Genomic DNA, 57,671 nt, shown 5'->3' with positions numbered 1-57,671 from the left:
AAACCGTTATAACACCGTCACCGGCAGAGAGGAGACCATGCCTGATTTAAGATGCGGATGCGCTTTCGGTACAATTTCACTGACTGGAATTATCCCTGCCCAGAGCTATGTGATGGATTGCCACCATTTCTTAAGGCAGAGCAAGCAAAACCTGGCCAGTTATCTTTTTGGTGGTATGGCTGCTGATGTTGCAGGCGTGGTATCTTGTTGGCTGCCGATAGGTCCGGGGATTTACCCACGTTTACCTTGAGAGAGAACGGATGCTGAAATTACTTGAAGAAAAAATTGCCACGCCACTGGGTCCACTGTGGGTGATTTGCGATGAGCAATTTCACCTGCGGGCGGTTGAATGGGAAGAGTACAGCGAACGCATGGTGCAGCTGCTGGACACCCATTATCGCAAAGAAGGCTATGAGCGCATTTCTGCCACCAACCCAGGTGGTTTAAGCGACAAGCTTCGTGAATATTTTGCCGGTAATCTTAGCATTATTGATACGCTTCCCACTGCCACAGAGGGAACACCATTTCAGCGCGAAGTCTGGAAAACACTACGCACTATCCCCTGCGGACAGGTAATGCATTACGGCCAACTGGCTGAACAATTAGGCCGCCCTGGCGCGGCGCGTGCCGTTGGTGCGGCAAACGGATCGAATCCCATCAGCATTGTCGTCCCTTGCCATCGGGTGATTGGCCGAAACGGCACCATGACCGGATATGCAGGTGGAGTTCAGCGAAAAGAGTGGTTATTGCGCCACGAAGGTTATCTTTTGCTGTAACCATTAAACAATTTGTGCCAGCTTGTTCACTCTTTTATATAAAGTTACCCTTAACAACTTAAGGATTTTCAGATAGATAGACATATATTTACATCTAATATCGGAATTCTCTGCTGTTAAGGTTTGCTTAGACTTACTTGCTCCCTAAAAAGATGTTAAAATTGACAAATATCAATTACGGCTTGAGCAGACCTATGATCCCGGAAAAGCGAATTATACGGCGCATTCAGTCTGGCGGTTGTGCTATCCATTGCCAGGATTGCAGCATCAGCCAGCTTTGCATCCCGTTCACACTCAACGAACATGAGCTTGATCAGCTTGATAATATCATTGAGCGGAAGAAGCCTATTCAGAAAGGCCAGACGCTGTTTAAAGCTGGTGATGAACTTAAATCGCTTTATGCCATCCGCTCCGGTACGATTAAAAGTTATACCATCACTGAGCAAGGCGACGAGCAAATCACTGGTTTCCATTTAGCTGGTGACCTGGTGGGATTTGATGCAATCGGCAGCGGTCATCACCCGAGCTTCGCGCAGGCGCTGGAAACCTCAATGGTATGTGAAATCCCGTTCGAAACGCTGGACGATTTGTCCGGTAAAATGCCGAATCTGCGTCAGCAGATGATGCGTCTGATGAGCGGTGAAATCAAAGGCGATCAGGACATGATCCTGCTGTTGTCGAAGAAAAATGCCGAGGAACGTCTCGCTGCATTCATCTACAATCTGTCACGTCGTTTTGCCCAACGCGGCTTCTCCCCTCGTGAATTCCGGCTGACGATGACTCGTGGAGATATCGGTAACTATCTGGGTCTGACGGTAGAAACTATCAGCCGTCTGCTGGGTCGCTTCCAGAAAAGCGGTATGCTGGCAGTCAAAGGTAAATACATCACCATCGAAAATAACGATGCGCTGGCCCAGCTTGCTGGTCATACGCGTAACGTTGCCTGATTTTTACGCATAACTCACTATCCTTCTGTCATATCATTAAATTTTTCTGATTTATTGATCTGGCAGAAGGTTCATCACTGTTTCATTCACCAGATATGGGTTAATCTTTTAATTACAAACTGCGTTGACAGTTGTTGTAAGGAGACCCTGTATGGCTATGTATCAGAACATGCTCGTTGTTATCGATCCTAACCAGGACGACCAACCAGCATTGCGGCGAGCTGTTTATTTACATCAACGGATTGGTGGCAAAATTAAAGCCTTTTTGCCGATCTATGACTTCTCATACGAAATGACCACCCTGCTCTCCCCGGACGAACGTACCGCTATGCGTCAGGGCGTCATCAGCCAGCGTACAGCCTGGATCCAGGAGCAGGCAAAATATTATCTCAATGCTGGCGTTCCTATTGAAATTAAAGTGATCTGGCATAACCGTCCTTTCGAAGCCATCATTCGGGAAGTGATCAGCGGCGGGCACGATTTGGTGCTAAAAATGGCGCACCAACATGACCGTCTGGAAGCGGTGATTTTTACGCCAACGGACTGGCATCTGTTACGCAAATGCCCAAGCCCGGTGTGGATGGTGAAAGATCAGCCGTGGCCGGAAGGGGGTAAGGCGCTGGTGGCGGTGAATCTCGCCAGTGAAGAGCCGTACCATAATGCGCTCAATGAAAAACTGGTCAAAGAGACGATCGAACTGGCAGAACAAGTCAACCATACCGAAGTGCATCTGGTTGGTGCTTATCCGGTAACGCCAATTAATATCGCAATTGAACTGCCGGAATTTGATCCGAGCGTTTATAACGATGCCATTCGAGGACAACATTTGCTGGCAATGAAAGCCCTGCGGCAGAAATTCGGCATTAATGAAAACATGACGCACGTGGAAAAAGGTCTGCCAGAAGAAGTGATTCCTGATTTAGCTGAACACTTACAGGCGGGGATTGTGGTTCTGGGTACGGTCGGACGCACCGGTATTTCAGCAGCATTCCTCGGCAACACGGCAGAACAGGTGATTGATCATCTTCGCTGCGACCTGCTGGTCATTAAACCTGACCAGTATCAGACACCCGTTGAGCTGGATGACGAAGAAGACGATTAATGACGCTTCAATAACTGACAAGGCCCGATTTATCGGGCCTCAGACTGATGACAAAGCCAGGCAAGTGTACGGACGCTCCCCGCGTCCTAAAGGAAGTTTGTGTCTGTTTTGACCCGTAAACGAGTTTGTCGGCAATCTCAGGCACGATTTATCGTGCTTATTTTTTAAATTACGACTCTTCGCCGCCAAGGAAATAAATTCCCAACGGGATTGCCAGCAACACAGTAAAGACCAGGCTATAAACAAAAATCATCGATGACTGAATCACATACATTGATGTCGTCCACTCAGACAGCGGAATATTGTACTGTTCTATAACGCCGCCGATGGTCGCGCGAGTCACAACCGACGCCGCAATAATGAAAACCGCCAACAAACCAAAGAGAAATTTCTTCCCTTTCGCTGACTTCAGTTTCGCCATAATCATGATGTAATCCTTGTGCAGACAAATTTTTTGTTACCTGAACGTAACAATACCATGACATTTCACCGTTGTCTGCTCTGAAAACCTCACCTCTTAGCTGGATTTACAATCAACGCATTGATTAGTTAGCTAATGTTGATACTTCCTTCCCTGACTATTGATGATCTGAATGAATTGTCACAGTAAAATAGTCCCGCCAGGGGTTTCCGGCATGACGACAATTATCTGGAGGAGCCTGATAAAACAATGATCGCTGAACTGTTTACAAATAATGCGCTTAATCTGGTCATTATTTTCGGTAGCTGCGCAGCATTGATTCTGATGAGTTTTTGGTTTCGCCGTGGAAATCGTAAAAAGAAAGGATTTTTATTCCATGCGGTGCAATTTTTAATCTACACCATAATTATCAGTGCTGTTGGCAGCATCATTAATTATGTTATAGAAAACTATAAAATCAAAGTTATCACTCCAGGCGTTATCGACTTTATCTGTACGTCCCTGATTGCGGTTATTCTGACGATTAAGCTATTTCTGCTAATTAACCAGTTTGAAAAACAGCAGATTAAAAAAGGTCGCGATATCACCAGTGCGCGAATTATGTCGCGCATCATCAAAATCACCATTATTGTGGTGCTTGTTCTGCTTTATGGCGAACATTTCGGCATGAGCCTTTCTGGCTTGCTGACCTTTGGTGGTATTGGTGGTCTGGCTGTCGGTATGGCCGGTAAAGATATTCTGAGTAACTTCTTTTCCGGGATTATGCTCTATTTCGACCGTCCTTTCAGTATTGGCGACTGGATCCGTTCACCTGACAGAAATATCGAAGGTACAGTAGCAGAAATTGGCTGGCGAATTACCAAAATTACGACCTTTGATAATCGTCCGTTATACGTACCGAACTCGCTGTTTTCGTCAATCAGCGTAGAAAACCCAGGGAGAATGACCAACCGCCGTATTACCACGACCATTGGTTTACGTTATGAGGATGCGGCAAAAGTGGGCGCTATTGTCGAAGCCGTACGTGAGATGCTGAAAAATCACCCGGACATCGACCAGCGACAAACCTTACTGGTTTATTTCAACCAGTTTGCTGACTCGTCATTGAATATTATGGTTTATTGCTTTACCAAAACCACAGTATGGGCTGAATGGCTTGCTGCACAGCAAGACGTTTATTTGAAGATTATCGATATTGTACAGTCACACGGCGCGGACTTTGCCTTCCCCAGCCAGACGCTGTATATGGATAACATGATACCGCCGGACCAGGGGCGCTAAATCAGACATCACTGGCGTTATCCACAAGGGTAACGCCAGTTTCCATCAAATCAATGCTTCACAATATACATTGTCCGGCTATACGCCACATCTTCCGGGTTATTAATAGGATAACCTTTCAGCCACGGCTTGATTAATCGTCCATTGGTATATTGATAAATTGGTGCAATCGGTGCTTGCTCCATGAGGATTTTTTCTGCCGCGTTGTAATCGGCATTACGCGCTTTAACAGTATTTTCCGTCGATGCCTGGGCCAAAACTTTGTCATATGCCGGATTGTTAAAGCGTGAAATATTCCCGGAATGCGTTGATGTTAACAGCGTCAGGAAGGTGGAGGGTTCATTATAATCCCCCACCCACGAGGCGCGGATAACATCAAAATTGCCGGTATTACGGCTATCGATATAGGTTTTCCATTCCTGATTTTGCAGTTTGACATCTACGCCAAGATTCTTTTTCCACATCGATGCTACAGCAATCGCAATTTTTTGATGGTTCTCAGAAGTGTTATACAAAAGCGTCAGCTTCAGCGGTTTTTGCGGACCATAACCCGCTGCGCTCAACAAAGTTTTTGCCTGCGCATTCAGTTCTTCCTGACTCATTTGTTCAAACGGCGAAGGTTCCGGCGTAAATCCCGCGGTAACATCTGGCGTAAAATGCCACGCTGGCTTTTCGCCCGTCCCCAACACTTTTTCAGTCATCAGACGGCGATCTATCGTCATACTTAATGCCAGACGAACGCGCTGATCTGCCGTCGGCCCTTTTTGCGTGTTAAACGCATAATAATAGGTCCCGAGCTGCGGCGGCGTATAAACCTGCCCCGGAATATCCTTCACCAGCTTCTGATACAGATTTTTCGGGAAGGATTCGGTGATATCAATATCACCCGCGAGATAACGCTTAGTGGCTGCGGATTCCTGATTAATTGGCAGGAAGGTTACTTTTTGCAGCACCGTTTTGGCGTTATCCCAATAATGGGTATTCGGCACCACGACCAGTTTTTCATTGACTACGCGCTCTTTAAGAACATAAGCGCCATTGCCGATCAGATTGCCGGGTTTCGTCCAGCCCTGACCGCTTTCAACGTTGGCTTTTTGCACCGGGAAGAAGGCAACGTTGGCGGTTAAATTCACAAACCACGGCAACGGTTTATCAAGCTGGATTTTTAGAGTATGGGCATCAACTGCGGTGACGCCAAGCTGGTCAGGCGTGGCTTTACCATCAATAATCGCCTGTGCGTTGTTGATTCCCGCCAGCGCGGCAAACCAGGCAAATGGCGATAGCGTTTTCGGGTCAACCAGACGTTGCCAGCTGTAGACAAAATCCTGCGCCGTTACCGGTGTGCCATCCCCCCATTTTGCATTATCGCGCAGGGTAAAAGTCCAGATACGGTTGTCGTTACTTTTCCACTGAGTCGCAACGCCGGGAACAATCTCCCCTTTCTCGTTCTGATTCACCAGACCTTCAAACAAATCGCGAATGACCTGAATCTCTGGCAGGCCCACGGCTTTAGCGGGATCCAGCGACGCAGGCTCATCTTTAATATGGCGCACCAGCTCCTGCTTCTCGGCCAGTACTGTGCTGCTCGGAACTTCTGCAGCATATGAAAGAGAAATGCTGCTGACCAACAGTGCACAACACGTGACTGAAACAGAGTGCTTCATAAGTTACCCTCAAACCTGCGTTAATAATGATGCGTAATTATTTGTTTCGCCTTAAAGAAATGCAAACAACTTCCGGCAAAAAAGTGATACAAGATCGATAACATAGCGTTGAAGAAAAGGATTTGATAATCCGCAAAATTTGCACAACACTGCCAGTAATACTTCCTGAATCAGAGACGATCATGACCGTAACCCGCCCACGTGCCGAACGCGGCGCATTTCCCCCCGGAACAGAACATTACGGACGTTCATTATTGGGCGCGCCGTTAATCTGGTTTCCGGCCCCTGCAGCCTGTCGCGAAAGTGGTTTGATTCTGGCTGGCACTCACGGTGATGAAAACTCTTCGGTCGTCACGCTCTCCTGTGCTCTACGGACTTTGACACCTTCTTTGCGCCGCCATCATGTAGTGCTGTGTGTGAATCCTGACGGCTGCCAGTTGGGGTTACGGGCCAATGCTAATGGTGTGGATTTAAACAGAAACTTTCCGGCAGCGAACTGGAAGGAAGGTGAAACGGTTTATCGCTGGAACAGCGCCGCTGAAGAACGTGATGTCGTTTTACTGACGGGTGACAAACCTGGCTCCGAACCTGAAACCCAGGCGCTGTGCCAACTTATACACCGCATTCAACCTGCCTGGGTAGTCTCATTCCACGATCCACTGGCCTGTATTGAAGATCCCAGACACAGCGAATTAGGCGAATGGCTGGCCCAGGCGTTTGAATTGCCACTGATAACCAGCGTCGGTTATGAAACGCCCGGCTCTTTCGGCAGTTGGTGTGCAGATCTGAACTTGCATTGCATCACCGCAGAGTTTCCCCCCATTTCCTCCGACGAAGCCAGCGAAAAATACCTCTTTGCAATGGCAAACTTGCTGCGCTGGCATCCTAAAGATGCACTTCGCCCGTCGTGAACTGAAGCGCCGATTCTACATCTACCGCCAGCCAGGTCGGTCCGTCAAGATCGGCGAAACTGACCTGCGGCACCAGCGGTAAAGCGGCGCTAATGGCACGAGAAGTACACAACATGCAGCCCAGCATCAAACTGAAACCTTGTGCACGCGCTTCGGTCGCCAGCGCCAGAGCTTCCGTCAGGCCGCCGGTTTTATCGAGCTTAATGTTAACCATCTCATAGCGCCCTTTCAGCGCCTTCAGATTGCTACGGGTATGACAACTTTCATCAGCACAAATCGGTAACGGATGAATAAAATTCTCCAGCGCCGCATCGTCCTGCGCAGGAAGCGGTTGTTCAAGCATCGCAACGCCTAAATCAGCCAGCAGCTGGCAACGCGCCGCCAGTCCTTCTGCACGCCAGGATTCATTCGCATCTACGACCAGCGTCGCATCAGGCACAGCCGTACGAATTGCCACCATCCGCTCACTGATAAGATGGTCATCCAGCTTCACTTTCAGCAATTTCGCGCCTGCCTGCCAGAGTGTTGATGCACTATTAGCCATCTGATCAGGCGTACCGATGACGACCGTCTGTGCTGTGGTGACTGTCTCGGGAAGCGTTATGCCGAGCAAATCAGCCAGCGATTGCTGCTGTTTTCGCGCTGCCAGATCCCACAAAGCACAATCCAGCGCATTACGTGCAGCACCGGCAGGGAGAATTTTTTGTAACTCCTCCCGTGTCAGCCCTTTCTGCAATTGCGGCACGACACTCATAATTTGCGCCATTACCGAGGCATCACTTTCTCCATAACGCGGATATGGCGTGCATTCGCCGGTACCTTTAATACCCTCTTCTTCCAGTTCAACCACTACCACGCGCGCTTCACTGCGGCTACCTCGTGCAATCACAAACGGGGTATGTAAGGGCCAGGCTTCCTCGAATACCTTAACGGTTCTCATCTTTACTCCTTGTTGTCGCGGTGGTCTGCGGATTAAGCGCAAATAGCGTTTGCTGTGTTATTAACAGTTAGCATAAACTAGGCATTACGTTAACTATATGTAAACAGGAAAGATAATCATGTCACAAACCGTTCATTTCCAGGGCAACCCGGTTACAGTCGCCAATTCCATCCCGCAGGCGGGTAGCAAAGCGCAGACTTTTACTCTCGTGGCAAAAGATCTGTCTGACGTCACCCTCGGTCAGTTTGCGGGTAAACGCAAAGTGCTGAACATTTTCCCGAGTATTGATACCGGTGTTTGCGCCGCATCAGTACGTAAGTTTAACCAACTGGCAGCCGAGATCGACAACACCGTTGTGCTGTGTATCTCTGCGGATCTGCCGTTCGCCCAGTCTCGTTTCTGCGGCGCAGAAGGTCTGAACAACGTTATCACCCTCTCCACTTTCCGTAACGCTGAATTCCTGCAAGCCTACGGTGTGGCAATCACTGATGGCCCACTGAAAGATCTGGCTGCGCGCGCCGTTGTGGTTATTGATGAAAATGACAATGTGATTTTCAGCCAGCTGGTAAATGAAATCACTACCGAACCAGATTACGAAGCAGCTCTGGCGGTACTGAAAGCATAAATTACTATGCCTGATGGTATTCACCATCAGGCTTTTCGCGCTTACTCTTCGTTCTTCTTCTGATTCAGACCATATTCCCGCAACTTATTGGCAATCGCGGTATGCGAAACGCCGAGACGTTTTGCCAGTTTGCGCGTGCTGGGATAATTGCGATAAAGCTGGGTTAATACCGAGCGTTCAAAACGGCTGGTGATTTCGTCCAGCGAACCTTCCATCGCATCTTCACCCACGGCTACCGTTGCGGCGTCATAATCCGGCAACAAAATATCCTGTGGACGAAGTTCATACCCGTTCAGTTGTGTCAGTGCGCGATAGATAGCGTTCTTTAACTGCCGCACATTCCCCGGCCACGCATAGCGCGTAAGTACCGTATTCAGGTCAGCGGCGAGTTTCGGACGCGGCACGCCCTGCTCGTCGGCAAAGCGGGCGACGAACAGCTCAGTTAACGGCATGATATCCTGCGGACAGTCACGTAACGGCGGCATATTGAGTGTCAACACGTTCAGACGATAATAGAGATCTTCCCGGAACACGCCTTTTTGCACCAGCTCAACCAAATTCTTCTGAGTCGCGCAAATCACCCGCACATCGACATGCACTTCATGGTCTTCGCCAACCCGACGGAAAGTACCATCATTAAGGAAGCGCAGTAACTTCGCCTGCATGCGTGGCGACATCTCACCTATTTCATCCAGCAGCACCGAGCCACCGTTCGCCTGTTCAAAAAAACCTTTCTTCCCTTCCGGGGCATGACCAAACAGTTCACTCTCGACTGCATCTTCCGGAATAGACGCACAGTTCAACGCCAGGTATGGTTTGCTCGCTCGTGGGCTTGCCTGATGGCAAGCGTAGGCAAAGAGATCTTTACCTGTACCTGTATCCCCCGTAATCAGCAACGGCGCGCTTAGCATCGCTAGTTTCTGCGCCTGTTCGACAACATGCTTCATTTTCTGGCTGACGGCGACAATTTGACTGAAAGCGCTGACATCCTGCGCGGCGACATTCTGTAACTGACGGCCCATACGGATCGTCGAGCGCAGCATCACTACCGCCCCCGTCAGGACATGTTGATCATTTTCATCCTGAAGATAAACAGGCGTAATCTCCATCAGGAAATTCTGCCCATTAATAACGACATGCTCGTTATGGGAATCTTGCGGTTCGCTTTCCAGCCAGCGTAAAAAATTAAAGCCGTTAATCAATTGCGCGGCGGTATGGTTGCGCAGGCGATCCAATTTTTGCCCAAAAAGCTGACAGCTCGCCGGGTTCGCCATATCCACCTTGCTTTTCATATCGACAGAAAGCACAGGTTCAGGCAACGCCTCCAGCAATGCGCTCAACGCCAGATGCTCACGTTCGGAAGGCATCCACGGAACAGTACGCACATCGGTAACACCTGCAATACGGCGTATTTCGGCCATCAGACTGCTGAAACTCTCAAACTCCAGTTCGGCAAAATTGAGGTAGATTCGCCCAATGGGGTCAATCTCAATACCGCGTAAATCAATGCCTCTTAGCACCAGTAGATCGAGTAATTCGCGGGTCAGACCGAGTCGGTCTTCACAAAAGACTTCCAGACGCATGGGAACCTTCACCTGAAAAAAGAACAATTAATATGATGATATGACACTATTTGGATAGCAGGAAGGTTTGTGTCAACAATCATTGACACAAAGACGGAAAAACGGGCACTTCGGCGTAAAGATATCCGGTCAGCACCCGATATTGCATTATTTTTCGCTGGGCGTTTTACCTTTTTGCAGCGTCTCTTTCACCTGACCGATAAGTTGACGACGGAAATCCCCGAGGCGAGGTTTGTCATCGTCAATCCATGGCAGTGGGCGGCAAAGCTCCATAGCTTTAATCCCCAGTCGTGCCGTCAGAAGTCCAGCTCCAATCCCCTGAGCTGCGCGGGTAGACAAACGAGCGGCGAGATCTTGCGACATCCAGTCCATCCCCACTTCGCGCACCAGTTCGCTGGCTCCGGCAAAAGCGATATTCAGCAATACCAGTTTGAACAGACGCAAACGGCTGTAATACCCCAGTTCAATGCCATACAGCGTGGCGATGCGATTAATCAAGCGCAGATTGCGCCAGGCGATAAACGCCATATCCACCAGCGCCAGTGGGCTAACGGCAATCATTAACGTTGATTCCGCCGCCGAACGACTGATTTCGCGCCGCGCCTGGGCATCTAAAACCGGCTGGACCAGATGCGCATACAGGCTGACCACTTCACGATCGTTCTGCGTTTCATGGATTGAGGCATACCAGCGTTGCAGCGCCGGATGGGACTGATCAATACCCGCCTGCTGCGCCAGTTTTTCGCAAAATGCGCGCCCTTTACCCGTGCCGTGACTGTGCAACAAATCGCGCGCCTCGTCGCGTTCGTGGGCACGCTGTCGCAAACGCCATAAGCGCCGCCACTCTGTGACCACAGAGCCCACGCCCGCGCCGATAATCAGTGCCCCAGCAGCACATCCCCCCAGCGCCACCCAGTCCTGAGTTTGCCAGGCATTCATCGTCCACTGTACACCCTGCCCGACAACGCTTGCGCCAAACAGTGCAAGCCCACCCATGACCATTTTGCGCCACAGACTGCGTTTCGGACGTAACGCAGCGTCCATCACCGCTTCAACCTGCCCCTCTTCTTCCGGCGTTTCGTCGAGCGTGGCCGGGGCAAAATTTTGCGCCTGATTTTCGTCAAAGGTCTGCTGCGCCCTGAATTTTGGATTCTGATCGACCTCCAGCGGACCGTCGAAATCAATACGTGGTTTTAACGGTTCGGTCATCGCAATTTATCTCCTATTAAAAATTCCAGCGCGGCATCAAGACGAATATGCGGCAGCGGTTTGTCGACATCCATCACCTGCGGACGAAACGCTTCAAACTGGAAGCCTTGCTGATCCCAGAACGCCTGACCAGGCAAACGTGCGGGAACTTCGCCAGGATAAACAGTGAGTGGTGCGCCATCGCTGAGGCGATTACCGCGCAGTGCCGGGATTTTCTCACCGTTAACATCAATAATGCCGCTGGTGGTCGCCTGAACTGACGCCAGCCCCAGGCAGTCCATGCTGATCCCTTCGAACGCCGCATTTTGCCAGGCATCCTGAATCAGTTGTTGCAGTAATGAAACCATATTAGCGTGCTGATCGAGGGTCACATGGTCCGCTTTAGTGGCAGCAAACAATAGCTTATCGATAACCGGCGAAAACAAGCGCCGGAACAGGGTACGCTGCCCGTAGTGGAAACTTTGCATCAGCTGCGTCAGCGCCAGACGCATATCATTAAATGCCTGTGGCCCACTGTTGAGAGGTTGCAGGCAATCCACCAGTACAATCTGGCGGTCAAAGCGTAGAAAATGATTCTTATAGAACCCCTTCACCACTTTCTCGCAGTAATAATTAAACCGCTCGCGCAGCATTCCGGCATTGGTGTGCTTATCGGCCTGCGCCAGTTTGGACTCGCCCCAGGCATCAACATCCAGCCACGGGAAGAATTGCAGTGCGGGCGCACCTGCCATATCTCCCGGCAAGACAAAGCGCCCAGGCTGAATAAAGTGCAGCCCCTGTTGTTTGCAGTGGTGGAGGTAATCGGTCCACGCGGCGGCAATGTCTGCCAGCCGGTTTTCGTCAGCAGGAGCAAGCGGGTCCAGCCCTTCGCACATCATTCGCCATTTCGCCGCCCATTCGCCGCGCTGACCATTGAGTAAACCCGTCATCTGGCGCGACCAGCTTAAATAGTCCTGTGCCAGCATTGGCAGGTCGAGCAACCATTCGCCGGGATAATCCACAATCTCCAGATACAGCGTGGAGGTATCCTTGAAGTGGCGCAGCAGCGAATCGTTCGATTTATAGCGTAGCGCCAGGCGAATTTCACTGACGCCGCGTGTCGGCGTCGGCCAAGCGGGAGGATCGCCATATAACTGCGCCAGCCCTTCATCATAGGTGAAACGCGGAATGCCAAAGTCACGCTGGGGAATGCGTTTTACGCCCAACAGGCGCTCTTCACGCGCCGCGCTTAACAGCGGCAAACGTGCTCCGGCATGAATATTGAGCAACTGATTAACCATCGCAGTGATAAACGCTGTTTTGCCGCTGCGGCTAAGTCCGGTTACAGCGAGGCGAAGATGTCTGTCGACACCCCGATTCACCAGCGCATTAAATTCATTTTTAAGTCGCTTCATTGCTGTCCTGTGCTGCTCTGAAGACCAGAAAAAATCATTCGTAAGGATATGAATGTGGGGGCCAGTCCATTGATTATCAACTGCCCGTGTTGTCATCGACGGACGAACTCCATAAGATGTGCAGCATTCACGTTCGGACGGAGTTCCTGACCTATGTCCCCTACTATTTATGATATTGCCAGGGTTGCAGGCGTATCAAAATCCACCGTATCACGCGTGCTGAATAAGCAAACCAATATCTCCCCGGAAGCGCGCGAAAAAGTGTTACGAGCGATTGAAGAATTACAGTATCAGCCAAACAAGCTGGCCCGTGCGCTGACCTCTTCGGGCTTTGATGCCATTATGGTGATTTCTACGCGTTCGACCAAAACTACGGCGGGTAATCCCTTTTTCTCTGAAGTTTTGCATGCCATCACCGCCAAAGCTGAAGAAGAAGGTTTCGACGTGATATTGCAGACGTCGCACAGCCCGGCAGAAGACTTACAAAAGTGTGAAAGCAAAATTAAGCAGAAAATGATTAAAGGCATTATTATGCTAAGTTCGCCAGCGGATGAATCATTTTTTGCCCAACTCGATAAATACGATATTCCGGTGGTGGTAATTGGTAAAGTTGAAGGTCAATACGCTCACGTTTATTCTGTCGACACCGATAATTTTGGCGATAGTATTACGCTGACCGATGCGTTAATTGAAAGCGGGCATAAAAATATAGCCTGCCTGCATGCTCCGCTTGATGTCCATGTTTCAGTTGACCGCGTTAATGGTTATAAGCAAAGTTTGTCTGCACATAATATTGCAATGCGTGATGAATGGATTATTGATGGTGGTTATACCCACGAAACAGCATTAAAAGCAGCACGACAATTATTAAATCAGTCACCGTTGCCAGAGGCGGTGTTTGCCACTGACAGCCTAAAATTAATGAGCATTTACCGTGCGGCGGCAGAAAAAAATATTACAATTCCGCAGCAGTTAGCGGTGGTAGGTTATAGCAATGAAACACTTTCGTTTATATTAACACCTGCACCGGGTGGCATCGATATTCCGACACAGGAGTTAGGTCAACAAAGCTGCGAGTTATTATTCCGCTTAATTGCCGGAAAACCATCACCACAAAATATCACCGTTGCCACGCATATGTCGTTAAAATAAATGCCACAGGTAGGCCGGATAAGGCGCTCGCGCCGCATCCGGCAATGTAGCACATTATCAGAACGAGTAATTCACCCCGACACCCGCATAATGGAATTTATCGCTGTCGCCTTCGTCGTGATCCTGCCACTCAAACGCGTATTCCAGCGAAACGGAGAGACCGTTCTGGAAGTCATAACCGTAAAATAAACCAACACGGTTAAAGTCATGACCTTCGCGTTCAATATCATCCCGCCAGTCCCAGTTACTCCAGCGATCCAACCCAATGCGCGTATACGGCGTCACCGAGTGGTTGCCGAGCGTCAGCGGCAAATAGGCGCGAATTTCTTGCGTGGAAAACTCACCGTTATTGCGGCTATCATCCATATTGAAGCCGCGCTCAAGATAATAGTTCACTCGCAAGGCAACCGTTTCGTTGAAGGTATATTGCAGACCTGTTTCCGTTTCGACACGGGTATCAGCGTAACCGGTCGTGTTCAAATCGTTGGCAAACTTATACATCGCCAACCAGCCGTTGAAGCGTAAATCGTCAGTCAGTTTCACATCCCAGTCTGGAGCCACTTTCCAACGCTGCATATTCGCCGTGTCTTTACCCGGTTCATCAACGTAGTGATAGCCATATTACGGAAACCACCTGTCAGGCCGAAACTGAAATCATCGCTTTCGAGGAACTGATAATGTACTTCAAGTTCCGGGCGGTCGAACCACGTTCCGCGTTTACCGGCGCTATAATCTACCGGCCCTTCCTGATAATAGGCCAGCGATATTCTCCACGGACCGTTGGCGGCATTAAAATAGACCGAAGGCTCTGCCAGTCCATCCATATCTTCGCCATAACCTTCGACGTTTTCTATTTCATACATCGCACCGATATTAAAGTGCCACTCGTTCTTTTCTTCTGCCTGTGCGCAAGCCATTCCCGCACACATCACCAGTGCGGTACAGGGTAATAAATTTTTCATTATTGTTCCTTGTAGTATCCTTGGGGAATGCCTTCCCCTTTTCATTTAGCGGATTGCAATTTCCGTTTCTGCATCAAAGAAATGACATTTTGTCATGTCAAAATGAATAGTGATATTTTCTCCTGCATAATAATCATTTAATGCACCAGCACGAACCACTAACTCGTGCCCCCCAACCGTGGTGTAGAGCATAAATTCCGCACCGGTTAATTCTGCCACGCTTATTTTGGCAGAAATGTTATTTTCATCTTGCGCTTCCGGATGAATATCTTCCGGACGTATTCCCATCACAATAGGCTTATGCAAACTTTCCTGCGTGTTTAAGACCGTTAGTTTTTCCTCAGGAATGGTTAATTTAAGCGTTTCCGTAACAAATTTATTGCCATCGATCGTTCCGCGAATAAAATTCATCGCAGGTGATCCTATAAAGCCGGCAACAAACATATTCGCCGGTTGGTTATAAACTGTTTTTGGCGCTCCAACTTGCTGGACAATTCCATCCTTCATAATCACAATCCGCGTCGCCATGGTCATCGCTTCGGTCTGATCATGGGTAACGTAGATCATGGTAGTGTTCAGCTTCTGATGCAGTTTGCTGATCTCTGCGCGCATCTGTACGCGCAGCTTGGCATCCAGGTTAGAAAGCGGTTCATCCATCAAAAACACACCCGCTTCGCGCACAATCGCCCGTCCGAGCGCCACACGCTGGCGTTGCCCGCCGGAAAGCGCCCCCGGCTTGCGTTTCAGGTACTCACGCAGGCCGAGAATTTGCGCCGCCCAGTTAACTCGTTCATCAATCACCTCTTTGACGATTTTTTGCATCTTCAGGCCAAACGCCATGTTGTCGTAGACCGTCATATGCGGATAAAGCGCATAGTTCTGGAACACCATCGCGATATTGCGCGCTTTGGCCGGAACGTCGTTCATTCGTTTACCATCGATCAACAAATCGCCGCCGCTAATCTCCTCCAGTCCGGCAATCATGCGCAGCGTGGTCGATTTACCGCAGCCAGAAGGGCCAACAAAAACGATGAACTCTTTATCGGCAATCTCCAGGTTGAAGTCCTTCACCACATGCACCTGGTTATCGTAGATTTTTTGAATATGTTGTAACGAAAGCTGTGCCATGTTGATTCCTTTGCTATACGTTTTGCCAGAAGGCCGATAACCGTGGCCAGGTCAGTGATTCCGTTGAGGGCAGCAACAGTTGCGCCCCAGTTAAGCTCACGCCGATCCCCACCGAGCGCATACCGCTGGCGTTAATGGCGTCAATGCCCGCCTGCGCATCTTCAATGCCGATACATGCCTGCGGCGGCACGCCCAGCCCGGCACAGGCGGCGAGAAAGATTTCCGGGTCCGGTTTGGAGTTTTTAAGCTGAGATGCATTCGCGCAGAAGGTGAAAAACTCGCGCAGCTCCAGCGCCGCTAAAATCGTCGGTGCGTTCAGGGAGACAGAAGCCAGCCCTACAGGAATCTCTTGTGCACGGAGCTCTGCCAGCAAATTGCGAATACCGGGCAGCACAGCATTAACCGTCAGTTCGCGCAGTGAATGGACGTAGAGCAGATTTTTGCGATACGCCAGTTGCGCCCGCTCTTGCATGTTAAAGTCGCCCTCTTTGCCCCCGAGTTGCAGAATGCGCCGCAGGGACTCATCGCGACTGATCCCTTTTAGGGATTCGTTAAACTGCACATCAATGCTGATGCCAATTTCAGCGGCAATCTGCTGCCACGCCTGGAAATGCAGATGCGCGGTATCGGTGATTACACCATCCAGATCGAAAACTACGCCTTGCAGTTTCATTCATCCTCCTGATGTATGGTGGCGGTCCCATTAAAGGGCAAAATAAAATCCCCCAAACAGAAAACAGATTCTTCAGCCACGGATATAAGCTGACCGTTCAAACGCAATGAAACGGGCGCAGAAGTTCGAATTGCAATACGCTGCGCGTCGAGAGTGACCTGTAATTCGCAGCCCTGCCAGAACAGAGGGAAAGACAACTGTTGCCACTGCTCAGGTAACGCCGGATTCAGATGTAATTCGCCGTTACGCACACTCACCCCGGCAAAACCCTGAATCGCCCCCAGCCAGATAGCGCCAGTTGCAGCAGTGTGGATACCGTCATCACAGCTATGCGGATCAGCACCGAGATCGATTTCAGTACCCTCGCGCCAGAACTGATATCCCTGCGCCAGCAGGCCACAGCGAGCGGAAACAATGCCGTGAATTGCTTTACTTAATGACGAGTCGTGAATGGTACGCGGTTCATAAAATTGCAGATTGGCGAGACACGATGCCGCTGAGAACAGCTCCGGCAGCATGTAATTGAGCATCACCACATCGGCCTGCTTGAGGATCTGCATCTCGTTCACTTCTGCGCGTGAATAATCCAGCAGAATGGTTTGCTTTCCCGCCGCCGCTTTGTATATCGCCAGATTAACCGCCGGTTTCGCCATAAACGAATCATCCTGCGGCAAAACGCCATCGGGCTGAATTTCTGGCAGCCACAACTCTTTGAGAAACATTTCGGCACGATGAATAAATGCGTCGTCGCTACAGCCAAACTGACGAGCAATGTTCAGCGCCTGCTTGACGTTGTAATACGCCATATAGCTGGTGAAGGCGTTATTATTGACATGTTCGGTATATTCGTCTGGTCCAATAACATTATGAATTTCCAGATGATCGCTAACCCTTACCGCGCGACTAATCCAGAACTTTGCGGTATCCAGAAGTAGCGCCATGCCTTCGTGAGCGATGAAACTTTCATCCCCCGTGACCTGCCAGTATTGAATAACCGCCCAGGCGATATCGGCCACCAGATGATGTTCTGCCTGAGCCGAGGCCACTTTCTGGCGCAGTCCGGTGCGGATGTTAATGGCGGCAAATTCCGGCGTCTCTTCTTCGCCGCTGCGCGCGCTTTCCCACGGAAATAGCGCGCCCTGCCAGCCGTTGCGTCGCGCTTTCTCCTGCGCGCCTGGCAAGTTGTGCCAGCGATAACGCAGTAAACTTCTGGCAATCGTCGGTTCGCTAAACAGATGGAACGGTAGCAAAAATACTTCTGTATCCCAGAAAACGTGGCCTTTGTAGCCTTCGCCGGTTAAACCTTTTGCCGCAATACTGCTGCGCTCGTCGTGGGCAGGCGTCATGATGCGCAGATGATAAAGCGCATAATCTAACGCTTGCTGATCGTGCGCATCGCCGCCGTTTACCGTGATACGACGTTTCTGCCACCATTGACGCCAGTTTTCTGTCGATTCTGTAAGAAGTTGGTCGTAACTCTGCTGTGCACACATTTCAAGCTGACGAAGCGACGCACTGCCCCACTCGTCTAAAGCGGCTTGTCGGTCGTCCCGCCAGTCGATCCACACCAGCTTTTGCAGCGTCAGCGTCTTACCCGCGGGCAGTTGTGCACTGGTATGTTGCAGCAATCGGCGCTCTTTGGCCGTATAGCAATGCTGAACGTCACCGCTCACCTGGCAGCGACAGCTGATTGCCACATCACTGCGTCCATCCTGAGTGGTATAGATCCCCTGCATCAAATGCTGACCAAACACTCGCACCTGGGTTTCGTCGAGATGTTGTCGTCCGTGGTTGGTTTGCGTGGCGTCAATACCCGTTGAGATCAACACTGACGCGTCAGCGTCCAGCGGAGTAATAGTGATTTCCAGTGCAACCAGCGGCAGTTGGTCTGCCGAAACAAAGCGACGGCTGGCGATGGTGTAACGCGCGCCACTGCTGGTACACCAGACAACGTTGCGGCGTAATTCGCCACTGGCAAAGTCAAGCTCACGCTGCCACGTTTCGCGGGATAGCGCAAAAAGTTCACCATTCAAGGTAATCTCCATCCCCACGACATCAGGCAGGTTCACCAGTTCGTTGATTTCACCCTTACCCGCTCGATGATACAGTCCCGCCAGATACATGCCGCGCGTCTGGCGCGTGTAATCTTCTTCATGGCTGGCGCGAAGCCCAAGATAGCCGTTCCCCTGCGCCATCAGCGAAGCATACTTGTTCAGGGTATGCTGGCTGAAATGGGGTTCCGTTAACGTTACTGGCCTGGTCATAATTCCACACGCGTCCCTGTTTCTGCGGATTGATACAACGCCGCCACCAGTTGCTGGATGATGTATCCCTGCTCGGCGTCGGCAATCATCACAGGTTTGCCCTGTACATGATGAATAAAGGCTTCCATGCTGCGCAGATGGCGGTTGTCATCTGCCGTTTCCCGTTGCATCAATGTCATTAATTCACCGTTGTTATCGGTATAAATATGCGCCGGAAACAGCGTCGCCCCCGCTTTATCGCCACAAAAGCTGACGTTCATAATCGACTGTTCGCGGATGTTGAGTGCAAATGACGTTTCCAGCCACAGAATGCCGCCGTTTAGAAATTCAATGGTGCCAAACAGCGAATCTTCGACGCTGTAGGTTGCTGGGTTCCACTCACCAAACTGACCACAATTCTTTTGCGTGCCGATTTTTTGAAAACTGTGCGCAGTCACGCTTTTCACCGCCGGAAAGCCCAGCACATACATCGCCGTATCCAGCATATGAATGCCGATATCGATAAGCGGACCGCCGCCTTGCAGTTCTTTATTGGTAAAGACGCCCCAACCGGGAACGCCACAGCGACGCAGTGCGCGGGCGGTGGTGACGTAGATTTCCCCCAGTACGCCATTCGTCACCTGTTCACGCAGTTGTTGCGTATCGAGCGCAAACCGGTGATGGAAGTCGTAGGCCAGGACCTTGCCCTGTTTGCGCGCGGTATCACACATTTCCCGCGCCTGTTCGGGGGTCATGGCGGGCGGTTTTTCGCACATGACATGGCAACCCGCTTCCAGCGCCATCAGGGTATGCTCATAGTGAAAACGGTTAGGTGAGCAAACGCTAACCACATCAGGTTTCACCGCCAGCAGCATAGCCTGCGGATCGTCCCATACCGATGCATTCCCGTATTTTTCTGCCAGCGCCTGCGCCTGGGAAAGGCGGCTGTCACAGACAGCCACCAGTTCCAGATCGTTGCGTGTGCAGTAGTACGAAGCATGAACCTTATCCGCCACCTGGCCTGCGCCTATTATCGCGACACGCAGCGGAGAGCTTGTCATTGCACTTTTCACAAAGACCTCTTAGCAGGTACGCAACCAGGCCAAAGAATCACGGTACGCCTGAGCAGGATTTTCTGCCCGGATACGCCCTTCATACACCACATAACCCTGATAGTTATCGGCACGCAGCTGTTCAAACAGCGCGTGGAAATCGAGGGTGCCGCTGCCAGGTTGATAGCGATGGTTATCAGCAATATGCACATGACCGAGCAGGTCGCGGTTGTCATGCAGCGCCTGCGCCAGGTTATCTTCTTCGATGTTCATGTGATAGAAATCGCCGATAATCTGCACATGTTTAAGATTGTTTTCGACGATGTAACGGCGAGCATCGGCGAGCGTGTTGATCATGTGGTCCTGATAACGGTTTAACGGTTCGAGATACACCACAGTTCCAGTACGCGCGGCCACCTGTTCCAGAAAACGCAGGGAATCGCTCACTGCTTTGCGGTCGCCGTCCAGGCTGCGCGGTGCAGTCATCGGCGGTAAGCGGAAAGTAAACATGCCCCATGCAGCCGGAACGACGATACCTTTACCGCCCACTTCTGCCAGCTCTTCGAGAATGCGCTCGATCTGCTTTAAACCATTAAGACGACGCTCTTCGATAAAGTCGCCAATCCAGCCATCATAGCCACCGCAGGCGGTGGTCACGGGTAAACCGGTTTCTTTAATCGCCGCTTTGACATCTTCGAGATTGTTCACCAGTAGTTTGCCGTCAATCTCAAAACCATCAAAACCCATCTCTTTGATATAACGAAATTTATCCAGAATATTTTCCGGGAAGAACGCCTGATTCTGTGTGCCTATTTTCATTTTTCCAATCCTTAGAATTAAAACGTGACGCCCATTTTGATGCTCTGTTCCGGATGCTTATCGACATACTGCATGTAGCTTTCCGGGCTGTTGGCAAAAGTAACCACCGGATCAATTAAATCTTCGCAGTTGAGGTAGCCGTTCATCAGCAGTTCCCAACAGGTTTCTTCGATACGCTTGCGGCTCCAACGCGGATAATCCGGGTTCGGTTCGCTGCACGCGCGAGAGAAAACAATTTTTGCGTTATTGAAATGCGCTTCGCGTCCGAGGTTAAAACCTTCGGCAAACGGTTTAGCAAACGCGACATAAGAGATAGTGCCGCCATAAGCCAGACCGCGCAGCGCCGATTGCAGCGCGTCGGCATAGCCGCTGGTTTCGATAATCACATCGGCACCCTGCTTGCCGGTCAGCGTTTTGATCTCTTTGCCTACGTCAGTGGCAATGGGGTTAAGGCAGAAATCCGCGCCGTGGCGACGGGCAATTTCACAGCGATAGGCTATAGGGTCGACGCCAATCACCACCGAAGCGCCAGCGCGTTTTGCCAGTTGAATGGCAATTTGACCAATTGCGCCAAGCCCTACCACCACCACAAAATCCCCCACGCGCACGTTGGCATCACGCACACCGCTCATGGCAAACTGCGCCGGGTCGTAACAGACGGCGTTTTTCCAGGAGCTGCCTTGCGGCATTTTGCGCAGCTTGTAGTTATTCACTGCGTTAATGATGACCGTCTCGGAGAGCGGACCGTAGCCGCATACGCTGTCGCCCACCCCGTAGTCAGTAACGTCGCTGCCACATTCGATAATGTCGCCAACTACCATGTTGCCAAGCTGAAACTTACCGAACTCAATCCCGCGCGGCGCATCTGCCGGGCGTGGAGTAAACATCTGCCATTCACCGTTAAAATCTTCATCAATAAACGGGCTGGCGGCGCGGAAATCGACCACTTCCGTCCCGTGCTTGGGTGCACCGAAACGCACACGGATCTTCACTTCATTGGCTAAAATCGCCCGTTCTTCATACTCAACCAGCGCTGCAACGCGCGGTGCTGTGGCTACTAACTTTTTCATTTAAAACTCCTTGTCAAAAAACTGGCCGCTTTAGCCCTTCACGCCACCGGCGGTCAAACCACTCTTAATAAAACGTTCCGAAAGCGCATACATAATCACTACCGGTAATGCAGTCACCAGCGAGGCGGCCATCATTCGTCCCCAGATATAATCGGGCGTACTGAAGAGTGCGTTCAGGCCCACCGGTAAGGTGAAATTGCTGGCGCTGGAGAGGAAAATCGACGCAAACAGATAGTCGTTCCACGCCACCATAAAGCAGTAGACGAACACGGATATCAGCCCGGACATCGCCAGCGGCACGGTAATACGGAAAATGATTTGCAGGCGATTGAGGCCATCCATCATCGCCGCCTCTTCAATCTCATCAGGGATGGTGTCGAAATAGCTTTTCAGCATAAATACGGCGGTGGGCAGCGTTTGCGTCACCATGGTGATGATCAGCGCCATCTCGGTGTCGTAAATGCCAAGCGCGGTGATGATTTTGAACAGCGGCACCACCAGCAAAATGCCGGAGAACATGTACACCGTGTAAAAGCTGGCGTTGATGGTCATTCGCCCTTTAAAGCGCAGGCGGGAAAGCGCATAAGCCCCGAGGATGCCGAGAAATACCGCCACCACGGATGAAACCACCGACACCACCATGCTGTTACGGAAGTAGTCGATAAAGGGGAAAATCACCGGATTAAAAATGTCGACGTAATGCTCCAGCGTCCACTGCTGCGGCAGCAGCGTAGGATGCAGCGAGATCGCCTCTTTCGCGCTCTTGAACGAGGTCATCAGCATCACAAAAAACGGAAACAGCGTGATGATGAGAAACAGCGCCAGCCCGCAGTAAAAACCGATGCGACTGAGTGTGCGTTTATTTGTTGCCATTGAGGTTCACCCGTTTCCTGGTCAGCAGAATGACAGCGAAAATAATGATGAAGAGCACCACCGAGATCGCCGCCGCTTTCCCTAAGTCATTAAAGGCAAAGGCGGTTTTGTAGAGATAGACACCGAGAATATCGACCTTGGTCGTCAGCAGATAAACATCAGCGAACATGTAAAACATCTAGATCGTGCGCAGGGTCACCACCGTCGCCAGGACCGGCATAATTGCGGGCAGCGTGACGATGCGAAACCGCTGCCAGGCATTAGCGCCATCCATCTCTGCCGCTTCGTACAGCGATTTGTCGATGGTCTGCAAAATCGCCAGAAACGAGATAAAGGCATACGGGAAGTAGCGCCAGATGGCGAACAGCACCACCAGCACAAAACTACTGCCCGGATTATCGAACCACAGCGGCGCCTGCTCATAGAGATGCAGAAGATCGACGCCGAGGTAGTTCACAATGCCGTAGCCGTTGTTGAACATGTATTTCCAGGCGAACACCAGCGAAATAGACGGCGTTACGTAGGAGAGGATCACCAGCGAACGCGCGGTTTTGCGCAACCGGAATTCGCGGTTGAAAAACATCGCCACTGCCAACCCAAGAACGGTGCTGCCCGCCACCACCAGCGCGGTATACCAGGCCGTCATCCACAGCGAGTGCCAGAAGCCGGGATCGGAGAGGATACGCACGTAGTTACTCACCCCAACAAACGTTGACTCGATGTTGGGATTGAGCGGCAGACGTAAAAAACTGATTTCGATATTCGACACCATTGGCCACGCCACCAGACCGCCCAGCAGTAATAAACTGGGCGCGAGAAGCAGCAGCGCAAAGGGCATATCGGAACGACCTGAAAAAAGCCTGTTCATTGCGGATTCCTGTCCTGGGTTTAGTGCTGTTCGACCAGCTCATCCAGCTTTTTCTGGCTCGTTTGCAGCGTGGAGGCGAGATCGGCTTTACCCACGGTGACGTTATGCACCATCGAACTCACTACGCCAGAACCAGTGACATCGCCCATGCGGGTAAAGTTTTTATCCCCTACTGCGCCAAAGACCTGAATATTCGGCAGCTCGCTGATTAATTGATTCGGCAATTCACCCAGCGCCTTAATAACGTCGTTGTCTTTCCAGGTGGCGGTAGTGACAACCGCTTTGTTCACCGGCAGCGCCGCGCCTGGCGACATCATCACCCAGTCGGCAATGTTGTCTGCCTGTTCCATAAAGGTGACAAATTTTTCAGCCGCGTCTGTCTCTTCGCTCTTCTGTCCAGCGGTAATGGTGAGCGAAGTCAACATGCCGTAGACCGCGGAATTTTTCTCGGTTGGCACCACGAAACCAACATTTTTCGGGTCACCCTCTTTAATCACCGCCGGAAGGATATACGTGGAGTAAATCGCCATCGGCGCAGTGCCATTCATAAAGGCATCTTTCACTTCCATGATGTCGTTGGAACCCGGCATTGTGTTGGCGGCGAGGTCGCGGTAATAGGTCAACGCCTGCATCATCTCTGGCGTATCAAGGGTGATTTTGCCTTCGGCGTTAAAGACGTTGGCCTGGTTAGATAATGCAAACTGGGAAAAAGATTGTTCCGTCAACACGCTTTCTGCTGTAGGTAGTGCAATACCGTATTTTTTATTCGCCGGATCGTTCAGTTTTTGCGCAGTTTCTAGCAGCTGTTGCCAGTTTTTCGGCTCCTCAAGCCCCGCTTTTTCCAGCACATCTTTGCGATACCAGATGCCACCAATCCAGGCGCTGACAGGAACACCGGTCCATGCGCTACCATCTTCTGTACGCACGATACGCAGTACGCCATCGTAAAACGCGCCTTCACCGACGTTGCTGATGACCGAGGCAACCGCTTTGCGATCGATAAGCTGCTCTTTGTCCATAACTTTGGCGTAGTCATGGCTGGTTTCGATCACTTCTGGCAGCGAGCCGCTACGTGAAAGGGTAATGACTTTAGTGTTATAGGCATCTTCTTCCACTGGCACTTGTTTTACGGTGATACCTGGGTTTTCTTTTTCAAAACGGGCAATCAATTTACTAATAACTGCCTGACGCTCCTGCTCCACCGAAGAATGCATAAATTCGATCGACACATGGGTTTTATTTTCTTCTTTACAGCCTGAAATCAGGGCGCAGGAAACCAGTGCTGATAACAGCACGATTTTTGATTTAATCATGAGATGTTCCTTTTTATTTAATCCACATAACCTGCCAGGGGCGCAGCGTTATTTCATTACCCAATATATCAACTTCACTAATCAGATCCTGACCATACAGATCAGTAATATTTAAATACTGAATATTTTCACTGACATTAAACAATCCTGTCAGACAATTACCATCCCCATTGCTTCTTTGAATACGCATTACGGATGAATTAACAATATCGATGGTAAAATCATTATCCGGATGAAACTCGTTATGACTGCGACGAAGTGTAATTAAACGCGACAGCTCATGATATACCGCATGCCTTAATGTATCTTCATCGTTCAGTTCTCGGGTTATCTCTTCACTGTGATATTTTTTACGGTTAATCGCACGGTTATATCCGAGTTTTTCGACACCGGCATAATCATTACGCGACCCCAGAATGCTTTGAATATATATCGCTGGCACACCGGGGAAGCTTAACAAAATCGCATGGGCAAGGATAAACCTGGCGCAACGTTCTTCATCGCTACACTCGCGACGGCTTAACGCATCCATATAAGTGACATTCATTTCATACGGACTACGCGTACCGTCGGGATTATTTTTCCAGTTAACTAATGCCCCTTCCTGCTGTAATGCCTCGACCAGCGCTAATATTTCGCTTTCTGGTAACAAGCCATGCAGTGGGTTCAGCCCGATGCCATCGTGAGAGGCGAGAAAGTTAAACCAGGTCGTTTTACTGGAGGGCGAGCTCAGACTTTGCGCCCACTGGCACAGCGCCTCGACGTTCTGTTTTTGCACCGCATGTAGCACCAGCGGTGGCAGCGAGAACTGATACACCATATGCGCTTCATCATCGCCGTTGCCAAAGTAAGCAATATTGTCTTTATGCGGAACATTAGTCTCGGTAATAATCACTGTACCTGGCGCGACGTCATCAATAATCGCCCGTAACAGTTTGATAATCAAATGTGTTTTTTCCAGATGGATGCAGCTTGTTCCCGGCTCTTTCCACATAAAGCCAACAGCATCCAGACGGACATACTCAGCACCTTTCTCAAGGTAACACAGTAAAACATCTACCATCGCCAGCAACACTTCAGGGCTACGGTAATTAAGATCAATTTGATCGTCGCTAAACGTCGTCCATAAATGGCGCGTTGTATTATCGCTCATCTTGAATGGCGTTAATAACGGTAACGCACGCGGGCGAGTAACGGCACTGAGATCGGTTTGCGGGTCAACGGCAATAAAGAAATCTTCAAAACCAGGCTGCTGTTGTAAATAGTTTTTAAACCATTCACTTTTTGCCGACATATGGTTGCAGACAAAATCAAACATCAAATGGCTGCATTCACCGAGTTGTTGAATATCTTGCCACTCCCCTGCTTCACTGGCGACCTGATGATAATCAATTACCGAAAATCCATCATCAGATGACCATGGATAAAATGGTAATAAATGAACATGCGAAAAAATGCCTTGCAGCCATTGATGGTAAAATTGATTAAATGTTGGTAGTGGTTTTAAATCATTACAGTGAAATTGATCGGCATAAGTAATTAACACGACATCACTTTCATCCCAGTGTTTTTTACGTCGCTGTGTAATTAATCGTTTTGCACTCTCAAGACGCGTTGCAAGTTTCTGCAAATGAGTCGCGATAAATGTTCCACCGTAGATCTCGTCCAGGTAGTCCGTAATTTTCTGTTTCATGTTGCCTTTCCGTGGTAGCGATCCCATGAAACGAGAGACTACTCCGCAGAAAATAAACTGTCAATTGAGCACAAGGGTTTTAGTCACGCAGGAAATCATTTTTTACCAGGGAAAAAGCGTATTTGTGAGCTGACGCAAATAATCTATGGGGATGTTAATAAGGTGTGACAGAAAAGAAAATAGTGCATAAGTGACAGAGACTGATGACAAACGTGAGATTGCCTGATGCGCTACGCTTATCAGGCCTACCAGAAATTGTAATATATTGAATTTTAGTAATATTATAGGCCGGATAAGGCATTTACGCCGCATCCGGCATGAACAAGGTGCACTTTGTCAGCAATTTGCAGCATCGAAGCGCCGCTCATGGTAAATTCTTTTAACCTTTGACCTTCGGCATGGCGATGTCTTTCAGGCCACCAGCATTCTCAACGTGGGTATATCCCATCTTGCTCAGGATCTCTTTTGCCTGCCCTGACTGGCGTCCGACATTGCAATACACTTTCACGGTGTCGTTTTTATCCGGAACGGCGGTGGCAATGCGCTCTTTCACTTCCTTCAGGGGAATATTGATAGCCCCCTGAACGTGCTCTTGCTGATACTGCTCTGGAACACGAACATCGATCCAGTGTTCTGCGGCGAAAACGGGCAGTGAAAACACCAGTGTCAGCGCAAGTAAGCCTTTTTTAAACATGTAAACGTCCTTATATGGATGAAAATTGCCGCCCATGATACGCCTGAAATTTAACAATTTTTGCGAAACGCCCCTCACCTTTTATAGCGCTGCGCCAGTTTATTGGCAGCCCGACTTAACAGCGGTTCCAGCGCCACAGCCAGCAACATTTTCAGCGGTCGGCGAGCAACTGATTTTATCGCCCAACCCGCCACACCTGCCGGGCCGTAGCGCAGTGCGGTAAGAAGTACCAGCTTGCCTGCTAATTTGAAACCAGGCTTCACCTTTTGCCCGGCCTGTTGCCAGCGAATATTCATAACTTTCCTCACAATTGACGGAAACGGCTACGCAGCGTGAAAGTGTCGGAAGTGACATAGCGTTCCATCTCGCGTAAACGCGTTTCACTTGCCGCCAGTTCACGGTCGACTTCATCCAGCAATTCGCTGCTGGAAGGTTGCTGCTCACCAAAGGCCATGTTGTCCGGCATTGGATCAAGCGCAAATGACAAAATGATGTAAGCAACCAGGGTAAACAGCGCCAGGCCGAAGAAAATCGACAGCACCACCAGGATACGCACCAGTTTTACCGGTACATCAAAATAGTGAGCAATCCCCGCGCAGACGCCGCGGACCATACCCTGTTGTGGAATACGCCATAATTTTTTATTGAGATTAATGCCTGCCATTAGCGATCCCTCCAGTTCGGATGTTCTGCATCAAGAATGGATTCCAGCGCCTGAATACGCTCGCGCATCCGTTTTGCTTCATCAGCCAGTTGTGCTAATCGCTGCTGCTCACTTTGCGACAATTCACTGCGACCGGAACGATTGCTGTAATGCAGCCATAACCAGATCGGTAAAACAAACAGCACAAAAATGGTTAACGGAATAGCCAGAAATAGCGCGCTCATAAGTACTCCTTAGACGATGAGCGGCGGCGCGTTCGGACGCCGCCTGGATGTTATTATTGATTGTCTTGCTTCATTTTGGCTTTTAATTGTGCCAGTTGCTCGCTGATTGCATCATCGGCTTTAAGTTCGGCAAACTGATCGTCCAGCGATTTTTGTTTACCGAAGCTGTGGCTTTCTGCTTCCGCTTCCATCTGGTCAATACGACGTTCGAAAGATTCGAAACGAGCCATTGCTTCATCCAGTTTGCCACTGTCCAGCTGACGACGCACATCGCGCGACGAGTTAGCCGCCTGATGGCGTAACATTAATGCCTGCTGGCGAGCGCGTGTTTCGCTCAATTTGTTTTCCAGCTCGCCGATCTCTTTCTTCATGCGTGCCAGCGTATCGTCCACCAGCGTCACTTCGTGTTCCAGGCTCTTAATCAGATCGGTCAGCTTCTGTTTTTCAATTAACGCCGCACGCGCCAGATCCTCTCTCTCTTTCAGCAGCGCCAGTTCAGCTTTTTCCTGCCATTCAACTTCACGAGCCGATGCTTGTTCAATACGGCGAGTCAGCTGTTTCTTTTCTGCCAGCGCACGCGCCGAAGTAGAACGTACTTCAACCAATGTATCTTCCATCTCCTGGATCATCAGACGCACCAGTTTCTGTGGATCTTCCGCTTTCTCTAACAGAGCGTTGATGTTGGCATTCACGATGTCGGCAAAGCGAGAAAAAATACCCATAATGTTGTCCTCTTTATTTCTGCGTTCAGGATTGTCCTGCTGAGCTGTTAATACAATTTGCGTGCCAATTTTTTATCTTTTTGATTTATAAAGATCTGATTGAAGAATCAACAGCAACATGCCAGGATGAATTAGCGAATTACACTAACAAGTGGTGAATTTCATCATGGCAGAATACAAAGATAACTTACTCGGTGAGGCGAACAGCTTTCTCGAAGTGCTGGAACAGGTTTCGCATCTCGCACCTCTGGACAAACCGGTGCTCATCATCGGCGAACGCGGCACAGGTAAAGAGCTGATCGCCAGCCGTCTGCATTATCTCTCTTCTCGTTGGCAAGGGCCGTTTATTTCCCTTAACTGCGCGGCGTTAAATGAAAATCTGCTGGATTCCGAACTGTTTGGTCACGAAGCTGGCGCGTTTACTGGTGCGCAAAAACGTCATCCAGGACGTTTTGAACGTGCCGACGGCGGTACGCTATTTCTTGATGAACTTGCTACGGCACCGATGATGGTGCAGGAAAAATTATTGCGCGTGATTGAGTACGGTGAACTGGAGCGCGTTGGCGGCAGCCAGCCATTGCAGGTGAATGTCCGGCTGGTATGCGCTACTAATGCAGATCTTCCGGCGATGGTCAATGAAGGTACTTTTCGCGCTGACCTGCTCGACCGGCTGGCTTTTGATGTTGTGCAACTGCCACCACTGCGCGAGCGCGAAAGCGACATTATGTTGATGGCAGAACACTTTGCCATCCAGATGTGTCGGGAAATCAAGCTGCCTCTGTTCCCGGGTTTTACCGAACGCGCCAGAGAAACGTTGCTGAATTATCGCTGGCCGGGAAATATTCGTGAATTGAAAAACGTGGTGGAACGTTCAGTGTATCGCCACGGCACCAGCGATTATCCGCTTGATGACATCATTATTGATCCCTTTAAACGGCGTCCACCTAAAGAAGCCATCGCCGTTTCAGAAACCACCTCGCTTCCGACGCTGCCGCTGGATTTACGTGAGTTTCAGATGCAACAGGAAAAAGAGTTGCTGCAACTCAGTTTGCAACAGGGGAAATATAACCAGAAACGCGCAGCTGAATTGCTGGGGTTAACCTATCATCAGTTCCGCGCATTACTAAAAAAGCACCAGATTTAGTTGGGCATGGCCGTAAATAGATAAAAAGATGTATGACCCGGATCACGAGTGCTATCATTCGCCCTTATGCTTAGCGCATTAACCCCAGGGGCAAATAATGAACCACGATATCCCGCTAAAATATTTTGATATTGCCGATGAGTACGCGACCGAATGCGCAGAGCCTGTCGCAGACGCGGAACGCACACCGCTGGCCCACTACTTCCAGTTACTGCTCACCCGTTTGATGAACAATGAAGAGATCAGCGAAGAAGCACAACATGAAATGGCTGCTGAAGCGCGGATTAATCCCGTACGCATTGATGAGATCGCAGAGTTTTTGAATCAATGGGGTAATGAGTAACCATTTATTGAAGCCTGCTTTGGCTGGTTTCTTACAAACGCCGCACTGTACGTTCTGTGAGTTATAGTTATAAAGAAATCACGGGGTGAATGTTGAACTGATGGAGACGCCACCTGTTCAACGACCAACCACACGGCCCTCATTACGACCCCTGAACACAAACGGTAATGGCAAATGTCATTAGATATTAGTAAGATAGCCTCTTTACATAAAATCCCTTAATATTATGCGCCAGGTACTATCGTCTCTTTTGGTGATTGCTGGACTTGTGAGTGGTCAGGCAATCGCCGCGCCTGAATCCCCTCCGCATGCTGATATCCGCAACAGCGGTTTTGTCTATTGCGTCAGCGGGCAAGTCAACACCTTTAACCCATCCAAAGCGAGCAGTGGGTTAATTGTCGATACCCTTGCCGCTCAGTTTTATGATCGACTACTGGATGTTGATCCCTATACTTATCGCCTGATGCCGGAACTTGCCGAAAGCTGGGAAGTACTCGACAACGGCGCGACCTATCGCTTCCACCTGCGTCGCGATGTTCCGTTTCAAAAAACCGACTGGTTTATTCCCTCTCGTAAAATGAATGCCGACGATGTGGTGTTTACTTTCCAGCGAATTTTTGACCGCAACAACCCGTGGCATAACGTCAACGGTAGCAACTTCCCCTACTTCGACAGTCTGCAATTTGCCGATAACGTTAAAAGCGTCCGCAAACTGGATAATCATACTGTTGAGTTCCGTCTGGCTCAGCCAGATGCTTCTTTTTTGTGGCACCTGGCGACCCATTATGCATCGGTCATGTCGGCAGAATATGCCCAGAAGTTAGAGAAAGAAGATCGCCAGGAGCAACTCGACCGTCAGCCGGTCGGCACCGGTCCGTATCAGTTGTCGGAATACCGCACCGGGCAATTTATTCGCCTACAACGTCATGATGACTTCTGGCGCGGTAAACCATTAATGCCGCAGGTGGTGGTGGATTTAGGCTCCGGCGGTACTGGACGCCTGTCGAAACTCCTGACTGGGGAGTGCGACGTTCTGGCCTGGCCGGCTGCCAGCCAGTTATCCATTTTGCGTGACGACCCACGCTTGCGTTTAACACTGCGTCCTGGAATGAACGTCGCCTATCTGGCATTTAACACCGCCAAACCGCCGCTTAATAACCCTGCCGTGCGCCATGCGCTGGCACTGGCGATCAATAACCAACGCCTGATGCAATCCATCTATTATGGTACGGCTGAAACGGCGGCCTCTATTTTACCACGCGCCTCGTGGGCCTATGACAACGAGGCTAAAATTACTGAATACAATCCGGCGAAATCGCGCGAACAGTTGAAGTCGTTGGGGCTGGAAAACTTAACGCTGAAACTGTGGGTGCCCACACGTTCGCAGGCGTGGAACCCCAGTCCGCTGAAAACCGCCGAACTGATTCAGGCAGATATGGCACAGGTTGGCGTAAAAGTGGTGATTGTGCCGATAGAAGGTCGTTTTCAGGAGGCGCGGTTGATGGATATGAGCCATGATCTGACGTTATCGGGGTGGGCAACGGACAGTAATGACCCGGACAGTTTCTTCCGTCCGTTACTGAGCTGCGCAGCAATTCATTCGCAGACTAACCTCGCCCACTGGTGCGATCCGAAATTCGACAGCGTGTTGCGTAGGGCACTCTCCTCGCAGCAGCTGGCGGCTCGTATTGAAGCCTATGACGAAGCGCAAAGTATCCTGGCGCAGGAATTACCTATTCTGCCGCTGGCGTCGTCATTGCGCTTGCAGGCCTATCGGTACGATATCAAAGGGCTGGTTCTTAGCCCGTTTGGTAATGCCTCCTTTGCTGGGGTGTATCGCGAGAAACAGGATGAGGTGAAAAAACCATGATTATCTTCACCTTACGCCGCATTTTGTTATTGATTGTCACTTTGTTCCTGCTGACCTTCGTTGGCTTCAGCTTGAGCTATTTCACCCCACATGCGCCGTTACAAGGTGCTTCACTGTGGAATGCCTGGGTGTTCTGGTTTAACGGTCTGATCCACTGGGATTTTGGTGTTTCCAGCATTAACGGTCAACCGATTGCTGAACAGTTAAAAGAGGTCTTCCCGGCGACAATAGAACTGTGCATCCTCGCCTTCGGTTTTGCGCTGATTGTTGGGATACCCGTGGGCATGATTGCCGGGATTACGCGTCATAAGTGGCAGGATAACTTGATCAACGCCATCGCCTTACTGGGGTTTTCAATCCCGGTGTTCTGGCTGGCGCTTCTGTTGACGCTGTTTTGTTCACTCACGCTAGGTTGGCTACCCGTTTCAGGGCGTTTCGATCTGCTCTACGAAGTGAAACAGATTACCGGTTTTGCGTTGATTGATGCCTGGCTTTCGGACTCACCATGGCGGGATGAAATGATCATTAGCGCAATTCGCCATATGGTATTGCCCGTGATCACCCTGTCGGTTGCGCCAACAACTGAAGTGATCCGACTAATGCGTATCAGCACTATCGAAGTGTATGACCAGAACTATGTGAAAGCGGCGGCGACCCGCGGTTTGTCGCGTTTTACTATTTTGCGTCGCCACGTTTTGCATAACGCGTTACCTCCGGTTATTCCTCGCCTGGGCTTACAGTTTTCCACCATGTTGACGCTGGCGATGATCACCGAAATGGTTTTTAGCTGGCCGGGTTTAGGGCGCTGGTTAATAAACGCCATCCGCCAGCAGGATTACGCGGCCATTTCCGCTGGCGTGATGGTGTGTGGATCACTGGTCATTATTGTTAACGTGATTTCTGATATTTTGGGTGCCATGGCTAACCCTCTGAAACATAAGGAATGGTATGCCTTACGATAGCGTATACAGCGAAAAGCGCCCGCCGGGCACGCTGCGTACCGCCTGGCGCAAATTTTATAGTGACGCCTCTGCGATGATCGGCCTGTACGGCTGCGCTGGGCTGGCTGTATTGTGTATTTTTGGCGGCTGGTTTACGCCTTACGGCATCGATCAGCAATTTCTCGGTTATCAATTATTACCGCCGTCATGGTCGCGCTATGGCGAAGTGTCTTTCTTCCTGGGGACTGACGACCTCGGACGCGATGTTTTAAGCCGTTTACTGAGCGGAGCTGCGCCAACCGTGGGTGGTGCGTTTGTAGTGACGCTTGCCGCGACGATCTGTGGCCTGGTACTGGGCACCTTCGCCGGGGCGACGCACGGCCTACGCTCAGCGGTGCTTAATCATATTCTGGATACCTTACTGGCGATCCCTTCCCTGCTGCTGGCAATTATCGTTGTAGCGTTTGCCGGACCGAGTTTGTCGCACGCCATGTTTGCCGTCTGGTTGGCGCTACTGCCGCGTATGGTACGTTCGATTTACAGCATGGTGCACGATGAACTGGAAAAAGAGTACGTTATCGCCGCCCGTCTGGATGGCGCATCAACGCTGAATATTCTCTGGTTTGCTGTGATGCCTAACATCACCGCCGGGCTAGTCACCGAAATCACCCGCGCACTGTCGATGGCAATTCTCGATATCGCCGCGCTGGGCTTTCTCGATCTCGGCGCACAACTCCCCTCGCCTGAATGGGGAGCGATGCTCGGTGATGCGCTTGAACTGATTTATGTCGCCCCGTGGACTGTCATGCTGCCAGGTGCGGCAATTATGATTAGCGTGCTGTTGGTTAACCTCCTTGGCGACGGTGTCCGTCGTGCAATTATTGCGGGGGTGGAATAATGCCATTACTCGATATTCGTAACCTGACCATTGAATTTAAAACCGGTGATGAGTGGGTTAAAGCCGTCGACCGCGTAAGTATGACCTTAACCGAAGGTGAGATCCGCGGTCTTGTTGGCGAATCCGGTTCCGGCAAAAGTTTGATTGCGAAAGCGATTTGTGGGGTGAATAAAGATAACTGGCGTGTTACTGCTGACCGTATGCGTTTTGATGATATCGATTTGCTACGTCTCTCCGCACGCGAACGGCGCAAGCTGGTTGGTCACAACGTGTCGATGATTTTCCAGGAACCGCAGTCGTGTCTTGACCCTTCGGAACGTGTGGGTCGTCAGTTGATGCAAAATATCCCTGCCTGGACCTATAAAGGCCGTTGGTGGCAGCGTTTTGGTTGGCGCAAACGTCGCGCCATTGAACTACTGCATCGCGTGGGGATTAAAGATCACAAAGATGCGATGCGCAGTTTTCCGTATGAGCTAACCGATGGTGAATGCCAGAAAGTGATGATAGCCATTGCACTGGCGAATCAACCGCGTCTGCTGATTGCTGACGAACCGACAAACTCAATGGAGCCAACCACCCAGGCGCAAATTTTTCGCCTGCTGACGCGTCTCAACCAAAACAGCAATACCACTATTTTGCTTATCAGCCATGACTTACAAATGCTTAGCCAATGGGCAGATAAAATTAACGTGCTTTACTGCGGTCAAACGGTGGAAACTGCGCCGAGTAAGGAGTTGGTGACGATGCCACATCATCCTTATACCCAGGCGCTGATCCGCGCGATACCAGACTTCGGCAGCGCGATGCCGCATAAAAGTCGACTCAATACGCTACCCGGTGCCATCCCACTGCTGGAACAGTTACCGATTGGGTGCCGTCTGGGACCACGTTGCCCGTATGCACAACGAGAATGCATTGTGACGCCACGTTTGACGGGGGCGAAAAATCATCTCTATGCCTGCCATTTCCCACTGAACATGGAGAAAGAGTGAGATGATCGAAACGCTGCTTGAAGTGCGTAATTTAAGTAAAACGTTCCGCTACCGGACCGGCTGGTTTCGTCGTCAGACCGTAGAGGCGGTAAAGCCCTTGAGTTTTACGCTACGTGAAGGTCAGACACTAGCGATTATTGGCGAGAATGGTTCGGGTAAATCCACGCTGGCCAAAATGCTGGCGGGAATGATAGAACCTACCAGCGGCGAGTTATTGATTGACGATCATCCACTGCATTTTGGCGATTATTCCTTCCGTAGTCAGCGTATTCGCATGATTTTTCAGGATCCCTCGACCTCGTTGAATCCCCGGCAACGTATCTCGCAAATTCTGGATTTTCCACTGCGCCTGAACACTGATCTGGAACCTGAGCAGCGTCGGAAACAGATTATTGAAACGATGCGTATGGTTGGGCTGCTACCGGATCACGTCAGTTACTATCCGCACATGTTGGCCCCCGGGCAAAAACAGCGTCTGGGGCTTGCACGTGCGCTGATATTGCGCCCCAAAGTGATTATTGCCGATGAAGCCCTCGCCTCACTGGATATGTCGATGCGTTCGCAGTTGATTAATCTGATGCTGGAGTTACAGGAAAAACAGGGCATTTCGTATATTTATGTCACCCAGCATATCGGAATGATGAAACACATCAGCGATCAGGTGCTGGTGATGCATCAGGGTGAAGTGGTTGAACGCGGCAGCACTGCCGATGTGCTCGCCTCTCCGCTACACGACCTCACCAAACGACTGATTGCCGGTCATTTTGGCGAAGCATTGACGGCAGATGCGTGGCGTAAAGATCGTTAGTGTTCTGTACCTCATCCTGACAGAGGAAACCGCCGTCAGGATGAGGCATTCATTAGTTTTGTTTGTCGATTCTGGTGAGCGCAGCCAGGAATGCCAGCGTATAACACACCGTAATTGCCAGGCTCATTTTTAACAGCGTTTCCCCACCCAATCCCGACAATGGCGCGGCTATACCGCCGAAGACAAACATGCTCATCCCCATCAACGCAGACGCCGTTCCAGATTCCTGCGTTCCTACTGCACTCATAGCCTCTGCCCCGCCAACAGTGCCGATGCCGCTACAAAATGCGATGGTGAAAAATAAAGCCACCAGTGCCGAAATGGGCAATTGTAACCATGCGCATAAGACTGTGAGCAATGCGCACAAAATTGCTCCTATCAGGCCACCTCGCAACAATGTCATCGCATCAATACGCCGAGCCAGTCGAGAGAAAATCCACGAGGCGATAATAAGCCCGATGCCGTTAAGGCCAAACACCAGGCTAAATTGCATTGGACTAAAGCCAAATTCTTTCTGCAACACGAAAGACGAAGAGCCAATATACGCAAACAAGCCTGCCAACATAAAACTTTGAATCAGGCAAAAGCGCATAAAACGACGATTCTGTAACACACTTCGTCCGGTTAATAGCAATGAAGATCCCCTTTTATTTTCTGGCAAGGTCTCATTGATAAATAGCAGGCAGCTCAGCAACAGTACGGTGCTAATTTCTGCCATCACCCAGAATAAAGTGCGCCAGTCAAAAGTGCTGACAATGTACCCCCCCAACACTGGCGACAACACCGGTGCAAGGCCATTCACCGTCATTAACAGCGCAAAGAACTGGGTCAACGTTACACCCTGATATTTATCACGAGCAATAGAACGAGAGAGCACCGAACCACCTGCACCCGCGATCCCCTGAATAAAACGCCAGACCACCAGCCAGTAAATATTGTTCGTTGTCGCGCACAAAATGGAGGAAACAATAAACAATAGCAACGACAAGATTAACGGACGTTTACGCCCTATTTTGTCGCTCAGAGGGCCAAATAACAGTTGCCCGACGCCAAGACCGATCAGTGATGCGGTCAGCGTTAATTGCGTTATGGTCGTGGTTGCCACCAGTTGCTCTGACATCTCCGGCAAAGCCGGTAAATAAAGATCGGTACACATCGGGCCGATACCGGCTAAAAGACCAAGAATCAATGCCCATGAAAGAGAGACTCTAGCCATACTATTCCTTACTTGAGTGATGACATGCCGCCGCCCAGCGACTGCCAGAGCGTGATTCGGTTTGTAAAATCTGTCAGTTGCAGTGCCAGCAACTCCTGCTGTGCGCTCCACAAGCTGCGCTGTGCCGTCAACACGGTCAGGTAATCACCGATACCAGCCTGATAGCGACGCAGGCCAACATCGACCGTTTGTTGTTCAGCTTTAACATACTGACGTTGTGCATCCAGTTGTTCTTCAAGCGTGGCCCGCCGCGCCAGCGCGTTCGAGACATCTTTAAACGCGCTCTGAACGGTTTTTTCATAGGTAGCCATGAGCCCGCGCTTTTGTGCTTCTGCGTAACGAAGCTGCGCCAGATTACTACCGCCGGTGAACAGCGGTAATGTTACCGATGGTGCAAATGACCAGACCTGCATTCCGTGGCTGAACAGCGATGACAATGCGTCACTGCCAACCCCGGCACTCGCAGTCAGCGAAATCGTCGGGAAAAAGTTAGCCCTCGCCGCGCCAATATCGGCATTGGCGCTCTTCAGATTATGTTCCGCTTCCTGGATATCCGGACGACGCAGCAGAACGTCAGATGACATTCCCGCAGGAACCAGGCTTATCATCTGTTCCGGCAGGCTTTCCAGTGTTCCCGGTAGCAGATTTTCCGTAAGCGTTGTACCTGCCAGTAAGTTCAGCGCATTTTTATCCTGCATCACTTGTGTCTGATAGCTGGCAACGCTGGCGCGCGCGTGCTGATAAACACTCATCGCCTCGCTGACATCTGTCGCTGCAGCCGTGCCAACCTGTTGCTGGCGCTGGATAATTTTCAATGAGTTCTCTGCACTGACCATCGTTTCTTTTGCCAGGGCCAGGTTGCTGTTATCAGCCGCCAGAGTCAGCCAGGCAGTGCTGATTTCGGCAATCAGCGTTAAGCGAGTGTTCTGTGCTGTAAATTCACTGGCAAGCCAAGTTTCCCGCGCCGCCCGTGACAAACTCTGATTACGACCAAACAGATCTACCGTAAAACTGGACACCGTGCCGTCAGCCTCGGCAGTGGTCCCCGAGCCATTCGCCAGCGAACGACTGCGGGTCGAGCTTAAGGCCGCATTCACCGTCGGGAATAACGACGCATTGGTTTGGCCATATAGCGCCCGTGCTGAGTCAATATCAGCTATCGCTTTTTGCACATCGCGGTTACTGTTCAGTGCAATGGTCACCACCTGCTGCAATCGGGGATCGTAGATCACCTGCTGCCAGTCATGGCTTATAGCCTTCCCCTGGCCCTGTGCTCCCGGCAAGGTCGCCGGGATTGGAGATTCAGGCGTGCTGTAGTGGGGATCGAGCGAGACACACCCCGCACTCAACAGCACCAGAAAAATAAGAGAACGACGCAACATAACTCACTCCTGATAGCGCGGTTTACCGGCAAACAAACGTTTCACCAGTACAAAAAACAGAGGAACGAAGAAAATGGCCAGTAATGTAGCGGTCAGCGTGCCGCCAATAATGCCCGTACCAATGGCGATGCGGCTGTTCGCACCTGCGCCGGTTGCCATCGCCAGTGGCATTACCCCCGCAATAAACGCCAGCGAAGTCATGATGATTGGGCGTAAACGAGTCTGCGCCGCGCGTAATGCCGCCCGACTCAGGGAATAGCCCTCAGCAACCGCAGCTTCAGCAAATTCCACAATCAGAATGGCGTTTTTCGACGACAACCCGATAGTGGTTAATAGCGCCACCTGGAAGTAAACATCGTTGTTTAAGTCACGCATCCATGCCGCCAGCGCCGCGCCAAGAAGCCCCAGAGGGATCACCAGAATGACCGAGAACGGCACTGACCAGCTTTCGTACAGTGCAGCAAGGCAGAGGAAAACGACCAGAATAGAGACCGCGTACAAACTCAATGCCTGACCGCTGGCCAGTTTCTCCTGCAATGACAAACCACTCCAGGCCCAGGTTGTTCCTTGTGGAAGACTGTTTGCCAGCGCCTCCATTTTTGTCATCGCGTCGCCAGAACTAAACCCGTTCGCATTTTCCCCCTGGATTTCATAGGCCGCGGAGCCGTTGTAACGCACCAGTCTTTCCGGTCCATACAGCCAGCGGGTGGTCGCAAAAGCAGAGAACGGTGTCATGGCATTATCGCTACCGCGCACAAACCATTTACCTAAGTCTGACGGCTCGGAACGAAATTCACTGTCGCCCTGAATGTAGACTTTTTTCACACGACCACGATCAATAAAGTCATTCACATAAGTACCGCCCCACGCACTGGACAGGGTGTCGGTGACATCATTCAAATTCAACCCTAATGACACCGCTTTATTACTATCAATATCCACCTGCAATTGCGGCATTTGTGGCAAATCATTGGCGCGTACAGAATGTAATTCCGGACTTTGATGGGCTTTTTCTATCAACAGATTGCGCATTTGCAATAGTGTTTCACGATCGGTTCCACCGTTAGCTAACAATTCAAACGTAAAACCATTGCTTTGCCCCAGCCCATCAACTGCGGGTGGCGTCATTGCAAAAACAGTAGCGTCACGAATTGTGCCCAGCTCTTTGGTTGCCCGTAAGGCGATAGCCTGGGCGGTATTTTCTCCCCCTTTCCGTTGTGACCAGTTTTTCAACGAGACAAAAGCCATCCCGGTGTTCTGTCCACTGCCGCTAAAACTAAAACCATCAACGGTAAAGATGACATCGGTATTTGCTTTCTCGTTAACCAGGAACCAGTCAACAATCTGGCGATTCACTTCTGCTGTACGGGCAGCGGTTGCCCCGGCGGGCAGTGTGTACTGCACCATGATTTCGCCCTGATCTTCTGTAGGTAAGAAACTACCAGGCAGTTTCCACATCATCAGGGCCATTCCACCACTCAGCACAACATAAACGCCCATCGTTTGGGCCGTACGGCGCAGGACATAAAGCACACGTCGCTGATATCTATCTTCAGTACGGCGATAAAAGCGGTTAAATGCGCCGAAAAATCCCTTTTTATGCGGTGGAACATGCTGTAGGACGGAACCACACAGCGCGGGTGTCAAGGTCAATGCCACCACCACAGAAAGCAACATTGCGGAGATGATGGTTATGGAGAACTGCCGATAAATGACACCGGTAGAGCCGCCAAAGAAGGCCATTGGCAGAAATACGGCAGACAGTACCAGAGCAATAGCAACCAGAGCGCCAGAAATTTCACCCATTGATTTTTCCGTTGCTTCACGCGCAGGCAGCCCTTCGTCGCGCATAATACGCTCGACGTTTTCTACTACCACAATGGCATCGTCCACCAGCAGGCCGATCGCCAGTACCATCGCAAACAATGTCAGGGTATTTATGGAATAACCGAATAATGCGAGAACACCGAATGTCCCCAGCAAAACAACGGGAACAGCTAACGCCGGGATCAGCGTTGCACGCAGATTTTGCAGGAATAAATACATCACGCAAACCACCAGAACGATGGCTTCAAACAGCGTCTGAATTACGTCCTCTACAGAGATTTTAATAAATTCCGTGCTGTCTTTCGGATATGCGATGTCGTATCCCTGCGGCATGTTCCGCTGGAATTCGGCAATCTTATCCTTAACCAGCGTCGCCGTATTCAGCGCATTCGCACCGGGCGAAAGCATTACAGCAACCCCGGCAGACGGGTGACCGTTAAGTTTGCCGATCGCGGTATAATCTTCACTGCCCATCTCAACGCGAGCCACATCTTTTATGCGAACAACAGCGCCGTCTGACTGGCTTTTCACGATAATATTTTTGAACTGCTCCACAGTCTGCAAACGAGACTGCGCCCGTACCGTTGCGGTCAGTTGCTGCGTATTCGACGAGGGCAAAGCTCCTATTTTCCCGGCTGTAACCTGAATGTTTTGCGCTTCAATAGCATTCTGCACGTCTGAAGGCATCAGCGCGTAAGAGGCCAGTTTGGCCGGGTCAAGCCAGATGCGCATAGCGTATTCCGCGCCAAAGACTTGCAGACTCCCCACACCTTCAACACGCGCCAGCGGATCCTGAACGTTACTGACCAGCCAGTCGGCGATATCCGAACTGGAGGCTTTATCTGTGGTGTCATATACGGCAGCAATCAGCAAAAAGTTGCTTTGCGATTTTTCCACTGTGACACCCGTTTGCTGCACTTCACTTGGTAAGCGCGACTCTGCCTGCTGGATTTTATTCTGCACCTGAACCTGCGCAGTGTCGGGATCGGTGCCTTGTTCAAAGGTCACATTAATACTGACCGAACCATCAGAGCTACTGGTTGAGCTGAAATAGAGTAAATTATCAAGCCCGGTGAGTTGTTGCTCGATAACCTGAGTCACGCTGTTCTCCAGCGTTTCGGCAGAAGCACCAGTATAAGTGGCTGAAATTTTAATGGTCGGCGGTGCAACGTCAGGATATTGCGCGACGGGTAATGTGCGAATGGCCAGAATACCCGCCAACATAATCAAAATGGCGATAACCCAGGCAAAGACCGGCCTGCGAACAAAAAAGCGTGAAAACATCAGGCGTTGCCTCCATTAGCCTGAACTTCAACAGCCTTGACGGTCTGCCCTGAAGTTACTTTGGCAGAACCTTCAACAATCAGTCGGTCGCCGTTGTGCAGGCCGTTCAGCACCAGCCATTTATCACCATACGTTTCTCCCATTTCGAGCGTTCGCTGCTCTACTTTATTGTCTTTATTCACCACCAGCGCAGTCGCATTGCCTTTAGCATCCCGCGTGACGCCCTGTTGAGGCGCGAGAATAGCGTCTTCCATCACGCCTTCATCGACACGAGCGCGAACAAACATGCCTGGTAATAACTGTTGTTGTGGATTAGGGAAAATCGCCCGTAATGTCACCGAACCGGTAGACGCATCCACAGCCACTTCGGTGAGTGCCAGACGCCCTTTTTCGCTGTAGGTTGTGCCATCTTCCAGAATAAGTGAGACGCTCATGGTGTCACTGTTGGTCGCCAGTGACTGTTTACGCAGACGTAATAAATCGACACTGGAGCGAGTGAGGTCGACATACATTGTCTCCAGACCACGAATAGTCGTTAACGCCGTATCCTGCGACGCGGTCACCAGTGCGCCAGGGGTTACCGACGAAATGCCAATACGCCCCGAAATCGGTGCGGTTACCGTGGTCCAGTCAAGATTAATGCGCGCAGTTTCCAGTGCGGCTTTTTTCGCCTCTACACTGGCTTTATCTTGTGCACAGGTAGACTGAGCATCATCAGCATCCTGTTGTGAAACACCGTTCTCTTTCACCAGTCGGGCATAGCGCAGTGCTTTCTGGCAATCGGCTTTGACCAGAGCCTGTGCCTGTTGTAATGCAGCTCGGGCTTCGTTCCATGCCGCCCGATAACTGGCCGCATCAATCTGGTAGAGCGGCTGTCCGGTCTTGACCAGATCGCCTTCCTTAAACAAGCGTTTCTGGATAATTCCCCCAACCTGCGGACGTACTTCAGCACTGAGTGCAGCACTGGTGCGCCCGGTTAATTCACTGACTATCGAAACCGGCTGAGATTTGAGCGTAATAACGCCCACCTCGGTTTCCGACGGGGATGAATTGTTATTTTGTGTATTATCACAACCAGATAAAATCAGCATTGCCACTACAGATGTTGCTATATACTTCATTATTTCTCCAGGGTGAGCAATACCCGCCTCATTAGAATGAATGAGGATGTGTCAGGGATATTAAGATATAACGAACCCGCATCGCGAAATGAATCTCGCAATGAAATAAGGGGGATTAATATCCCCCACTATACTCTAAATAATTCAAGTTTCAGGAAGGCGATAAGCGAGTGAATCCCCTGGAGCTTACTAGAGTAAGTGACTGGGGTGAACGAACGCAGTCGCAGCACATGAAACTTGAAGTATGTCGAGTATATCAGTTAATTCTGTTCTTATTTATTTATCAACATACTAACAATATCCTGATATATTTCCTGCAGACGTTGTGGATCGCTTTTTTGCGGTGTTAAACGACGATAAACCGTACCTTCCATCATGGTGGCAAGCACTTCAACGCAGCAACGAATGTGCTCATCGCTAAGATGTGGATGCATTCTTTTCATATGCGCACAAGCGTTAGCAAACATTCTGGCGTCAGCTTCCTCAAGCATAGCCATCACCCGCGGGTTACGTGTAGCTTCTGCAGCCACTTCCAGCATCAACGCGTCGTCGTCCTCATTTAAGGATTTCCGCAAAGCAAGGACTTCCGGGAAGTGATCGGTACGCGCGTCAATGTCCATCCGGGCAATACGAAAGTCGATGATACGGCGAACCATCTCTTCAATAATGGCGTCTTTGTTGGCGAAGTAACGATATATCTGACCCACACTAAGCTGAGTTTCGCTGGCAATTTGCGACATACTGGCGGCATGAAACCCGTAGCGGCGAAAACACCGACGGGCGGCGTTAATAATTTCATCCTGACGCTGTTTGTGGCGTATCTCCAGCTTGCTGGTCATTTCTGTCTCCTGGCCTATCACTTGGCGAGAATGATCATTCTCATTTTTGCTAATTATACGTTTCTCCAAAGTGATGGAAAGTATTTTTTCTTATTCATGGTGCATATTCTGATAATGAAGAGATTGTGGAGATTCTGTGAAGATAGTTGACAATATTAAGTTAGGGTCAATTCATCAGAAAGACAGCGACTTATTAGATTACTAATCATCGATAACATAACCGACGCAGAAGCTGATAAATTCACTTCTGTTTTCATCATCAAACTTATCGGCACTAATACAAATAGTTGCAAAGTCAGATACTATACTCTAAATAATTCGAGTTGCAGGAAGGCGGCAAGCGAGTGAATCCCCAGGAGCTTACATAAGTAAGTGACTGGGGTGAGCGAACGCAGTCGCAGCACATGCAACTTGAAGTATGACGAGTATATAAGATATCTCCCCAACCTACCCCGTGCAGGCGTCAGGAGCAGATAACGCAAAATGCTCTGTACCGCAGCTTCTCTCCGGTACAGAAAGCGCAACTATAGCCACCCACAGCCAGGTTGATTATAATAACCGTTTATCTGTTCGTACTGTTTACTAAAACGACGAATCGCCTGATTTTCAGGCACAACAAGCATCAACAATAAGGATTAACGCTATGGGTTTTCTTTCCGGTAAGCGCATTCTGGTAACCGGTGTTGCCAGCAAACTGTCCATCGCCTACGGTATCGCTCAGGCGATGCACCGCGAAGGAGCTGAACTGGCATTCACCTACCAGAACGACAAACTGAAAGGCCGCGTAGAAGAATTTGCCGCTCAATTGGGTTCTGACATCGTTCTGCAGTGCGATGTTGCCGAAGATGCCAGCATCGACACCATGTTCGCTGAACTGGGGAAAGTTTGGCCGAAATTTGACGGTTTCGTGCACTCTATTGGTTTTGCACCTGGCGATCAGCTGGATGGTGACTATGTTAATGCTGTGACTCGCGAAGGCTTCAAAATTGCCCACGACATCAGCGCCTACAGCTTCGTTGCAATGGCAAAAGCGTGCCGCTCCATGCTGAATCCGGGGTCTGCCCTGCTGACCCTTTCCTACCTGGGCGCTGAGCGCGCTATCCCGAACTACAACGTTATGGGGCTGGCGAAAGCGTCTCTGGAAGCGAACGTACGCTATATGGCGAACGCGATGGGTCCGGAAGGTGTGCGTGTTAACGCTATTTCTGCGGGTCCGATCCGTACCCTGGCGGCTTCCGGTATCAAAGACTTCCGCAAAATGCTGGCACATTGCGAAGCTGTTACGCCGATTCGTCGTACCGTTACTATTGAAGATGTGGGTAACTCCGCGGCATTCCTGTGCTCCGATCTCTCTGCAGGTATCTCCGGTGAAGTAGTCCACGTTGACGGCGGTTTCAGCATCGCTGCCATGAACGAACTCGAACTGAAATAATCGTTCTGTTGGTAAATATTGGGCGGCGTTCTGCCGCCCGTTATATCTGTTATACCTTTCTGATATTTGTTATCGCCGATCTGTCTTTCTCCCCTTCCCGCCTTGCGTCAGGATAACGATTTCCTTTACGACCCAGGAGCGCCCATGGAACAACGCCACATTATCGGCAAAAGCCACTGGTATCATGAAACGCAATCCAGTACTGCGGAGTATGACGTTCTGCCTCTGGTCCCGGAAGCCGCAAGGGTCAGCGATCCCTTTCTGCTCGACGTGATCCTTGATGAAGAAACGCTGGGCCCCGTTCACAGACCTTCACCGCTTATGAACGCCTGTCAACGGCCCTGACGGTTGCTCAGGTTTGCGGCATCCAGCGATTGTGCAACTACTATTCGGCGCGACTTACGCCACTCCCCGGACCTGATTCTTCCAGAGAAAGTAATCATCGGCTGGCACAAATCACGCAATATGCCCGCCAACTGGCCAGCTCGCCTTCTATTATCGACAACCGATCGCGCCAGCATCTGAATGACGTCGGGCTTACTGCCGGAGACTGTGTGATTATTAACCAAATTATTGGTTTTATTGGCTTTCAGGCGCGGGTAATGGCGACATTTCAGGCTTATCTCGGGCATCTGGTACGCTGGTTACCTGGTCTGGAGATACAAAACTATGCCGACGCGTCACTGTTTGTTGATGAATCAATACGCTGGCGAAACTGCTATGAGGTAGAAAAGCTACCTGATGAGCATACAAAAAGTTCAACTGCAGAACTTTGCCAACTGGCCGCAACGCTCTCTCTCCACCCTAATTCGCTTTCCTTTCTCGAAAAGTTGTTAAACAGCACACTGGTTGAAACACTGCGGGGTAACCAGCTTGCGGCGTTGCTATGCGCGCGGATAAATGGCAGTCCTGCTTGTTTTACCGCCTGTATTAATTCATCAAATGAATATAAAAAAATCAGCCACCTTCTGCGTAAGGGCGAAAATGAAATTAACCAATGGGCTGACCGTCATTCTGTTGAGCGCGCTACCGTTCAGGCGATACAATGGCTGACCCGAGCACCCGATCGCTTTAGCGCCGCCCAGTTCAGCCTATTACTCGAACACGAAGAATCATCAACGCAGATTATTAATCTGCTGGTATGGAGCGGGCTGTGTGGCTGGATAAATCGCTTAAAAATCGCGTTGGGTGAGACATATTAACCTTGCCGCGTCTGACAGATTCGCGTAAAACTGTCAGCCGCTCTAATGGCCACCAAAATAGACAATTATGTTTCAGGACAACCCGCTGCTTGCGCAGCTTAAACAGCAACTGCATTCCCAGACGCCACGCGCTGAAGGGGTGGTAAAAGCCACAGAAAAAGGCTTTGGCTTCCTGGAAGTCGACGCGCAAAAAAGTTATTTCATTCCACCGCCGCAGATGAAAAAAGTCATGCATGGCGACCGAATTATCGCAGTGATCCACAGTGAAAAAGACCGTGAATCCGCAGAGCCAGAAGAACTGGTTGAACCGTTTCTGACTCGTTTCGTGGGTAAAGTTCAGGGCAAAAATGACCGTCTGGCCATCGTTCCTGATCATCCACTCTTAAAAGACGCCATTCCTTGCCGCGCAGCCCGTGGCCTGAACCACGAGTTTAAAGAAGGCGACTGGGCGGTTGCCGAAATGCGCCGTCATCCGCTGAAAGGCGATCGTTCTTTCTATGCTGAACTGACACAATACATCACTTTTGGTGACGACCACTTTGTACCGTGGTGGGTTACCCTGGCGCGCCATAATCTAGAAAAAGAAGCGCCAGACGGCGTTGCTACCGAAATGCTCGATGAAGGTCTGATTCGTGAAGATCTGACCGCGCTGAATTTTGTCACCATCGACAGTGCCAGCACGGAAGATATGGATGACGCCCTTTTCGCTAAGGCGTTGCCGGATGACAAATTGCAGCTGATTGTGGCGATTGCCGATCCAACCGCGTGGATTGCTGAAGGCAGTAAGCTGGACAAAGCCGCGAAAATTCGCGCATTCACCAACTATCTGCCTGGCTTCAACATCCCTATGCTGCCACGCGAGCTTTCTGACGATCTCTGCTCACTGCGCGCCAATGAAGTCCGCCCGGTACTGGCATGCCGCATGACGCTCTCCACTGATGGCACCATTGAAGAGCATATCGAATTCTTTGCCGCCACTATCGAATCCAAAGCGAAGCTGGTGTATGACCAGGTTTCTGACTGGCTGGAAAATACCGGTGACTGGCAGCCTGAAAGTGAAGCAATTGCGGAACAAATTCGTTTGTTAGCGCAAATTTGCCAACGCCGCGGCGAGTGGCGTCATAACCACGCGCTGGTGTTTAAAGATCGCCCGGATTACCGCTTTATTCTCGGTGAAAAAGGTGAAGTGCTGGATATCGTCGCCGAGCCTCGTCGCATTGCCAACCGTATCGTCGAAGAAGCGATGATCGCCGCTAACATTTGTGCGGCCCGCGTACTGCGCGATAAGCTCGGTTTTGGCATCTATAACGTGCATATGGGCTTTGATCCAGCGAATGCCGATGCGCTGGCAGCGTTACTGAAAACGCACGGCCTGCATGTCGATGCCAAAGAAGTGCTCACGCTGGACGGTTTCTGCAAACTGCGTCGTGAACTGGATGCGCAACCGACCGGTTTCCTCGACAGCCGCATTCGTCGTTTCCAGTCATTTGCTGAAATTAGTACTGAACCCGGTCCTCACTTTGGCCTCGGCCTGGAGGCATACGCCACCTGGACTTCGCCGATCCGTAAATATGGCGACATGATCAACCATCGTCTGCTGAAAGCGGTTATCAAAGGCGAAACTGCGACGCGTCCACAGGATGAAATCACTGTCCAAATGGCCGAACGTCGCCGTCTCAACCGGATGGCAGAACGTGATGTTGGCGACTGGTTATACGCACGCTTCCTGAAAGACAAAGCCGGGACCGACACCCGTTTCGCAGCGGAAATTGTCGATATCAGCCGTGGCGGCATGCGTGTGCGTTTGGTTGATAACGGCGCTATCGCTTTTATTCCGGCGCCTTTCTTACACGCTGTGCGCGATGAACTGGTATGCAGCCAGGAAAACGGCACCGTACAAATTAAAGGTGAAACGGTTTACAAAGTGACTGACGTTATTGACGTCACCATTGCCGAAGTCCGCATGGAAACCCGCAGCATTATTGCGCGCCCGGTCGCGTAACCTCCTTTCACGGCCCATTCCTCACGGATGGGCCGTGAACCTCCCCGCTTTGCCTTCGTTTTATCCCGGCAGATTTTTTAATCTGACTTTCGTTTGAAAGCTGAATTACACGTAAATATATAAAAAACAATGCGTTTAGCCGCCGCTAATTTCATGTAAGTCATATTGTTCCTTTTATTTAAGCGCGGGCTCCGCTGTTAACCGGAGGATATGCATCATGAAAACCATTAGGGAGTCCACAACGTTGTACAACTCTCTCGGTCGAAATATTTGTCTCGTAGTCGCGGGTCCGGGCATTGAATTTAGCATTATTCATCATCCCCCTTTTGCTATAAGGATGTCCTTGATGTCTGAATTTGATGCCCAGCACGTTGCCGAACGTATTGATATTGTGTTAGATATCCTTGTGGCAGGCGATTACCACTCTGCGATCCATAATCTCGAGATACTTAAAGCAGAACTTTTGCGCCAGGTTGCTGAATCTACGCCAGACATCCCGAAGGCACCGTGGGAGATCTAACAATCGTGCCTTCAGGTTTGCCTATTTGAGGCATGCTCGGCGCGTCAGTATTTTTTTATTAAGTATTATAACGTTATAAGAATTACAGCGATGAATTCCCGACAACAAACTATTCTACAGATGGTCATTGACCAGGGTCAGGTTAGCGTAACCGAACTGGCAAAAGCCACTGGAGTTTCTGAAGTTACCATTCGCCAGGATCTCAACACCCTCGAAAAACTGAGTTACCTCCGCCGTGCACATGGTTTTGCTGTTTCGCTTGATAGTGATGACGTCGAAACCCGTATGATGAGCAACTACACACTGAAGCGTGAACTGGCTGAGTTTGCCGCGTCACTGGTGCAACCGGGCGAAACAATCTTTATCGAAAATGGCAGCAGCAATGCCCTGCTCGCCCGGACTCTGGGCGAGCAGAAGAAAAATGTCACTATCATCACGGTCAGCAGCTACATTGCGCATTTGCTGAAAGACGCGCCTTGTGAAGTCATTTTGCTTGGTGGCGTGTACCAGAAAAAAAGCGAAAGTATGGTTGGCCCTTTGACACGCCAGTGCATCCAACAGGTATATTTCAGCAAAGCATTTATTGGTATTGATGGCTGGCAGCCTGAAACGGGGTTTACCGGTCGCGATATGATGCGTACCGATGTGGTCAACGCCGTGCTGGAAAAAGAGTGCGAAGCGATAATCCTGACTGACAGCTCGAAATTTGGTGCCGTACATTCATACGCCATCGGCCCCGTTGAGCGATTCAATCGCGTGATTACCGATTCGAAAATACGCGCCAGCGATCTGATGCTTCTTGAGCACAGTCAACTCACCGTTCACATCGTTGACATTTAACCTTTTCCCTTCTCGATGGATGATTTGCAGTCTGGCAAATCATCCGCTCTAAGATGATTCCTGGTTGATAATTGAGACTTTTTACCTGTTATCAACACTCTCAAGATATAAAATTATTATCAGCGATATAACAGGAAGTCATTATCACCTGCGTGATATAACCCTGCGCGCGAACGGATTTCACGGAATAATTTTATCTGGCTTATTCCTGGCTATTATAGTTATAGAAAGCTTGCTTCCGTGAAGCATAAATTCAGGAGAGAGTATTATGTTTGTAACGAGCAAAAAAATGACCGCGGCTGTTCTGGCAATTACCCTGGCAATGTCTCTGAGTGCCTGTTCTAACTGGTCTAAACGGGACCGCAACACCGCAATCGGCGCGGGTGCAGGGGCATTAGGCGGCGCAATACTGACAGATGGCAGTACGCTGGGTACATTAGGTGGTGCAGCCGTCGGTGGTATTATTGGTCACCAGGTCGGTAAATAAACGTAAATAAATGTCGATTATCGACTCACAATTATAATACGCCTGGCTCTGTTCAGTATGAAATAACTGAATAATACACACAGTAAAATATTCGAAAGCCACAGATATTGAACTGCACCCCAAAAGTTGGCCCCCCAACTGATTAAGGTGCAGTTTTTTATGTTAACCGCCGGCGAGTTTTACCTTCATCCCTTTCGCTTCAAGCAGGGATTTTAATAAATCACGCTTGTCGCCCTGGATTTCAATAATTCCATCTTTAACTGCCCCGCCGCAGCCGCATTTTTTCTTCAACTCCGCTGCCAATTTTGTCAGTTCGGCATCATCGAGATCGACACCGGTAATCAGGCAAACGCCCTTACCCTTACGTCCACTGGTCTGACGCTGAATACGCACTACACCGTCGCCCTTAGGGCGTACAGGGGGCGTTTTTGGCTCATCAATACGTCCGGTTTCTGTTGAGTAGACCAGACGACTGTTGGAATCACTCATCATGCACTCCGCTGTAAAGAAGTGTTGATCGCTTTCAGCGTTTGCGCTGGATCTACCGATTGCGTTACCGGGCGACCAATCACCATATAATCAACACCCGCCGCCAACGCCTGTTCTGGCGTCATTATGCGGCGCTGGTCACCCGCATCACTCCCCTGCGGACGAATGCCCGGCGTAACCAGTTTGAACTCCTGACCGAATACTTGTTTAAAACGCACAGCTTCCTGAGCAGAACACACCACACCATCAAGGCCACATTTTTGCGTCAGTGCCGCCAGACGTTCTGCATAATCCAAAGGTGACAGTGTCACGCCAAGATCGACCAGGTCGCTGGCTTCCATACTGGTCAACACTGTCACAGCAATCAAAAGCGGTGCATCTTTGCCAAACGGAACCAGCGCCTCACGCGCTGCGCTCATCATACGCGCTCCACCTGAGGCATGAACATTCACCATCCACACGCCTAAGTCAGCTGCAGCAGCTACAGCGTGCGCTGCAGTGTTGGGAATATCGTGAAATTTCAGGTCAAGGAAGATATCAAAACCACGCTGTTGAAGTTCGCGCACAAACTGTGGCCCAAACAGCGTAAACATCTCTTTGCCGACTTTCAGACGACAATCGCGTGGGTCGATTTTGTCGACAAAGGCCAACGCAGCGTCACGATTATGATAATCAAGGGCAACAACCACAGGAGAATTCGTAACAGCGCGGGAAGGAGATGAAGCAGTTAACGTCATGACCAGACCTTCTTGATAATGGGCACCGGAAGTGGCGCGAAACAGGTAAACGGCGAGCATTCTACTCGTGGAAATAAAAAATTAACAGTCGCGATTTCGCCCCTGCCAGGCTTTCTGTGTCGGCGTTGCCGGAGCAGAATGTAAGTCCAATTAACAGTATGTTGTAACTAAAGTCGGATTTTTTTAAAATTACAGGCCATCAAGACCGCGAATCGGTTTAATGGTTGACCAGGCCCGACAAGACGGACAATGCCAGTAGAGTGTGTATGCGGTAAAACCGCATTTCTGGCAGCGATAACGAGGCTTACTACGCACCTTCTCGCCAACCATGTCACGCAGCACCATCAGGCTCTCTTTAGCGCGCCCTTCTTCCGCTTCATTTAAGTGGTAATCCATTAACTTATGGAAAACACGCATGGTCGGATGACGCTGAAGCTGGCGCGTAATATAGACCTGTGCGGCTTCACTACCGTCGCGCGCTTCGATGATATCCGCAAGCATCAGTTCAGCATCGGCACCGGTGTTCTCTTCCACCGCGCGTTGCAAGAACTCTGCCCATTCGGCAGTTTTACCCAACTGCTGATAGCAGGTTTGCAGCATTTCCAGCGTTTCGCTGACCAGCTCTCTGTCCTGGGATATCACGCGTTGCAAACTTTCGACGGCTTTGGCGTATTCTCCTTTCGCCATAAACACGCGCCCCATCATGATAGATACGCGGGCGCTGTTTTTATCTGCCGCCCCCCCTTTTTTTAACAAGGCCATGGCACGATCAAGATCGTCGCTGGCCATATGCTGCAGGGCTAACTCACAGTAGAAATGGGCAATTTCGACGCGCTGTTTATCTTTACCCAGCTTCACCAGGCGTTCGGCGACATCAATCGCTTTCTGCCACTCGCTGGTAGCCTGGTAAATTTGTAGCAGTTGTTGCAGCGCGCCAATGCGGAAGTCAGTTTCATCGGTCAACTGATTGAACATATCTTCCGCACGGTCGTATAACCCGGCGGCCATGTAATCACGCCCCAGTTGCTGAATCGCCAACAAACGCTGTTCATAGGTCAGCGAGGCGCTTTCCATTAGGGTCTGATGGATGCGAATAGCGCGATCAACTTCGCCACGCGAACGGAACAGGTTTCCGAGCGTAAGGTGGGCTTCAACGGTGCCTGTATCCTCTTTAAGCATATCGAGAAACAGGTCTACCGCTTTATCCTGTTGATTACTAAGCAGGAAGTTAACCCCCGCTACATAATCACGCGACAAGCGGTTGGCTTCATCTTGCTTGTTTTGTTGCGCACTTCTGCGGCCCATATACCAGCCATAGGCAGCGGCTACAGGCAAAAGCAGAAACAACAACTCCAGCATAGAAAGTTATTCCTTCGCCACTGACGAATGCGGCGTTACAGCCACGTCAGTCGCGGGTGAAAGCTGGTTTTCCAGTCGCTTTATTTTGCGTTCAGCGCGCGCCAGGGAAACACGAACTCGCAGCCAGAACAGGCCACAAATCAACCAACCGATAGCAAACCCCGCAGCAAACAATACCGCCAGCAATGTGGAAATACGGTACTCCCCTTGCGCTAACAGATAATTAAACGTCACCTGTTGATCGTTCTGCGCACCTAAAGTGACCGAAATCACGAAGATCGCTAACACCAGTAAGAAAATGAGTAAATATTTCACATTACTTCCCGTTATGTGGTTAGAGCGAATAAATTATGGTCAACTTACCGCAATAGCCCTTTAAAGTACCATTTTCGCGCCGTCTGCGAAATGGCATCCACGCGCATTGTTGATGATTTAAGGGCTAAATTCGGAAAATCAACCAGCGTTAACTTTCTTGTTCTCGTTGCGCTATTTCGCGATTTTCTTCCGCAGGTGGTGTTAATGGCCCACAAATTCGTTGCGCAAGCCACGTTGCCAACGCCACCAGCGCCCACGAAATCAACGTAGCTACCACCAGATCGCGTGGCCAATGCATCCCGAGCAGCAGGCGGCTTCCCATGACTCCCGTTGCCCAGAGCAGCAAGAGAGCAATGCTAAAAGTTCGCCGACGCGGCCACAGCAACCCAACAGCCAGCAGCGCCCAACTGGCAGCAAACATCGTGTGACCGGAAGGAAAGGCAAACCCTGTCTCTTTTTGCCAGTGTGAACGCAAATATTGTGGGATGTTTTTCTCTTCAGCCAACTGTTCTTTCACTAGATTTCCGCGTTCTGCTCGCTTTAAAGTGTAGAACTCATCAACCGGAATATGATGTGTTTTTTCCAGCCAGATAACAAAAGGTCGTGGTTCCTGAACTTGGTCTTTGATCCAGGATTTAACGCCTTGTCCAACAAGAATTGCCGCTGCCAGAATGGCAAATAACATAATGGCGGCCTTAATGCGAAAACGCAGACACCAGAGAAACCAGCCGAATAAAATCAGATGCGTAATGACGCCCCAGGGCTGGGTGACAGTTTCAGTAACCCAAAAAGCCGCTTTTAGCAACCAACTTTGTTCTTCAGGTTGCCAGCGCCAACCAGAAATCCATACGGCTACTGGCATAACAAGCAATAATGCAGCTCCCACTGCGGTACGTTGGGCAATCGAACGCATGGCCTCTCCTTTTTGATAAGTCCCACAATCATAACTGAAAATGCCAGTTCCAGGAAAAATTGACAGATTTGTGCCATTCCGTGAACGATCGACGCGTCGTGATTAGGTGAACCCCTTCTCGTTATGGCAAAATAAGCCAATACAGAACCAGCATTATCTGGAGAATTTCATGCAGCTTAAACGTGTGGCAGAAGCCAATCTGCCAACCCCATGGGGCGATTTCCTGATGGTGGGATTTGAAGAACTGGCAACCGGACACGATCATGTCGCGCTAGTCTATGGCGATATTTCCGGGCATACCCCGGTACTTGCGCGCGTCCATTCCGAATGTCTGACCGGTGACGCCCTGTTCAGCTTGCGCTGCGATTGTGGTTTCCAGCTCGAAGCGGCATTAACGCAAATTGCCGAGGAAGGCCGTGGTATTTTGCTGTATCACCGTCAGGAAGGTCGTAACATTGGTCTGCTTAATAAAATTCGCGCTTACGCACTGCAGGATCAAGGTTACGATACCGTCGAGGCTAACCACCAGTTAGGCTTCGCGGCTGATGAGCGCGACTTCACTCTTTGCGCTGATATGTTCAAACTCCTTGGCGTCAATGAGGTCCGCTTGTTAACCAACAACCCGAAAAAAGTCGAAATTCTGACCGAAGCAGGGATTAATATTGTTGAGCGCGTGCCGTTGATTGTGGGTCGTAACCCCAATAACGAACATTATCTTGATACCAAAGCCGAGAAAATGGGGCATTTGCTGAACAAATAACCCTCTTGCGTGTCGAGTTAATTTGCTTGCCGGTTATCTTGCATCCGGCAAGCAAATACTCATTACTTCAACATATTACGAATGACATAATGCAAAATGCCGTCGTTCTGGTAGTAAGTCAATTCCGTCGCGGTGTCGATACGACAACGGCAGAGTACGACTTCCTGGCTACCATCCGCACGCGTAAGCGTCACCTGAACCGTCGCGCCGGGGTGTAGATTTTGCCGATCGACAATATCAATCTTCTCTTCCCCGGTTAGCCCTAACGTTTTGCGCGTCACACCTTGCGGAAATTCCAGCGGCAGGATGCCCATGCCAATTAAATTCGAACGGTGAATTCGTTCAAACGATTCGGCTATCACGACACGAATACCAAGCAGACGCGGACCTTTTGCCGCCCAGTCACGGCTGGAGCCTGATCCATACTCTTTCCCGGCAATCACCGACAGTGGCGTTTGCTCCTGCTTATAGCGCATCGCGGCATCATAAATAGAGACGATATCGCTGTCAGGTAAATGCCGAGTCATCCCCCCTTCAACGCCAGGCACCATTTCATTACGGATGCGAATATTGGCGAAAGTACCACGCATCATCACTTCATGGTTACCACGCCGCGAACCGTAGGAGTTAAAGTCTTTGCGCTCAACACCCCGACTTTGTAGATATCGACCTGCCGGGCTGTCGGGCTTAATACTGCCCGCCGGAGAGATATGATCAGTGGTGACTGAATCCCCCAACATTGCGAGGATCCGCGCACCGTGAATATCTTCCACGGGTGCCGGTGTTGCCTGCATTTCCTCAAAGAAAGGTGATAAGCGAATATAGGTCGAATCCTCCTGCCAACCGTAGGTATCTGATCGTGCAACGTTAATTTCCTTCCACTCTGCTGTGCCTTCAAAAACTTCTGCGTACTCTTTGCGGAACATTTCTGTGGAGACTTGTTCTACCGCACGGGCAATTTCTTGTGCCGATGGCCAAATATCTTTCAGATATACCGGCTCGCCTTTGCGATCATGGCCGACAGGTTCAGAAGCCAGGTTGATATTCATATTTCCCGCCAGCGCATAGGCAACCACCAGCGGCGGCGAGGCCAGCCAGTTGGTTTTAACCAGCGGATGGATACGGCCTTCAAAGTTACGGTTGCCGGATAGCACGGCACCGACAGTTAAATCGCCTTTTTTGATTGCAGTTTCGATAGGATCGGGCAACGGACCAGAGTTACCAATACAGGTGGTACAACCGTATCCCACAAGGTTAAATCCCAGTTCATCGAGATACGGTGTCAGTTTCGCTGTTGCCAGATAATCAGAAACGACTTTCGAGCCCGGTGCCAACGACGCTTTAACCCACGGTTGCCGCTTGAGACCCAGAGTTACGGCTTTTTTCGCCAGCAAACCTGCGGCCATTAGCACACTTGGGTTAGAGGTGTTGGTGCACGACGTTATCGCAGCAATGACCACTGCGCCATCAGGTAACTGATACTGATGACTGTTCATAATATAATCGACTGGCTGGCGATCTTTATGTGTGGCATTAACTTCCAGCTCGTTACTGGCGGCAAATGCTTTTGGTACATCGGGCAGTGCAACGCGATCCTGTGGGCGCTTTGGCCCTGCCAGGCTCACTTCAACGTCATTCATATCCAGTTCTAACGTACTGGTAAAAATCGGTTCATCGCCAGGGTTACGCCACATGCCCTGCGCTTTGGCATATTTTTCGACCAGTTCAACCTGATCTTCACTTCGCCCGCTTAACCGCATGTAATCAAGGGTAACAGCATCGATTGGGAAAAAACCGCAGGTTGCACCGTATTCTGGCGACATGTTGGCAATGGTTGCACGATCTGCCAGCGGCAGCGAATCCAGCCCATCACCATAAAATTCGACAAATTTACCCACGACGCCGTGTTTACGCAGCATCTGAGTAACAGTAAGCACCAGGTCTGTGGCGGTAATACCTTCACGTAATTTTCCGGTAAGTTTAAAGCCCACTACGTCCGGGATAAGCATGGAAACCGGCTGACCTAACATTGCGGCTTCTGCTTCGATCCCACCAACGCCCCATCCCAGCACGCCAAGACCGTTGATCATGGTGGTGTGCGAGTCAGTACCAACGAGTGTATCCGGATAGGCAATCCATTCACCGTCCTGCAATTCGCTCCACACGGCTTTGCCAAGATATTCGAGATTCACCTGATGGCAAATGCCTGTGCCTGGCGGCACGACGCTAAACCGACTGAACGCCTGTTGTCCCCATTTCAGGAACACATAACGTTCGTGGTTGCGCTCCATTTCCAGGCGTACGTTTTCTTCAAATGCCTCATCATCACCAAAACGATCGACGGTCACCGAGTGGTCAATGACCAGGTCGACCGGTGAGAGCGGGTTAACCTTTGCAGTATCGCCGCCGAGGCGTTTAACCGCTTCGCGCATTGCCGCCAGATCAACAACAGCGGGCACGCCGGTGAAGTCCTGCATCAGCACCCTCGCCGGACGGTAGGCAATTTCACGGTCAGCATGGGCATTTTTCAGCCATCTCGCCAGCGCATGGATATCCTCTTCGGTAACCGAGTTACCATCCTGCCAGCGCAGCAGGTTTTCGAGCAAAACTTTGAGTGACTTGGGCAGACGGGTGATATCACCCAGTGATTTGGCAGCAAGCGGCAGGCTGTAGTAGTGGTAAGTTTTATCTTTGGCTTGCAACGTGTCCTTACTGACTTCTCGTAGGGTTGACGACATAGCTCCTCCTTAATAACAGGGTTGCGAAGCCCTGATTCTCTTCAGGGTGAATAATTAAAGATAACACAAACATTGCGTAACGATTTGATAACAACCCGAATTGATAAAAGAGGAGAAAACGTGTGGCAAAGCAAATGAAAACCCCGCCGCAGCGCTGAGGGATCCCCATAAATCAGCGCTAATAAACCAACACCATATTCTGGTAGGTT

Annotated in this window: 51 protein-coding genes and 4 pseudogenes; 22 read left to right on the top strand and 33 right to left on the bottom strand. The window is 50.3% G+C overall.

What is annotated here, in order from left to right; translation table 11 throughout:
- Positions 1-152 precede the first annotated feature (152 nt).
- The 4 genes and pseudogenes from A7090_RS26165 to uspE all read left to right on the top strand — a co-directional run.
- Positions 153-250, top strand: a pseudogene (locus tag A7090_RS26165) (hypothetical protein); the annotation flags it as partial.
- A gap of 10 nt (positions 251-260) precedes the next feature.
- Positions 261-776, top strand: coding sequence for a methylated-DNA--[protein]-cysteine S-methyltransferase (ogt, locus tag A7090_RS09620; protein ID WP_105273858.1), 516 nt, complete (start codon positions 261-263; stop codon positions 774-776).
- 194 nt (positions 777-970) lie between these two features.
- On the top strand, positions 971-1,723 hold the full coding sequence (gene fnr / locus A7090_RS09615) for a fumarate/nitrate reduction transcriptional regulator Fnr (RefSeq protein ID WP_000611911.1): 753 nt from the start codon (positions 971-973) through the stop codon (positions 1,721-1,723).
- Positions 1,724-1,874: 151 nt separating this feature from the next.
- Positions 1,875-2,825, top strand: a complete 951-nt coding sequence (uspE, locus tag A7090_RS09610; RefSeq protein ID WP_105273857.1) for a universal stress protein UspE — start codon at positions 1,875-1,877, stop codon at positions 2,823-2,825.
- A gap of 169 nt (positions 2,826-2,994) precedes the next feature.
- On the opposite strand, the gene A7090_RS09605 is transcribed toward uspE, so the two are convergent.
- Positions 2,995-3,252 (bottom strand): DUF2534 family protein, encoded by a 258-nt coding sequence (locus A7090_RS09605; protein ID WP_105273856.1) that lies wholly within the window; start codon positions 3,250-3,252, stop codon positions 2,995-2,997.
- Positions 3,253-3,495: 243 nt separating this feature from the next.
- Here A7090_RS09605 and ynaI point away from each other — a divergent pair, with 243 nt between their 5' ends.
- Entirely contained in the window at positions 3,496-4,527 is a 1,032-nt protein-coding gene (gene ynaI / locus A7090_RS09600) for a low conductance mechanosensitive channel YnaI (protein WP_105273855.1), read from the top strand.
- A 50-nt stretch (positions 4,528-4,577) separates the two neighbouring features.
- On the opposite strand, the gene mppA is transcribed toward ynaI, so the two are convergent.
- Positions 4,578-6,191, bottom strand: a complete 1,614-nt coding sequence (gene mppA, locus A7090_RS09595) for a murein tripeptide ABC transporter substrate-binding protein MppA (protein ID WP_105273854.1) — start codon at positions 6,189-6,191, stop codon at positions 4,578-4,580.
- 182 nt (positions 6,192-6,373) lie between these two features.
- On the opposite strand from mppA, the gene mpaA reads away from it, so the two are divergent.
- Positions 6,374-7,102, top strand: a complete 729-nt coding sequence (gene mpaA / locus A7090_RS09590; RefSeq protein WP_105273853.1) for a murein tripeptide amidase MpaA — start codon at positions 6,374-6,376, stop codon at positions 7,100-7,102.
- Here the strand turns inward: mpaA and ycjG are convergent.
- Positions 7,077-8,042: an L-Ala-D/L-Glu epimerase gene (ycjG, locus tag A7090_RS09585; RefSeq protein ID WP_105273852.1), complete on the bottom strand. Its 966-nt coding sequence runs from the start codon at positions 8,040-8,042 to the stop codon at positions 7,077-7,079. The two genes, mpaA and ycjG, sit on opposite strands and share 26 nt — an antisense overlap.
- 118 nt (positions 8,043-8,160) lie before the next feature.
- Here ycjG and tpx point away from each other — a divergent pair, with 118 nt between their 5' ends.
- Positions 8,161-8,667 (top strand): thiol peroxidase, encoded by a 507-nt coding sequence (gene tpx, locus A7090_RS09580; RefSeq protein ID WP_105273851.1) that lies wholly within the window; start codon positions 8,161-8,163, stop codon positions 8,665-8,667.
- Between the two features lie 41 nt (positions 8,668-8,708).
- On the opposite strand, the gene tyrR is transcribed toward tpx, so the two are convergent.
- From tyrR to A7090_RS09565, 3 genes are all read right to left on the bottom strand, one after another.
- A complete protein-coding gene (tyrR, locus tag A7090_RS09575) occupies positions 8,709-10,250 on the bottom strand; it encodes a transcriptional regulator TyrR (protein WP_105273850.1) in 1,542 nt (513 codons plus the stop codon).
- Positions 10,251-10,397: 147 nt separating this feature from the next.
- The gene (locus A7090_RS09570; protein WP_105273849.1) at positions 10,398-11,459 is read right to left on the bottom strand and encodes a YcjF family protein; all 1,062 of its coding nucleotides are present in this window, start codon (positions 11,457-11,459) and stop codon (positions 10,398-10,400) included.
- Complete coding sequence (locus A7090_RS09565; RefSeq protein WP_105273848.1) at positions 11,456-12,853, bottom strand: YcjX family protein; 1,398 nt, start codon at positions 12,851-12,853, stop codon at positions 11,456-11,458. The genes A7090_RS09570 and A7090_RS09565 overlap by 4 nt, the downstream gene beginning before the upstream one ends.
- A gap of 153 nt (positions 12,854-13,006) precedes the next feature.
- Here A7090_RS09565 and A7090_RS09560 point away from each other — a divergent pair, with 153 nt between their 5' ends.
- Entirely contained in the window at positions 13,007-14,005 is a 999-nt protein-coding gene (locus A7090_RS09560) for a LacI family DNA-binding transcriptional regulator (RefSeq protein ID WP_105273847.1), read from the top strand.
- Positions 14,006-14,062: 57 nt separating this feature from the next.
- Here A7090_RS09560 and ompG read toward each other — a convergent pair.
- The 16 genes and pseudogenes from ompG to pspA all read right to left on the bottom strand — a co-directional run bounded on the left by ompG (position 14,063) and on the right by pspA (position 29,003).
- Positions 14,063-14,967, bottom strand: a pseudogene (gene ompG, locus A7090_RS09555) (monomeric porin OmpG).
- A gap of 45 nt (positions 14,968-15,012) precedes the next feature.
- Positions 15,013-16,095, bottom strand: a complete 1,083-nt coding sequence (locus A7090_RS09550; protein WP_105273846.1) for an ABC transporter ATP-binding protein — start codon at positions 16,093-16,095, stop codon at positions 15,013-15,015.
- Positions 16,096-16,108: 13 nt separating this feature from the next.
- Positions 16,109-16,768: a beta-phosphoglucomutase gene (gene pgmB / locus A7090_RS09545; protein ID WP_105273845.1), complete on the bottom strand. Its 660-nt coding sequence runs from the start codon at positions 16,766-16,768 to the stop codon at positions 16,109-16,111.
- The gene (gene ycjT / locus A7090_RS09540) at positions 16,765-19,032 is read right to left on the bottom strand and encodes a kojibiose phosphorylase (protein WP_105273844.1); all 2,268 of its coding nucleotides are present in this window, start codon (positions 19,030-19,032) and stop codon (positions 16,765-16,767) included. The genes pgmB and ycjT overlap by 4 nt, the downstream gene beginning before the upstream one ends.
- Positions 19,029-20,084: a Gfo/Idh/MocA family protein gene (locus A7090_RS09535; protein WP_105273843.1), complete on the bottom strand. Its 1,056-nt coding sequence runs from the start codon at positions 20,082-20,084 to the stop codon at positions 19,029-19,031. The genes ycjT and A7090_RS09535 overlap by 4 nt, the downstream gene beginning before the upstream one ends.
- A 9-nt stretch (positions 20,085-20,093) precedes the next feature.
- A complete protein-coding gene (locus A7090_RS09530) occupies positions 20,094-20,882 on the bottom strand; it encodes a sugar phosphate isomerase/epimerase family protein (protein WP_105273842.1) in 789 nt (262 codons plus the stop codon).
- A gap of 17 nt (positions 20,883-20,899) precedes the next feature.
- Positions 20,900-21,952 (bottom strand): zinc-dependent alcohol dehydrogenase, encoded by a 1,053-nt coding sequence (locus A7090_RS09525; protein ID WP_105273841.1) that lies wholly within the window; start codon positions 21,950-21,952, stop codon positions 20,900-20,902.
- A gap of 30 nt (positions 21,953-21,982) precedes the next feature.
- Positions 21,983-22,825 (bottom strand): carbohydrate ABC transporter permease, encoded by an 843-nt coding sequence (locus tag A7090_RS09520; RefSeq protein WP_000224669.1) that lies wholly within the window; start codon positions 22,823-22,825, stop codon positions 21,983-21,985.
- Positions 22,812-23,693, bottom strand: a pseudogene (locus A7090_RS09515) (carbohydrate ABC transporter permease). Before A7090_RS09515 ends, A7090_RS09520 begins: the two are co-directional and overlap by 14 nt.
- A gap of 20 nt (positions 23,694-23,713) precedes the next feature.
- Complete coding sequence (locus A7090_RS09510) at positions 23,714-25,006, bottom strand: ABC transporter substrate-binding protein (protein WP_105273840.1); 1,293 nt, start codon at positions 25,004-25,006, stop codon at positions 23,714-23,716.
- 13 nt (positions 25,007-25,019) lie between these two features.
- Complete coding sequence (locus A7090_RS09505; RefSeq protein ID WP_105273839.1) at positions 25,020-26,699, bottom strand: sugar phosphorylase; 1,680 nt, start codon at positions 26,697-26,699, stop codon at positions 25,020-25,022.
- A gap of 379 nt (positions 26,700-27,078) precedes the next feature.
- Positions 27,079-27,393: a thiosulfate sulfurtransferase PspE gene (gene pspE / locus A7090_RS09500; protein WP_105273869.1), complete on the bottom strand. Its 315-nt coding sequence runs from the start codon at positions 27,391-27,393 to the stop codon at positions 27,079-27,081.
- 74 nt (positions 27,394-27,467) lie between these two features.
- On the bottom strand, positions 27,468-27,689 hold the full coding sequence (pspD, locus tag A7090_RS09495) for a phage shock protein PspD (protein ID WP_001469239.1): 222 nt from the start codon (positions 27,687-27,689) through the stop codon (positions 27,468-27,470).
- An 8-nt stretch (positions 27,690-27,697) separates the two neighbouring features.
- Positions 27,698-28,057: an envelope stress response membrane protein PspC gene (gene pspC, locus A7090_RS09490; RefSeq protein ID WP_105273838.1), complete on the bottom strand. Its 360-nt coding sequence runs from the start codon at positions 28,055-28,057 to the stop codon at positions 27,698-27,700.
- Positions 28,057-28,281 (bottom strand): envelope stress response membrane protein PspB, encoded by a 225-nt coding sequence (gene pspB, locus A7090_RS09485; protein WP_001274963.1) that lies wholly within the window; start codon positions 28,279-28,281, stop codon positions 28,057-28,059. Before pspB ends, pspC begins: the two co-directional genes overlap by 1 nt.
- Before the next feature lie 53 nt (positions 28,282-28,334).
- Positions 28,335-29,003, bottom strand: coding sequence for a phage shock protein PspA (gene pspA, locus A7090_RS09480; RefSeq protein ID WP_000511025.1), 669 nt, complete (start codon positions 29,001-29,003; stop codon positions 28,335-28,337).
- A 166-nt stretch (positions 29,004-29,169) separates the two neighbouring features.
- Between pspA and pspF the strand changes: the two genes are divergently transcribed.
- The 7 genes from pspF (at position 29,170) to sapF (ending at position 35,999) form a co-directional block, all read left to right on the top strand.
- Positions 29,170-30,147 (top strand): phage shock protein operon transcriptional activator, encoded by a 978-nt coding sequence (gene pspF / locus A7090_RS09475; protein ID WP_105273868.1) that lies wholly within the window; start codon positions 29,170-29,172, stop codon positions 30,145-30,147.
- Positions 30,148-30,244: 97 nt separating this feature from the next.
- On the top strand, positions 30,245-30,490 hold the full coding sequence (locus A7090_RS09470) for a YmjA family protein (RefSeq protein WP_105273837.1): 246 nt from the start codon (positions 30,245-30,247) through the stop codon (positions 30,488-30,490).
- Positions 30,491-30,716: 226 nt separating this feature from the next.
- On the top strand, positions 30,717-32,360 hold the full coding sequence (sapA, locus tag A7090_RS09465; protein ID WP_105273836.1) for an ABC transporter substrate-binding protein SapA: 1,644 nt from the start codon (positions 30,717-30,719) through the stop codon (positions 32,358-32,360).
- A complete protein-coding gene (sapB, locus tag A7090_RS09460) occupies positions 32,357-33,322 on the top strand; it encodes a putrescine export ABC transporter permease SapB (RefSeq protein ID WP_105273835.1) in 966 nt (321 codons plus the stop codon). Before sapA ends, sapB begins: the two co-directional genes overlap by 4 nt.
- Positions 33,309-34,199, top strand: a complete 891-nt coding sequence (gene sapC / locus A7090_RS09455) for a putrescine export ABC transporter permease SapC (RefSeq protein ID WP_105273834.1) — start codon at positions 33,309-33,311, stop codon at positions 34,197-34,199. Before sapB ends, sapC begins: the two co-directional genes overlap by 14 nt.
- A complete protein-coding gene (gene sapD / locus A7090_RS09450; protein ID WP_105273833.1) occupies positions 34,199-35,191 on the top strand; it encodes a peptide ABC transporter ATP-binding protein SapD in 993 nt (330 codons plus the stop codon). Before sapC ends, sapD begins: the two co-directional genes overlap by 1 nt.
- A gap of 1 nt (position 35,192) precedes the next feature.
- Positions 35,193-35,999 carry a peptide ABC transporter ATP-binding protein SapF gene (gene sapF, locus A7090_RS09445; protein WP_000573406.1) on the top strand — a complete coding sequence of 269 codons (807 nt, stop codon included), beginning with the start codon at positions 35,193-35,195 and terminating at the stop codon, positions 35,997-35,999.
- Between the two features lie 52 nt (positions 36,000-36,051).
- On the opposite strand, the gene A7090_RS09440 is transcribed toward sapF, so the two are convergent.
- The 5 genes from A7090_RS09440 to A7090_RS09420 form a co-directional block, all read right to left on the bottom strand.
- Positions 36,052-37,215: a multidrug effflux MFS transporter gene (locus A7090_RS09440; protein WP_105273832.1), complete on the bottom strand. Its 1,164-nt coding sequence runs from the start codon at positions 37,213-37,215 to the stop codon at positions 36,052-36,054.
- A gap of 8 nt (positions 37,216-37,223) precedes the next feature.
- Positions 37,224-38,597, bottom strand: coding sequence for an efflux transporter outer membrane subunit (locus A7090_RS09435; RefSeq protein ID WP_105273831.1), 1,374 nt, complete (start codon positions 38,595-38,597; stop codon positions 37,224-37,226).
- A 3-nt stretch (positions 38,598-38,600) separates the two neighbouring features.
- Entirely contained in the window at positions 38,601-41,708 is a 3,108-nt protein-coding gene (locus A7090_RS09430) for an efflux RND transporter permease subunit (RefSeq protein WP_198599578.1), read from the bottom strand.
- A complete protein-coding gene (locus A7090_RS09425; RefSeq protein ID WP_105273830.1) occupies positions 41,708-42,829 on the bottom strand; it encodes an efflux RND transporter periplasmic adaptor subunit in 1,122 nt (373 codons plus the stop codon). Before A7090_RS09425 ends, A7090_RS09430 begins: the two co-directional genes overlap by 1 nt.
- A gap of 272 nt (positions 42,830-43,101) precedes the next feature.
- On the bottom strand, positions 43,102-43,668 hold the full coding sequence (locus tag A7090_RS09420; protein ID WP_105273829.1) for a TetR/AcrR family transcriptional regulator: 567 nt from the start codon (positions 43,666-43,668) through the stop codon (positions 43,102-43,104).
- A gap of 643 nt (positions 43,669-44,311) precedes the next feature.
- Between A7090_RS09420 and fabI the strand changes: the two genes are divergently transcribed.
- From fabI to osmB, 6 genes and pseudogenes are all read left to right on the top strand, one after another.
- Positions 44,312-45,100, top strand: a complete 789-nt coding sequence (gene fabI / locus A7090_RS09410; protein ID WP_105273827.1) for an enoyl-ACP reductase FabI — start codon at positions 44,312-44,314, stop codon at positions 45,098-45,100.
- Between the two features lie 144 nt (positions 45,101-45,244).
- A pseudogene (locus A7090_RS09400) lies at positions 45,245-46,302 on the top strand (CMD domain-containing protein).
- Between the two features lie 67 nt (positions 46,303-46,369).
- Positions 46,370-48,304, top strand: a complete 1,935-nt coding sequence (gene rnb, locus A7090_RS09395) for an exoribonuclease II (protein WP_105273824.1) — start codon at positions 46,370-46,372, stop codon at positions 48,302-48,304.
- 346 nt (positions 48,305-48,650) lie between these two features.
- Entirely contained in the window at positions 48,651-48,824 is a 174-nt protein-coding gene (locus A7090_RS09390; RefSeq protein ID WP_097485063.1) for a YciZ family protein, read from the top strand.
- 90 nt (positions 48,825-48,914) lie between these two features.
- Positions 48,915-49,664, top strand: a complete 750-nt coding sequence (gene yciT / locus A7090_RS09385; protein WP_105273823.1) for a DNA-binding transcriptional regulator YciT — start codon at positions 48,915-48,917, stop codon at positions 49,662-49,664.
- A 268-nt stretch (positions 49,665-49,932) separates the two neighbouring features.
- A complete protein-coding gene (gene osmB / locus A7090_RS09380) occupies positions 49,933-50,151 on the top strand; it encodes an osmotically-inducible lipoprotein OsmB (protein WP_105273822.1) in 219 nt (72 codons plus the stop codon).
- Between the two features lie 162 nt (positions 50,152-50,313).
- Here osmB and yciH read toward each other — a convergent pair whose 3' ends face one another.
- The 5 genes from yciH to pgpB form a co-directional block, all read right to left on the bottom strand.
- Complete coding sequence (gene yciH / locus A7090_RS09375; protein WP_105273821.1) at positions 50,314-50,640, bottom strand: stress response translation initiation inhibitor YciH; 327 nt, start codon at positions 50,638-50,640, stop codon at positions 50,314-50,316.
- On the bottom strand, positions 50,640-51,377 hold the full coding sequence (pyrF, locus tag A7090_RS09370) for an orotidine-5'-phosphate decarboxylase (RefSeq protein ID WP_105273820.1): 738 nt from the start codon (positions 51,375-51,377) through the stop codon (positions 50,640-50,642). Before pyrF ends, yciH begins: the two co-directional genes overlap by 1 nt.
- 189 nt (positions 51,378-51,566) lie before the next feature.
- The gene (gene lapB, locus A7090_RS09365; protein ID WP_105273819.1) at positions 51,567-52,736 is read right to left on the bottom strand and encodes a lipopolysaccharide assembly protein LapB; all 1,170 of its coding nucleotides are present in this window, start codon (positions 52,734-52,736) and stop codon (positions 51,567-51,569) included.
- Between the two features lie 6 nt (positions 52,737-52,742).
- On the bottom strand, positions 52,743-53,051 hold the full coding sequence (lapA, locus tag A7090_RS09360) for a lipopolysaccharide assembly protein LapA (RefSeq protein WP_105273818.1): 309 nt from the start codon (positions 53,049-53,051) through the stop codon (positions 52,743-52,745).
- A gap of 148 nt (positions 53,052-53,199) precedes the next feature.
- Entirely contained in the window at positions 53,200-53,964 is a 765-nt protein-coding gene (gene pgpB / locus A7090_RS09355) for a phosphatidylglycerophosphatase B (protein WP_105273817.1), read from the bottom strand.
- A gap of 169 nt (positions 53,965-54,133) precedes the next feature.
- On the opposite strand from pgpB, the gene ribA reads away from it, so the two are divergent.
- A complete protein-coding gene (gene ribA / locus A7090_RS09350; protein ID WP_057696431.1) occupies positions 54,134-54,724 on the top strand; it encodes a GTP cyclohydrolase II in 591 nt (196 codons plus the stop codon).
- A 62-nt stretch (positions 54,725-54,786) separates the two neighbouring features.
- Here the strand turns inward: ribA and acnA are convergent, their stop codons facing one another.
- Complete coding sequence (gene acnA / locus A7090_RS09345) at positions 54,787-57,462, bottom strand: aconitate hydratase AcnA (protein WP_105273816.1); 2,676 nt, start codon at positions 57,460-57,462, stop codon at positions 54,787-54,789.
- Positions 57,463-57,671: the final 209 nt, after the last annotated feature.

This window comes from Escherichia sp. MOD1-EC7003 (assembly GCF_002965065.1).
Classification (GTDB): domain Bacteria; phylum Pseudomonadota; class Gammaproteobacteria; order Enterobacterales; family Enterobacteriaceae; genus Escherichia.
The sequence above is the reverse complement of the archived record's forward strand: the minus strand, read 5'-3'. Positions and strand labels throughout refer to the sequence as shown.

Excerpts from the sequence above, each read along its gene's own strand:
- ogt (WP_105273858.1), top strand. The coding sequence starts at position 261 with ATGCTGAAATTACTTGAAGAAAAAATTGCCACGCCACTGGGTCCACTG.
- pyrF (WP_105273820.1), bottom strand. The coding sequence starts at position 51,377 with ATGACGTTAACTGCTTCATCTCCTTCCCGCGCTGTTACGAATTCTCCT.
- A7090_RS09525 (WP_105273841.1), bottom strand. The coding sequence starts at position 21,952 with ATGAAAAAGTTAGTAGCCACAGCACCGCGCGTTGCAGCGCTGGTTGAG.
- mpaA (WP_105273853.1), top strand. The coding sequence starts at position 6,374 with ATGACCGTAACCCGCCCACGTGCCGAACGCGGCGCATTTCCCCCCGGA.
- sapD (WP_105273833.1), top strand. The coding sequence starts at position 34,199 with ATGCCATTACTCGATATTCGTAACCTGACCATTGAATTTAAAACCGGT.
- lapB (WP_105273819.1), bottom strand. The coding sequence starts at position 52,736 with ATGCTGGAGTTGTTGTTTCTGCTTTTGCCTGTAGCCGCTGCCTATGGC.
- tyrR (WP_105273850.1), bottom strand. The coding sequence starts at position 10,250 with ATGCGTCTGGAAGTCTTTTGTGAAGACCGACTCGGTCTGACCCGCGAA.
- A7090_RS09440 (WP_105273832.1), bottom strand. The coding sequence starts at position 37,215 with ATGGCTAGAGTCTCTCTTTCATGGGCATTGATTCTTGGTCTTTTAGCC.
- A7090_RS09435 (WP_105273831.1), bottom strand. The coding sequence starts at position 38,597 with ATGTTGCGTCGTTCTCTTATTTTTCTGGTGCTGTTGAGTGCGGGGTGT.
- osmB (WP_105273822.1), top strand. The coding sequence starts at position 49,933 with ATGTTTGTAACGAGCAAAAAAATGACCGCGGCTGTTCTGGCAATTACC.
- A7090_RS09570 (WP_105273849.1), bottom strand. The coding sequence starts at position 11,459 with ATGACCGAACCGTTAAAACCACGTATTGATTTCGACGGTCCGCTGGAG.
- sapA (WP_105273836.1), top strand. The coding sequence starts at position 30,717 with ATGCGCCAGGTACTATCGTCTCTTTTGGTGATTGCTGGACTTGTGAGT.
- pspF (WP_105273868.1), top strand. The coding sequence starts at position 29,170 with ATGGCAGAATACAAAGATAACTTACTCGGTGAGGCGAACAGCTTTCTC.
- sapB (WP_105273835.1), top strand. The coding sequence starts at position 32,357 with ATGATTATCTTCACCTTACGCCGCATTTTGTTATTGATTGTCACTTTG.
- A7090_RS09530 (WP_105273842.1), bottom strand. The coding sequence starts at position 20,882 with ATGAAAATAGGCACACAGAATCAGGCGTTCTTCCCGGAAAATATTCTG.
- pspA (WP_000511025.1), bottom strand. The coding sequence starts at position 29,003 with ATGGGTATTTTTTCTCGCTTTGCCGACATCGTGAATGCCAACATCAAC.
- yciH (WP_105273821.1), bottom strand. The coding sequence starts at position 50,640 with ATGAGTGATTCCAACAGTCGTCTGGTCTACTCAACAGAAACCGGACGT.
- A7090_RS09430 (WP_198599578.1), bottom strand. The coding sequence starts at position 41,708 with ATGTTTTCACGCTTTTTTGTTCGCAGGCCGGTCTTTGCCTGGGTTATC.
- A7090_RS09420 (WP_105273829.1), bottom strand. The coding sequence starts at position 43,668 with ATGACCAGCAAGCTGGAGATACGCCACAAACAGCGTCAGGATGAAATT.
- A7090_RS09425 (WP_105273830.1), bottom strand. The coding sequence starts at position 42,829 with ATGAAGTATATAGCAACATCTGTAGTGGCAATGCTGATTTTATCTGGT.
- A7090_RS09505 (WP_105273839.1), bottom strand. The coding sequence starts at position 26,699 with ATGAAACAGAAAATTACGGACTACCTGGACGAGATCTACGGTGGAACA.
- acnA (WP_105273816.1), bottom strand. The coding sequence starts at position 57,462 with ATGTCGTCAACCCTACGAGAAGTCAGTAAGGACACGTTGCAAGCCAAA.
- uspE (WP_105273857.1), top strand. The coding sequence starts at position 1,875 with ATGGCTATGTATCAGAACATGCTCGTTGTTATCGATCCTAACCAGGAC.
- A7090_RS09510 (WP_105273840.1), bottom strand. The coding sequence starts at position 25,006 with ATGATTAAATCAAAAATCGTGCTGTTATCAGCACTGGTTTCCTGCGCC.
- A7090_RS09550 (WP_105273846.1), bottom strand. The coding sequence starts at position 16,095 with ATGGCACAGCTTTCGTTACAACATATTCAAAAAATCTACGATAACCAG.
- tpx (WP_105273851.1), top strand. The coding sequence starts at position 8,161 with ATGTCACAAACCGTTCATTTCCAGGGCAACCCGGTTACAGTCGCCAAT.
- ycjG (WP_105273852.1), bottom strand. The coding sequence starts at position 8,042 with ATGAGAACCGTTAAGGTATTCGAGGAAGCCTGGCCCTTACATACCCCG.
- sapC (WP_105273834.1), top strand. The coding sequence starts at position 33,309 with ATGCCTTACGATAGCGTATACAGCGAAAAGCGCCCGCCGGGCACGCTG.
- ribA (WP_057696431.1), top strand. The coding sequence starts at position 54,134 with ATGCAGCTTAAACGTGTGGCAGAAGCCAATCTGCCAACCCCATGGGGC.
- pspB (WP_001274963.1), bottom strand. The coding sequence starts at position 28,281 with ATGAGCGCGCTATTTCTGGCTATTCCGTTAACCATTTTTGTGCTGTTT.
- A7090_RS09565 (WP_105273848.1), bottom strand. The coding sequence starts at position 12,853 with ATGAAGCGACTTAAAAATGAATTTAATGCGCTGGTGAATCGGGGTGTC.
- A7090_RS09605 (WP_105273856.1), bottom strand. The coding sequence starts at position 3,252 with ATGATTATGGCGAAACTGAAGTCAGCGAAAGGGAAGAAATTTCTCTTT.
- pgmB (WP_105273845.1), bottom strand. The coding sequence starts at position 16,768 with ATGAAACTGCAAGGCGTAGTTTTCGATCTGGATGGTGTAATCACCGAT.
- A7090_RS09560 (WP_105273847.1), top strand. The coding sequence starts at position 13,007 with ATGTCCCCTACTATTTATGATATTGCCAGGGTTGCAGGCGTATCAAAA.
- A7090_RS09520 (WP_000224669.1), bottom strand. The coding sequence starts at position 22,825 with ATGGCAACAAATAAACGCACACTCAGTCGCATCGGTTTTTACTGCGGG.
- yciT (WP_105273823.1), top strand. The coding sequence starts at position 48,915 with ATGAATTCCCGACAACAAACTATTCTACAGATGGTCATTGACCAGGGT.
- pspE (WP_105273869.1), bottom strand. The coding sequence starts at position 27,393 with ATGTTTAAAAAAGGCTTACTTGCGCTGACACTGGTGTTTTCACTGCCC.
- ycjT (WP_105273844.1), bottom strand. The coding sequence starts at position 19,032 with ATGACCAGGCCAGTAACGTTAACGGAACCCCATTTCAGCCAGCATACC.
- rnb (WP_105273824.1), top strand. The coding sequence starts at position 46,370 with ATGTTTCAGGACAACCCGCTGCTTGCGCAGCTTAAACAGCAACTGCAT.
- fnr (WP_000611911.1), top strand. The coding sequence starts at position 971 with ATGATCCCGGAAAAGCGAATTATACGGCGCATTCAGTCTGGCGGTTGT.
- pgpB (WP_105273817.1), bottom strand. The coding sequence starts at position 53,964 with ATGCGTTCGATTGCCCAACGTACCGCAGTGGGAGCTGCATTATTGCTT.
- fabI (WP_105273827.1), top strand. The coding sequence starts at position 44,312 with ATGGGTTTTCTTTCCGGTAAGCGCATTCTGGTAACCGGTGTTGCCAGC.
- mppA (WP_105273854.1), bottom strand. The coding sequence starts at position 6,191 with ATGAAGCACTCTGTTTCAGTCACGTGTTGTGCACTGTTGGTCAGCAGC.
- A7090_RS09470 (WP_105273837.1), top strand. The coding sequence starts at position 30,245 with ATGAACCACGATATCCCGCTAAAATATTTTGATATTGCCGATGAGTAC.
- pspD (WP_001469239.1), bottom strand. The coding sequence starts at position 27,689 with ATGAATATTCGCTGGCAACAGGCCGGGCAAAAGGTGAAGCCTGGTTTC.
- A7090_RS09390 (WP_097485063.1), top strand. The coding sequence starts at position 48,651 with ATGTCTGAATTTGATGCCCAGCACGTTGCCGAACGTATTGATATTGTG.
- pspC (WP_105273838.1), bottom strand. The coding sequence starts at position 28,057 with ATGGCAGGCATTAATCTCAATAAAAAATTATGGCGTATTCCACAACAG.
- sapF (WP_000573406.1), top strand. The coding sequence starts at position 35,193 with ATGATCGAAACGCTGCTTGAAGTGCGTAATTTAAGTAAAACGTTCCGC.
- ynaI (WP_105273855.1), top strand. The coding sequence starts at position 3,496 with ATGATCGCTGAACTGTTTACAAATAATGCGCTTAATCTGGTCATTATT.